The organism is Streptomyces sp. YPW6 (genome assembly GCF_018866325.1).
In the GTDB taxonomy this organism is placed as follows: domain Bacteria; phylum Actinomycetota; class Actinomycetes; order Streptomycetales; family Streptomycetaceae; genus Streptomyces.
This window is the reverse complement of the sequence record NZ_CP076457.1, coordinates 6916403-6971142: the sequence shown is the minus strand read 5'-3', so window position 1 is coordinate 6971142 and position 54740 is coordinate 6916403. Positions and strand designations below refer to the sequence as shown.

Annotated in this window: 56 protein-coding genes, 1 pseudogene and 1 riboswitch (1 of these 58 cut by a window edge); of the genes and pseudogenes, 31 read left to right on the top strand and 26 right to left on the bottom strand. The window is 73.6% G+C overall.

The annotated features are described in order from the left end of the window. Positions 1-41 precede the first annotated feature (41 nt). Both KME66_RS30625 and KME66_RS30620 read left to right on the top strand, forming a co-directional pair. Entirely contained in the window at positions 42-758 is a 717-nt protein-coding gene (locus tag KME66_RS30625) for a 1-acyl-sn-glycerol-3-phosphate acyltransferase (protein WP_216328139.1), read from the top strand. Between the two features lie 64 nt (positions 759-822). Then, entirely contained in the window at positions 823-1884 is a 1062-nt protein-coding gene (locus tag KME66_RS30620) for an NAD(P)-dependent oxidoreductase (protein ID WP_253208515.1), read from the top strand. Between the two features lie 30 nt (positions 1885-1914). Here KME66_RS30620 and KME66_RS30615 read toward each other — a convergent pair whose 3' ends face one another. The 8 genes from KME66_RS30615 to KME66_RS30580 form a co-directional block, all read right to left on the bottom strand. Continuing rightward, entirely contained in the window at positions 1915-3504 is a 1590-nt protein-coding gene (locus KME66_RS30615; RefSeq protein WP_216328137.1) for an alpha/beta hydrolase, read from the bottom strand. 147 nt (positions 3505-3651) lie between these two features. Continuing rightward, positions 3652-4434 (bottom strand): urease accessory protein UreD, encoded by a 783-nt coding sequence (locus KME66_RS30610; RefSeq protein WP_216328135.1) that lies wholly within the window; start codon positions 4432-4434, stop codon positions 3652-3654. Continuing rightward, positions 4431-5108, bottom strand: a complete 678-nt coding sequence (ureG, locus tag KME66_RS30605; protein ID WP_216328132.1) for an urease accessory protein UreG — start codon at positions 5106-5108, stop codon at positions 4431-4433. The genes KME66_RS30610 and ureG overlap by 4 nt, the downstream gene beginning before the upstream one ends. A 23-nt stretch (positions 5109-5131) precedes the next feature. Continuing rightward, entirely contained in the window at positions 5132-5794 is a 663-nt protein-coding gene (locus KME66_RS30600; RefSeq protein WP_216328130.1) for an urease accessory protein UreF, read from the bottom strand. A gap of 15 nt (positions 5795-5809) precedes the next feature. Then, a complete protein-coding gene (locus KME66_RS30595; protein WP_216328128.1) occupies positions 5810-7531 on the bottom strand; it encodes an urease subunit alpha in 1722 nt (573 codons plus the stop codon). Continuing rightward, a complete protein-coding gene (locus KME66_RS30590; protein ID WP_216328126.1) occupies positions 7524-7835 on the bottom strand; it encodes an urease subunit beta in 312 nt (103 codons plus the stop codon). Before KME66_RS30590 ends, KME66_RS30595 begins: the two co-directional genes overlap by 8 nt. Positions 7836-7848: 13 nt before the next feature. Beyond that, entirely contained in the window at positions 7849-8151 is a 303-nt protein-coding gene (locus tag KME66_RS30585) for an urease subunit gamma (protein ID WP_216328118.1), read from the bottom strand. Positions 8152-8289: 138 nt separating this feature from the next. Continuing rightward, the gene (locus tag KME66_RS30580; RefSeq protein WP_216328116.1) at positions 8290-8910 is read right to left on the bottom strand and encodes a TetR/AcrR family transcriptional regulator; all 621 of its coding nucleotides are present in this window, start codon (positions 8908-8910) and stop codon (positions 8290-8292) included. Between the two features lie 124 nt (positions 8911-9034). Between KME66_RS30580 and KME66_RS30575 the strand changes: the two genes are divergently transcribed. Further along, the gene (locus KME66_RS30575) at positions 9035-10024 is read left to right on the top strand and encodes an ABC transporter permease (RefSeq protein ID WP_216328114.1); all 990 of its coding nucleotides are present in this window, start codon (positions 9035-9037) and stop codon (positions 10022-10024) included. Between the two features lie 125 nt (positions 10025-10149). Here KME66_RS30575 and KME66_RS30570 read toward each other — a convergent pair whose 3' ends face one another. After that, positions 10150-10464 carry a type II toxin-antitoxin system Phd/YefM family antitoxin gene (locus KME66_RS30570; protein ID WP_216328112.1) on the bottom strand — a complete coding sequence of 105 codons (315 nt, stop codon included), beginning with the start codon at positions 10462-10464 and terminating at the stop codon, positions 10150-10152. Between the two features lie 92 nt (positions 10465-10556). Here KME66_RS30570 and KME66_RS30565 point away from each other — a divergent pair, with 92 nt between their 5' ends. From KME66_RS30565 to KME66_RS30555, 3 genes are all read left to right on the top strand, one after another. After that, positions 10557-11162, top strand: coding sequence for an ATP-dependent Clp protease proteolytic subunit (locus KME66_RS30565; RefSeq protein ID WP_216328110.1), 606 nt, complete (start codon positions 10557-10559; stop codon positions 11160-11162). A gap of 50 nt (positions 11163-11212) precedes the next feature. After that, positions 11213-11533, top strand: coding sequence for a hypothetical protein (locus KME66_RS30560; RefSeq protein ID WP_073224772.1), 321 nt, complete (start codon positions 11213-11215; stop codon positions 11531-11533). 368 nt (positions 11534-11901) lie between these two features. Further along, positions 11902-12086, top strand: a riboswitch (cyclic di-AMP (ydaO/yuaA leader). A 3-nt stretch (positions 12087-12089) separates the two neighbouring features. Beyond that, positions 12090-12563, top strand: coding sequence for a C40 family peptidase (locus tag KME66_RS30555; protein WP_073224770.1), 474 nt, complete (start codon positions 12090-12092; stop codon positions 12561-12563). Between the two features lie 54 nt (positions 12564-12617). Here the strand turns inward: KME66_RS30555 and KME66_RS30550 are convergent, their stop codons facing one another. Further along, complete coding sequence (locus tag KME66_RS30550; RefSeq protein WP_216328109.1) at positions 12618-13340, bottom strand: LysE family translocator; 723 nt, start codon at positions 13338-13340, stop codon at positions 12618-12620. Positions 13341-13414: 74 nt separating this feature from the next. Here KME66_RS30550 and KME66_RS30545 point away from each other — a divergent pair, with 74 nt between their 5' ends. Then, entirely contained in the window at positions 13415-14356 is a 942-nt protein-coding gene (locus KME66_RS30545; protein WP_216328107.1) for a LysR family transcriptional regulator, read from the top strand. 288 nt (positions 14357-14644) lie between these two features. Here the strand turns inward: KME66_RS30545 and KME66_RS30540 are convergent, their stop codons facing one another. After that, positions 14645-15076 carry an ATP-binding protein gene (locus KME66_RS30540; RefSeq protein ID WP_073224764.1) on the bottom strand — a complete coding sequence of 144 codons (432 nt, stop codon included), beginning with the start codon at positions 15074-15076 and terminating at the stop codon, positions 14645-14647. 236 nt (positions 15077-15312) lie between these two features. Between KME66_RS30540 and KME66_RS30535 the strand changes: the two genes are divergently transcribed. Beyond that, on the top strand, positions 15313-16179 hold the full coding sequence (locus KME66_RS30535) for a helix-turn-helix transcriptional regulator (RefSeq protein WP_216328105.1): 867 nt from the start codon (positions 15313-15315) through the stop codon (positions 16177-16179). Positions 16180-16231: 52 nt separating this feature from the next. Then, positions 16232-16456, top strand: coding sequence for a DUF397 domain-containing protein (locus KME66_RS30530; protein ID WP_236726442.1), 225 nt, complete (start codon positions 16232-16234; stop codon positions 16454-16456). Here the strand turns inward: KME66_RS30530 and KME66_RS30525 are convergent. After that, on the bottom strand, positions 16449-17594 hold the full coding sequence (locus KME66_RS30525; protein ID WP_216329702.1) for an 8-amino-7-oxononanoate synthase: 1146 nt from the start codon (positions 17592-17594) through the stop codon (positions 16449-16451). The two genes, KME66_RS30530 and KME66_RS30525, sit on opposite strands and share 8 nt — an antisense overlap. A 63-nt stretch (positions 17595-17657) precedes the next feature. Here KME66_RS30525 and bioB point away from each other — a divergent pair, with 63 nt between their 5' ends. The 4 genes from bioB (at position 17658) to KME66_RS30505 (ending at position 21958) form a co-directional block, all read left to right on the top strand. Next, positions 17658-18929, top strand: a complete 1272-nt coding sequence (bioB, locus tag KME66_RS30520; RefSeq protein ID WP_073224758.1) for a biotin synthase BioB — start codon at positions 17658-17660, stop codon at positions 18927-18929. Further along, positions 18922-20283 carry an adenosylmethionine--8-amino-7-oxononanoate transaminase gene (locus tag KME66_RS30515; protein WP_216328103.1) on the top strand — a complete coding sequence of 454 codons (1362 nt, stop codon included), beginning with the start codon at positions 18922-18924 and terminating at the stop codon, positions 20281-20283. Before bioB ends, KME66_RS30515 begins: the two co-directional genes overlap by 8 nt. 6 nt (positions 20284-20289) lie before the next feature. Next, on the top strand, positions 20290-20991 hold the full coding sequence (gene bioD, locus KME66_RS30510) for a dethiobiotin synthase (RefSeq protein WP_216328101.1): 702 nt from the start codon (positions 20290-20292) through the stop codon (positions 20989-20991). A gap of 283 nt (positions 20992-21274) precedes the next feature. Continuing rightward, a complete protein-coding gene (locus KME66_RS30505; RefSeq protein WP_216328099.1) occupies positions 21275-21958 on the top strand; it encodes a class I SAM-dependent methyltransferase in 684 nt (227 codons plus the stop codon). A gap of 3 nt (positions 21959-21961) precedes the next feature. On the opposite strand, the gene KME66_RS30500 is transcribed toward KME66_RS30505, so the two are convergent. Together KME66_RS30500 and KME66_RS30495 are read right to left on the bottom strand one after the other, a co-directional pair. After that, positions 21962-22333, bottom strand: a complete 372-nt coding sequence (locus KME66_RS30500; RefSeq protein WP_073224750.1) for a fic family toxin-antitoxin system, toxin component — start codon at positions 22331-22333, stop codon at positions 21962-21964. Further along, a complete protein-coding gene (locus KME66_RS30495; RefSeq protein ID WP_216328097.1) occupies positions 22330-22557 on the bottom strand; it encodes an antitoxin in 228 nt (75 codons plus the stop codon). The genes KME66_RS30500 and KME66_RS30495 overlap by 4 nt, the downstream gene beginning before the upstream one ends. 95 nt (positions 22558-22652) lie before the next feature. On the opposite strand from KME66_RS30495, the gene KME66_RS30490 reads away from it, so the two are divergent. The 7 genes from KME66_RS30490 (at position 22653) to KME66_RS30460 (ending at position 29844) form a co-directional block, all read left to right on the top strand. Next, on the top strand, positions 22653-23093 hold the full coding sequence (locus tag KME66_RS30490) for a GNAT family N-acetyltransferase (RefSeq protein ID WP_216328095.1): 441 nt from the start codon (positions 22653-22655) through the stop codon (positions 23091-23093). Positions 23094-23198: 105 nt separating this feature from the next. Further along, positions 23199-24536, top strand: coding sequence for a hemolysin family protein (locus tag KME66_RS30485; protein ID WP_073224745.1), 1338 nt, complete (start codon positions 23199-23201; stop codon positions 24534-24536). After that, entirely contained in the window at positions 24533-25552 is a 1020-nt protein-coding gene (locus KME66_RS30480) for a hemolysin family protein (protein ID WP_073224743.1), read from the top strand. Before KME66_RS30485 ends, KME66_RS30480 begins: the two co-directional genes overlap by 4 nt. Before the next feature lie 51 nt (positions 25553-25603). Beyond that, positions 25604-26452, top strand: a complete 849-nt coding sequence (locus KME66_RS30475; protein ID WP_073224741.1) for an SGNH/GDSL hydrolase family protein — start codon at positions 25604-25606, stop codon at positions 26450-26452. Positions 26453-26528: 76 nt separating this feature from the next. Then, positions 26529-27971, top strand: coding sequence for an adenylosuccinate lyase (purB, locus tag KME66_RS30470; RefSeq protein ID WP_216328093.1), 1443 nt, complete (start codon positions 26529-26531; stop codon positions 27969-27971). Between the two features lie 36 nt (positions 27972-28007). Next, the gene (gene mug, locus KME66_RS30465; protein ID WP_216328091.1) at positions 28008-28556 is read left to right on the top strand and encodes a G/U mismatch-specific DNA glycosylase; all 549 of its coding nucleotides are present in this window, start codon (positions 28008-28010) and stop codon (positions 28554-28556) included. A gap of 130 nt (positions 28557-28686) precedes the next feature. Then, positions 28687-29844 carry an ROK family transcriptional regulator gene (locus tag KME66_RS30460; RefSeq protein WP_216328089.1) on the top strand — a complete coding sequence of 386 codons (1158 nt, stop codon included), beginning with the start codon at positions 28687-28689 and terminating at the stop codon, positions 29842-29844. Between the two features lie 360 nt (positions 29845-30204). Here the strand turns inward: KME66_RS30460 and KME66_RS30455 are convergent, their stop codons facing one another. Further along, the gene (locus KME66_RS30455; RefSeq protein ID WP_073224735.1) at positions 30205-30975 is read right to left on the bottom strand and encodes a GntR family transcriptional regulator; all 771 of its coding nucleotides are present in this window, start codon (positions 30973-30975) and stop codon (positions 30205-30207) included. A gap of 274 nt (positions 30976-31249) precedes the next feature. Further along, positions 31250-32134, bottom strand: coding sequence for an RNA polymerase sigma factor SigJ (gene sigJ / locus KME66_RS30450; RefSeq protein WP_216328087.1), 885 nt, complete (start codon positions 32132-32134; stop codon positions 31250-31252). 122 nt (positions 32135-32256) lie between these two features. On the opposite strand from sigJ, the gene KME66_RS30445 reads away from it, so the two are divergent. After that, a complete protein-coding gene (locus tag KME66_RS30445) occupies positions 32257-33087 on the top strand; it encodes an alpha/beta fold hydrolase (RefSeq protein ID WP_216328086.1) in 831 nt (276 codons plus the stop codon). A 93-nt stretch (positions 33088-33180) separates the two neighbouring features. On the opposite strand, the pseudogene KME66_RS30440 reads toward KME66_RS30445, so the two are convergent. Continuing rightward, positions 33181-34023, bottom strand: a pseudogene (locus tag KME66_RS30440) (DMT family transporter); the annotation flags it as partial. A gap of 170 nt (positions 34024-34193) precedes the next feature. Between KME66_RS30440 and KME66_RS30435 the strand changes: the two are divergent. The 3 genes from KME66_RS30435 to KME66_RS30425 all read left to right on the top strand — a co-directional run bounded on the left by KME66_RS30435 (position 34194) and on the right by KME66_RS30425 (position 39159). After that, positions 34194-35588 (top strand): PLP-dependent aminotransferase family protein, encoded by a 1395-nt coding sequence (locus KME66_RS30435; RefSeq protein WP_216329700.1) that lies wholly within the window; start codon positions 34194-34196, stop codon positions 35586-35588. Between the two features lie 359 nt (positions 35589-35947). Continuing rightward, on the top strand, positions 35948-37540 hold the full coding sequence (locus KME66_RS30430; RefSeq protein WP_216328084.1) for an alkaline phosphatase: 1593 nt from the start codon (positions 35948-35950) through the stop codon (positions 37538-37540). A 227-nt stretch (positions 37541-37767) separates the two neighbouring features. Beyond that, entirely contained in the window at positions 37768-39159 is a 1392-nt protein-coding gene (locus KME66_RS30425; RefSeq protein ID WP_216329698.1) for a GNAT family N-acetyltransferase, read from the top strand. On the opposite strand, the gene KME66_RS30420 is transcribed toward KME66_RS30425, so the two are convergent. Next, positions 39092-40306, bottom strand: a complete 1215-nt coding sequence (locus KME66_RS30420) for a PLP-dependent aspartate aminotransferase family protein (protein WP_073224720.1) — start codon at positions 40304-40306, stop codon at positions 39092-39094. The genes KME66_RS30425 and KME66_RS30420 overlap by 68 nt on opposite strands. Positions 40307-40365: 59 nt before the next feature. On the opposite strand from KME66_RS30420, the gene KME66_RS30415 reads away from it, so the two are divergent. Together KME66_RS30415 and KME66_RS30410 are read left to right on the top strand one after the other, a co-directional pair. Beyond that, complete coding sequence (locus KME66_RS30415; protein ID WP_073224718.1) at positions 40366-40845, top strand: Lrp/AsnC family transcriptional regulator; 480 nt, start codon at positions 40366-40368, stop codon at positions 40843-40845. Positions 40846-40914: 69 nt separating this feature from the next. After that, on the top strand, positions 40915-42603 hold the full coding sequence (locus tag KME66_RS30410) for a DUF885 domain-containing protein (RefSeq protein WP_216328081.1): 1689 nt from the start codon (positions 40915-40917) through the stop codon (positions 42601-42603). Between the two features lie 110 nt (positions 42604-42713). Here KME66_RS30410 and KME66_RS30405 read toward each other — a convergent pair whose 3' ends face one another. After that, the gene (locus tag KME66_RS30405) at positions 42714-43208 is read right to left on the bottom strand and encodes a rhodanese-like domain-containing protein (protein WP_216328079.1); all 495 of its coding nucleotides are present in this window, start codon (positions 43206-43208) and stop codon (positions 42714-42716) included. A gap of 88 nt (positions 43209-43296) precedes the next feature. Between KME66_RS30405 and KME66_RS30400 the strand changes: the two genes are divergently transcribed. Beyond that, entirely contained in the window at positions 43297-43743 is a 447-nt protein-coding gene (locus KME66_RS30400) for an Lrp/AsnC family transcriptional regulator (RefSeq protein WP_073224714.1), read from the top strand. A gap of 113 nt (positions 43744-43856) precedes the next feature. Here the strand turns inward: KME66_RS30400 and KME66_RS30395 are convergent, their stop codons facing one another. The 3 genes from KME66_RS30395 to KME66_RS30385 all read right to left on the bottom strand — a co-directional run bounded on the left by KME66_RS30395 (position 43857) and on the right by KME66_RS30385 (position 48825). Further along, the gene (locus KME66_RS30395) at positions 43857-46865 is read right to left on the bottom strand and encodes an AAA family ATPase (protein WP_216328077.1); all 3009 of its coding nucleotides are present in this window, start codon (positions 46863-46865) and stop codon (positions 43857-43859) included. Beyond that, positions 46862-48031 carry an exonuclease SbcCD subunit D gene (locus KME66_RS30390; protein WP_073224710.1) on the bottom strand — a complete coding sequence of 390 codons (1170 nt, stop codon included), beginning with the start codon at positions 48029-48031 and terminating at the stop codon, positions 46862-46864. The genes KME66_RS30395 and KME66_RS30390 overlap by 4 nt, the downstream gene beginning before the upstream one ends. A 161-nt stretch (positions 48032-48192) precedes the next feature. Beyond that, entirely contained in the window at positions 48193-48825 is a 633-nt protein-coding gene (locus KME66_RS30385; RefSeq protein WP_073224708.1) for a YigZ family protein, read from the bottom strand. A gap of 75 nt (positions 48826-48900) precedes the next feature. On the opposite strand from KME66_RS30385, the gene KME66_RS30380 reads away from it, so the two are divergent. After that, on the top strand, positions 48901-49404 hold the full coding sequence (locus KME66_RS30380; RefSeq protein ID WP_253208514.1) for a CoA-binding protein: 504 nt from the start codon (positions 48901-48903) through the stop codon (positions 49402-49404). Positions 49405-49441: 37 nt separating this feature from the next. Then, a complete protein-coding gene (locus KME66_RS30375; protein WP_216329694.1) occupies positions 49442-50266 on the top strand; it encodes an aminoglycoside N(3)-acetyltransferase in 825 nt (274 codons plus the stop codon). Positions 50267-50373: 107 nt separating this feature from the next. Here KME66_RS30375 and KME66_RS30370 read toward each other — a convergent pair whose 3' ends face one another. From KME66_RS30370 to KME66_RS30360, 3 genes are all read right to left on the bottom strand, one after another. Then, the gene (locus KME66_RS30370) at positions 50374-50928 is read right to left on the bottom strand and encodes a YbaK/EbsC family protein (RefSeq protein WP_073224704.1); all 555 of its coding nucleotides are present in this window, start codon (positions 50926-50928) and stop codon (positions 50374-50376) included. A gap of 279 nt (positions 50929-51207) precedes the next feature. After that, entirely contained in the window at positions 51208-51780 is a 573-nt protein-coding gene (locus tag KME66_RS30365; RefSeq protein WP_216328075.1) for a helix-turn-helix domain-containing protein, read from the bottom strand. A gap of 160 nt (positions 51781-51940) precedes the next feature. Then, entirely contained in the window at positions 51941-52690 is a 750-nt protein-coding gene (locus KME66_RS30360; RefSeq protein ID WP_073225105.1) for an acyltransferase, read from the bottom strand. Between the two features lie 160 nt (positions 52691-52850). On the opposite strand from KME66_RS30360, the gene KME66_RS30355 reads away from it, so the two are divergent. Further along, the gene (locus KME66_RS30355) at positions 52851-53381 is read left to right on the top strand and encodes a gamma carbonic anhydrase family protein (protein WP_216329692.1); all 531 of its coding nucleotides are present in this window, start codon (positions 52851-52853) and stop codon (positions 53379-53381) included. Between the two features lie 162 nt (positions 53382-53543). Here the strand turns inward: KME66_RS30355 and KME66_RS30350 are convergent, their stop codons facing one another. Continuing rightward, complete coding sequence (locus KME66_RS30350) at positions 53544-53981, bottom strand: DUF4442 domain-containing protein (protein WP_006122944.1); 438 nt, start codon at positions 53979-53981, stop codon at positions 53544-53546. Positions 53982-54102: 121 nt separating this feature from the next. Between KME66_RS30350 and KME66_RS30345 the strand changes: the two genes are divergently transcribed. Beyond that, positions 54103-54740 carry the 5' portion of a hypothetical protein gene (locus KME66_RS30345; protein ID WP_216328073.1) on the top strand. 454 nt of this gene lie beyond the right edge of the window, so 638 of the gene's 1092 nt are visible here — the first part of the coding sequence; its start codon is at positions 54103-54105; the stop codon falls past the right edge of the window.

The following is a 54740-nucleotide window of genomic DNA, read 5'->3' as shown; positions in this document are numbered from 1 at the left end:
GCAGTCCTGAGTCGGCCCTGCAGAGCGAGGTGCGCCCCGAGGTGTTCTATTACATCCTGAAGTACGTCGTTCTGGGGCCGGTGCTGCGGCTGCTGTTCCGGCCCCGGATCGAGGGCCTGGAGAACATCCCGGAGGACGGCGCGGCGATCGTCGCGGGCAATCACCTCTCCTTCTCGGACCATTTCCTGATGCCGGCCATCCTCAAGCGCCGCATCACGTTCCTGGCGAAGGCCGAGTACTTCACGGGGCCGGGCATCAAGGGCCGGCTGACGGCCGCCTTCTTCCGCAGCGCGGGCCAGATCCCGGTGGACCGGTCCGGCAAGGACGCCGGCCGGGCGGCGATCCGCGAGGGGCTCGGCGTACTGGACAAGGGCGAGCTGCTCGGGATCTATCCGGAGGGCACCCGCTCGCACGACGGCAGGCTCTACAAGGGCAAGGTCGGGGTCGCGGTGATGGCCCTCACCGCGCAGGTGCCGGTGATCCCCTGCGCGATGGTCGGGACCTTCGAGATCCAGCCGCCCGGCCAGGTCGTGCCGAAGATCAAGCGGGTCGCGATCCGTTTCGGCGAGCCGCTGGACTTCTCCCGCTACGCGGGCATGGAGAACCAGAGGGCCGCGATCCGGGCGGTGACCGACGAGATCATGTACGCGATCCTCGAACTCTCCGGCCAGGAGTACGTGGACGAGTACGCGGCCCGGGTGAAGGCTGCTGAGCAGGCTGCCGCGCCGCCGAGGAAGTTCCCGAAGCTGCGACGCTGAGGGCGGATTCGCCACCGGCACAGCGGCCTCGTCCCCGAGGGTCCGCTCCCCTAGCGTCGCTTCCATGAGCAACGGACACGCATGGGTGCTGGGAGCGACGGGTCAGATCGGGCGGGCCGCGGTCCGCGCGCTGGCCGCCGACGGCTGGGAGGTCACCGCGGCCTCGCGCGGCGGGGGCCGCGACGAGCGGTGGGACGCCGGGGTCAGGGCCGTGAAACTCGACCGTGACGAGGAAGGAGCGCTGGCGAAGGCGCTGGGCGAGGGCTGTGACGTCCTGGTCGACATGGTGGCCTTCGACAGCGCGCACGCCCGGCAGGTGACCGGGCTGGCCGACCGGATCGGCTCGGCGGTCGTCATCTCCAGCGGCGCGGTGTACGAGGACGGACAGGGCCGCAGCTTCGACACCCAGGCCGAGCCGGACGGCTTCCCCCGTTACCCGGTACCCCTGTCGGAGAGCCAGGCGACGGTGGCGCCGGGGGACGCCACGTACGGGACGCGGAAGGTCCTGCTGGAGCGGGAGCTGCTGGCGGCGGGCGGGGCTCTGCCGGTCACGGTGCTGCGCGCGGGCGCGGTCCACGGGCCGTACTGCCGCACACCGCGCGAGCTGTACGTCGTGAAGCGGCTGCTGGACGGCCGGCGGCATCGGTTCCTCGCGTACGGCGGGGAGAGCCGCTTCCATCCGGTGCACGTGTCCAACGTGGCGGAGCTGATCCGGCTGGCGGCCCGCAGGCCGGGATCGCGCGTGCTGAACGCGGCGGACCCCGGGGCGCCGACGGTCGCGGAGATCGCGTCGTCGATCGACGCGGTGCTCGGGCGGGAGACGGAGACGGTGCTGATCGACGGCCCGCCGCCCGCGGGGCATGTGGGCGAGACCCCGTGGAGCGGCGCGCACCCGGTGGTCTACGACATGACGGCCGCCGCGGAACAGCTCGGATACCGGCCCGTCACGGATTATGCGGAGTCGCTGCCGGAGACGGTCGAGTGGCTGGCCAGGGAGCTGGCCGGGCGCGACTGGCGGGAGGCGTTCCCGAAGATGCTGAAGAACTACGGCGAGGGTCTCTTCGACTACGCGGCCGAGGACACCTGGCTGGCGGCGCGGGACCGGGGCCGGGGCCGGGGCCGCTGAGCGTTCCCGGTCCCGCGTCCGTGGGGCGTCCTACGGCTTCGGCGTGGCGTGCGGGGTGCACGTCACGTCGTGCCGGCCGGTCCTCCCGGTGAGCAGGTAGGTGTCCACCCGTTCGTTGACACAGGGGTTGACCAGTCCGGTGACCCCGTGGGATCCGGCGTCCCGCTCGGTGATGAGGCGGGACCCCTTGAACCGCTTGTGCAGTTCGACCGCGCCCGCGTACGGGGTGGCGGCGTCCCGGGTGGACTGCACGAGGAGGACCGGCGGCAGGCCCCTGCGGGTCCTCACGTCCAGCGGGGTCCGCTGCCTGGCGGGCCAGGTGGCGCAGGGCAGGTTCATCCAGGCGTTGGCCCACGTCATGAACGGGTACTTCTCGTGGAGCCGGGTGTTGTCCCGGTCCCAGGTGCGCCAGTCGGTGGGCCAGGGGGCGTCGGCGCACTCGACGGCGTTGTAGACGGCGTTGCCGTTCTCGGACGCGGCGTTGCCCGCCAGGTCGCTCATGTCGGGGGCTGCGGCGTCGATCAGCGCCTGGGTGTCGCCGGCCCGGTAGGCGCTCCAGGTCCTGGCGGTGGGAGCCCAGGCGGAGTCGTAGTACGGGGCGCCCTGGAAGAAGCCGATGAGTTCGGCCGGCCCGACGACGCCCCCGATGGGCTTCTTCTTCGCGGCGGCCCGCAGCTCCAGCCAGGCCTTCTCGACCTTCTGCGGGGTGTCGCCGATGCCGTAGACGGAGTCGTGCTGCGCGACCCACGTCTTCCAGTCGTCCCAGCGCGTCTGGAAGGCGATGTCCTGGTTGAGGTTCGCCCGGTACCAGATGTTCTTGCGCGACGGGTCGACCACGCTGTCGAGAACCATGCGCCGCACGTGGTTCGGGAAGAGGGTGCCGTAGACGGCGCCCAGGTAGGTGCCGTAGGAGACGCCGAGGAAGTTGAGTTTGTTCTCGCCGAGCGCGGCCCGGATGACGTCCAGGTCGCGTGCCGTGTTCGGCGTCGTCATGTGCGGCAGCATCTCGCCGCTGCGCTCGCCGCACCCCTCGGCGTACGCGCGGGCCAGCTTCCGCTGGGCGCGCTTGTCCGCCTCGCTGTCGGGGACCGGGTCGGCCTTGGGGGCCTTGACGAACTCCTGCGGGTCGGCACAGGAGATCGGGGCCGAGTGGCCGACGCCGCGGGGGTCGAAGCCGACGAAGTCGTACGCCCGCGCGGTCTTCGTCCAGAGCGGGCTCTTCGCGGTGATCCGGACGGGGAAGCGCAGTCCCGAACCACCGGGCCCGCCCGGGTTGTAGAGCAGGGCGCCCTGCCGCTCGCGCTGCGTGCCGGTACTGACGTGCCGGTCGACGGCGAGCTTGATCTTCTTGCCGTTCGGCTTGGCGTAGTCGAGCGGCACGGTCACCCAGCCGCACTGGATGGGTGCGGTCAGACCCCAGTCCGCCGGGCAGTCCTGCCAGTCGATCCCGGTCTTCGCCGCCCGCTGTGCCGCGACGGCGGCCCCGCGTGCCTCGGCGTCGCCCCGGCCGTGATGGCGGCCGTCGGCGCTCGCCGCGGGGGCGGCCATCGCCCCGGCTATGAGCGTGGCCGCGACGAGGGCCCCGGCCGAGCCGAGCGCAGTCGTACGTGTCACGTGCATCCCCCTTCATCCGATCCGCCGCCGAGCGGGCGGCGTGGTCATCGGTACGTCGCGGGGATCCTTTCGTCTGCGGGACGCCTGGGGCCAGGGCGTACACCTGTTTCTTTACCGAACCCATAACCGGTGAAGGACGTTCGCTGAGCGGAGTCAGCCGAGGCCCTCCTTGAGCCCGTCCAGCAGCTCACGCATCGCGTCGTCCAGGATCCCGCGCAGCAGGCGGGCGTCCTCGGCCACCACGGTGACCAGGACGGCGGGGCCGGCCAGCGGGGTGAGGACGGCGGTGGGGCCGAGGAGGCGGGCGGGGAGCGGGGCCTCCTCGAAGGACGGGTCGGCGAGGAGGAGTTGGCCGACGGCGCGGCGGCCGGCGAGGACGGCGGGGCCGTCCCAGCCGCCGGGGGCGCCGGGGCCGTAGGCGAGTTGCTGGTCGAGGAGGGGGCGGCCCGCGCGGTGGACGGTGAGACGGGTGGTGAGCGCGCCGGTGGGCTCGCCGTGGCGGCCGAGGATCTGCTCCTCACGCAGCAGCAGGCGCGCGGTGGGGGCGAGTTGGACCCGGGTCGTCTGGTGCAGGCGGCTGCCGCGTGCGGAGACCAGCTGTTCGGGGAGCCAGTGCAGGACGGCCCCCTCCCCCACGCTCAGGTTCACCGTGTACGTGGACGGGTCGGCGTCCGGCCGGGGGCCCGGGAGGGCGACCGTGGCCGCGGCCGCGTCGACGGTGAGGCGTGCGCCGTCGGCGGCCTCGGCCTCGACGGCGAGGCGGTCGCCGTTCAGCGGGGCGCTCATCGCGCCGACCACGGTGACCCGGGCGTACGGGGAGTGCGGGGAGCGGGTGCGGCGCAGGGCGAGCGGGCCGGCGCTCTCCAGGACGGGCAGGGCGGTGCCGCCCCGCCCGTCGGGCTCGGCGCGGAGCCGGGCCGTCGCGTGGACGCTCACGCGGTCCAGGCCGCGAGCTGTGCGCGCACCCAGTCGGCGACCGGCCCGACGCCCTCGGCCGAGGTCAGGGAGGTGAGGGCGACGGGGAGGTCGCCGCGCTGCTTCTTGGCGTCCAGGGCCATCTGCTCCAGGTCGGAGCCGACGTAGGGGGCGAGGTCGGTCTTGTTGATGACGAGGAGGTCGGCGGTGGTGACGCCGGGGCCGCCCTTGCGGGGGATGTCGTCGCCGCCCGCGACGTCGATCACGAAGATCTGCGCGTCGACCAGGCCCCTGGAGAAGGTGGCGGTGAGGTTGTCGCCGCCGGACTCGACGAGGATCAGGTCGAGCGGGCCGACCGCGTCCTCCAGGTCCTCGACCGCTTCGAGGTTCGCGGAGATGTCGTCGCGGATCGCGGTGTGCGGGCAGGCGCCGGTCTCGACGGCCTGGATCCGCTCGGGCGGCAGGACGGCGTTGTTGAGGAGGAAGTCGGCGTCCTCGCGGGTGTAGATGTCGTTGGTGACGACGGCGAGGGAGAGGCGGTCGCGCAGCTGGCGGCACAGGGCGGCGACGGTCGCCGTCTTGCCGGAGCCGACGGGGCCGCCGAGGCCGATGCGCAGGGCGCGCCGGGTGCCGTCGGGGCGGGTGGCGTCGGCGCTGACGGCGGCGGGGCCGTCGTGGGTGTGGCCGAGGTGCATGGGGGCTCCTGCTTCTTGGAGGGTTACGAGGCGAAGAGGCGGACCGGCCAGGCGGCGTGGGCCTCGGCGGTGATGTCGAGGAGCGGCGCGGAGGCGGCGGGCAGGGCGTCGATGCCCTGCCGGGCTGCCTCGGCTGCCTGTTCCGCGACCCGGTCCAGCTCGGGGGCGAGCCGGGCGAGGACGGCGGTGGCGTGGAAGGGGTCGAGGGAGAGGAGCCGGACGACGGCGGTGGCGGGCCCGCTGACGGTCTCGTACGCGACGCAGTGCGCGGCGTCCTCGGGGACGAGGCCCGCCGACCGCGCGGCGAGCCCGAGGACGACGGGCTGGTGGGCCCCCCGCGGCCGGGCCAGGGCGAGTGCCTCCAGTTCGGGGCCCGGCCAGGTGGCGCGGGCGGCCCGCATCATCTGCCGGCCCAGCTTGCGGGCGGTGGCCCGCAGGGCGGGCGAGGGCGTACGGGCGTCGGCGGCCTCGTCGAGGGCGAGCGGGTCGAGGCCGTGGGCCGCCGCCGCGGCGAGGGCGGCGGCGGTGAGGCCGGCGGTGTGCAGGCGGCCCCGGCAGAAGTCGGCGAGGGAGTCGGCGTCCCGGATCCGCCCTTCGGCGACGGCCGGTTCGGCGCCACCGGAATGGGCGTGGCCTCCGGCGGGGAACCGGCCGTCGGCGAGGACGAGGAGAGCGGCGCGTGACATGTCGGCGGCCGTTCCTCAGAAGAGGAAGTAGCGCTGGGCCATGGGCAGTTCCGCCGCCGGAGCCGGCTCGACCGGATCGCCGTCGATGGTGACGGCGAAGCTGTCGGGGTCGACCTCGACGCGGGGCACGGCGTCGTTCTCCCGCATGTCCGCCTTGGTGACCCCCCGGGTGCTGGTGATCGGCGTGAACCGCTTCTCCAGGGCGAGCCGTTCGGGCAGCCCGTCCTCGATCGCGGCGGCGGAGACGAAGGTGAACGAGCCGCGCGCGGCCGCCCGGCCCAGGGCGCCGAACATCGGCCGGGGCATCACCGGCTGGGGCGTCGGGATGGAGGCGTTCGCGTCGCCCATCTGCGCGTACGCGATCTGGCCGCCCTTGATGACGGTCTGCGGTTTCACGCCGAAGAACGCCGGGTCCCAGAGCACGAGGTCGGCGAGCTTGCCGGTCTCCACGGAGCCGATCTCGCCGCCCATGCCCTGGGCGACGGCCGGGTTGATGGTGTACTTGGCGACATAGCGACGGACCCGGTGGTTGTCGGCCCGGCCGTCGCCCGGCAGCGCTCCGCGCCGCTGCTTCATGACGTGCGCGGTCTGCCAGGTCCGCAGGATCACCTCGCCGATCCGTCCCATGGCCTGGGAGTCCGAGGAGATGATCGAGATGGCGCCGAGGTCGTGCAGGATGTCCTCGGCGGCGATGGTGGAGGGCCGGATCCGGGACTCCGCGAACGCCAGGTCCTCGGGGACGGCGGGGTTGAGGTGGTGGCAGACCATCAGCATGTCGAGGTGTTCCTCGATGGTGTTGACGGTGTGCGGCCGGGTGGGATTGGTGGAGCTGGGCAGGACGTACGGCTCGGACACCACGCTGATGATGTCGGGCGCGTGCCCGCCTCCCGCCCCCTCGGTGTGGTAGGCGTGGATCGTCCGGCCGGCGATGGCGGCGAGGGTGTCGGCGACGAACCCGGCCTCGTTGAGGGTGTCCGTGTGGATGGCGAGCTGCGCGCCGGTCCGCTCGCAGACGGTGAGGCACGCGTCGATGACGGCGGGCGTGGCGCCCCAGTCCTCGTGGATCTTGAACCCGAGCGCCCCGCCCCGCAGTTGGGAGTACATGGCGTCGTGCGACATCGTGTTGCCCTTGCCGAGCAGCCCGATGTTGACGGGGAAGGCGTCCAGCGCCTCGAACATCCGGGCCAGATGCCAGGGGCCCGGGGTGACGGTGGTGGCCTTGGTGCCCTCGGCGGGGCCGGTGCCGCCGCCGACCAGGGTGGTGATGCCGCTGGAGAGCGCCTGGTCGATCAGGGTGGGCGAGATGAAGTGGACGTGGGCGTCTACGGCTCCGGCGGTGAGCAGCTTCCCGTTCCCCGCGATGATCTCGGTCTCCGGGCCGATCACCAGGTCGGGGTGGACGCCGTCCATCGTGTCCGGGTTGCCCGCCTTGCCGATCCCGGTGATCCGGCCGTCCCGGATGCCGATGTCGGCCTTGACGATGCCCCAGTGGTCGATGACGACGGCCCCGGTGATGACGGTGTCGGGCGCACCTTCGGCCCGGGTGGTACGGGCCTGGCCCATGGACTCGCGAATCACCTTGCCGCCGCCGAACACCGCCTCGTCGCCGGCGTTTCCGGGGCCGCCGGAGCGGTCCTCCTCGATCTCGACGAGCAGGTCGGTGTCGGCGAGCCGGATCCGGTCGCCGACGGTGGGCCCGAACAGGTCGGCGTACACCGCGCGCTTGAGGTCAGGCATCGAGGGCACCTCCGGTTTCGCCGCGCAGGCCGGGAACGACGCGGCGGCCGGCGAGGGGGACGAGTTCGACGTCGGCGGGGATGCCGGGCTCGAAGCGGACCGCCGTACCGGCGGCGATGTTCAGGCGCAGGCCGTGGGCGGCGGAGCGGTCGAAGCGCAGCCCGGGGTTGGCCTCGGCGAAGTGGTAGTGGGAACCGACCTGCACGGGGCGGTCGGCGGCGTTGAGGACGGTGAGGCGGGTGACCGCCAGTCCCTCGTTGACGGGGATGTCCCCGTCCCCGTACAGGATCTCTCCGGGAATCATCGGCGCTCCCCCGTCAGGCGATCGGGTCGTGGACGGTCACGAGCTTCGTGCCGTCGGGGAAGGTGGCCTCGACCTGGACGTCGTGGAGCATCTCGGGGATGCCTTCCATGACGTCGTCCCGGGTGAGCAACTTTCTTCCGGATGCCATGAGTTCGGCGACGGTGCGGCCGTCCCGGGCGCCTTCCAGCAGATGGGCGGTGATCAGGGCGACGGCCTCGGGGTGGTTGAGCTTCAGCCCGCGTGCACGGCGCTTCTCGGCCACGTCGGCGGCCACATGGATGAGCAGACGCTCCTGCTCGTGCGGGGTCAGTTGCACGCTTCCACCTCATCGTCTTCCGCCCGGTTCCTGGCTCCGGACGCAGCGGGACACTATCCCCGTTCAACAACTCGTTGAACGGGAAGGGCGGCCTCGCGACCAGGCATTGCACGTTAGGGCGGAAGTTTTTCCATTGCGTTAACTGATCTTTTGCGGGGTGATGGACATCAGGCCGCGCAACCCGTTCGCCACCACCTCGGGGCGCACGTCCCCGAAGAGCGCTTCCTGGACGAGGAAGCCCTGCGCCACCGCGATCATCGTGCGGGCCACGTCGTCGCCGGACACCTCGCCCCGCAGGGTCCCGGCGGCACGGTAGGCGTCGACGAGCTCCGCCCAGGCGACGCGCATGGCGCCGTAGCCCTCGTCGAGGAGCGCGGACAGCCGGTCGTCGCGCAGCGTCTCGGACCAGAGCTGGACCACGAGCGCGGCGAACGTGCGGCGCTCCAGGCCGTGCACCCGCCCCGACAGCACCCCGCCGAGCACCCGGCCGAGCAGCGCGTCCGGGGTGGGCGGCGGGGTCATGCGGGCAGCGTCCTCGAAGGCGCCGCGAATGACGAGGAAGGTCTCCTCGGTGATGGCCGCGATGATGTCCTCCTTGCCCGGGAAGTAGCGGTAGACCGCACCGGCGGAGAGCCCCACCTCCTTGAGGACGTCCTGCATGGACGTGGCGTGGAATCCGTTGCGGGCGAAGCAGCGCGCCGCGCCGTCGAGGATCTGACGGCGGCGGGCGTCGAGGTGTTCCTGGGATACGCGGGCCATGATCCCAATCTAAAACGAACATTCCTTCTTGACAATCGAAGGAGCCGCGCCGACAGTGGGAACCCATAGAAGAACGAACGATCATTCTCTTTGCGACCCGCCCGTCGCACGAATCGAGGCCCCCATGCCCACCGCACCCAACCGCCGCGCGGTGGCGGTGATCCTGCTGGTCCCCCTGATGGTGACCCTCGCCCTCTGGGCCTTCGCCTGGCCCGCGGCCCGGATCGCGCCGCGCGACCTCCCGGTCGGCGTGGCGGGCGCCGCCCCGGCCGCTCAGCAGCTCGAGCAGCGGTTCGAGCAGCGCGACGGCGCCTTCGAGGTGCACCGTTACGCCGACGAGGCCGCCGCCCGCACCGCGATCGAGGACCGGGTCGTATACGGAGCCGTCGTCGCCACGCCCGAGGGGCCGCACCTGCTCACCGCTTCGGCGGCGGGCCCCGTCGTCTCCCAGCTGCTGCGCGAGGCCGTGACCACGTCCGTCCCGGAGGGCACGCGGGTCGAGGTCACCGATGTGGTCGCCGCACCGGCCGGGGACCCGCGCGGCGGCGCGCTGGGCGCGAGCATCCTGCCGCTGGCCCTCGCGGGGATGGCGGCCGGCGCCGTCGTCACTCTCATGGGACTGCGCGGGGCGCGCGGCGCGCTGGCCCTGCTGGGCGCGTCCGCACTGGTGGGGCTCGCCGCCACGGCCCTGACACACAACTGGCTCGGCGTGGTCGCGGGCGACTGGTGGACGGAGGCGGGCGTGTTCGCGCTCACGGTGCTGGCCATCGGTTCGGGGGTCGCGGGGCTCGCCGCCCTGCTCGGGTCGCGCGGCATCGGACTCGGCGCCCTGCTGATGGTGCTGCTGGGCAACTCCTTCTCGGGGGTCACCAGCGCACCGCAGCTGCTGCCCGAGCCCGTCGGGGCGATCGGCCAGTGGCTGCCGCCGGGTGCGGGCGGTTCCCTGCTCCGCTCGGTCGCCTTCTTCGACGGGAGCGCGGCGAGCGGGCCCCTCGTGACGCTCTCGCTCTGGTCGGTCGCCGGACTGGCGGCGGTGCTCCTCGCACGGCGGACGCCGAAGCCCGCCGCACCGACGCCCGGCGAGCCCGCCCGGGAGCCGGCCCTGGCCGGCTGAGCACCGGATCCGGACGAGCCGAAGCCGGGCGCCCCTCCTCGGAGAGGGGCGCCCGGCTTCGGCTCGTCCTGCGGCGGTCGGGGCCGACGGAGCGCCGGACCGGTACGCCGGGCCCGGCGGGAGCGTCAGGCGTTCCGGCCGCCGTCGTCGCCGTTGCCCGTGCCGTTGCCGTCGTGGGGGCGGTGCTCGGCGGCGATGCCGAACCTGCGCCGTTCGCCCTGAGCGGAGGGCGCGGAGCCGATCGAGGAGACCGAGCTGATCACCCGCTCCTCGGCAGCAGCCTCCTCCGCTTCGAGTCGTTGCAGGTCAGCGGCGGAGACCAGCGCGACGAGCGGCTTGCCGTGCCGTGTCACCACGACGCGTTCGCCGCCGTAGACGACGCGGTTGATCAGTTCGGCGAGCTCCGCCCGTGCTTGCGTCACCGGAATCTCGTAGGCCATAGTCCCCATCATAACCTTCTGTACGTCCTGTACATTTTTTACGCATGGCTGGACGCCCAGACGGATGGTCAGCTCCAGAAGAGAGGCATGCCATGATCCGCCCTGCCGCCCGCTACGTCCTTCCCGAGTTCACCGAGCACACCGCGACCGGGACCCGGACGCAGGACCCGTACTCCAAGCTGCTGTCCGAGCGGATCGTCCTCCTCGGCAGCCCGATCGACGACACCGCCGCGAGCGATCTCATCGCCCAGCTGATGTATCTGGAGCACGCCGATCCGGACCGGCCCCTGTCGCTGTACATCAACTCCCCCGGCGGTTCGTTCCAGGCGATGGCGGCGGTCTACGACACGATGCAGTTCCTGACCTGCGAGGTGGAGACCTTCTGCCTGGGGCAGGCCGGCTCCTGGGCGGCGGCCCTGCTGGCGGCCGGGGCGAAGGGGCGGCGACATGCCCTGCCCGGCGCGCGGGTAGTCATCCAGCAGCCCGCACTGGAGGAGCCGCTGCGGGGCCAGCCGTCCGACCTGGAGATCCACGCGCGCGAACTGGTGCGCACCCGCGAGATGTTCGCGGCCATGCTGGTCCGGCACACGGGCCGGACCGCGGAGCAGGTCGCCGCCGACATCGAGCGCGACACCATCCTCGACGCGAAGGCCGCCCTCGCCCACGGGCTGGTCGACCACGTCGTGGAGAACCGCTGACCCACCCGGCCGCCGTACGACCGGCGCCGACGACGCGAGGTGAAACGCCGATGGAGCCACCCGAGTTCCCGCCCCTGCCGGCGCTGACCCGCGCCGAGGGCGAGTTCGTCGACTGCTATCTGGCCGTGCTCGACCAGGTGGGCCGGATCAACCCGGCGCACGGCGGCGACACCTACAGCGCGCTGCGGGCCGCCCAGGCCCTGGCCTCCGGGGCGGCGGCCCTGCGCGACGCCCTGGCCCTGATGCACGAGCGCGGCGAGTCGCGGCTCCACGCCGCCACCCTGGCGCGGGCCCTGCGCCTCCTGGACGGGGAGCGCCGGGCGGGCCGGGTCGCGATGCCTCCGCCGGTGAACCGGCCGCCGGCGAACTGACCCGCAGTGAACTGAGCGGCCCCGCGCACCGGGAGCGCACTACGGGAGCGAACCGGTCTTCCCGGCGCACGACACGCCCGATCCGCCGATCACTTTTCCTCGCTCGTTCGGCGTAGGTGATCACCCGCGCGAGCGACACCCCAACTTGCGCCCCGAGCGCGGCCCGTACTCGACAGGCGCCCTTTCCTCCCTGGTACGAGGGTGTGCGCCGGGCTCGTCGGCGAGCGCGAATCCGGACTGTCCACCTGAACGGATCAGCGGTGAGGAGACTCACACATGGCTGTTTCAGCTCGGAAATCCGGCACGGAGTGCGTCAAGATCCCTGGGACGACAAGCCCCCGCCGCCGCGGCGGGGCGGTCCGGGCGGACGCCGAGTCCTGCCGCCGCCCGGATGACGGGTCGACAGGAGTGGATCGGCAGGAGTGGAGGACCCGAGCACAACGGGCCGACCGGGAGACCGGGAAGCCCTCGGGGTGAAGCCGCGACGCGGCCGGGCGACTTCGCCAGCCCGAACCCGACAGGTCATCCTTCACAGGCGGCTGACGAAGGGTTGCGCATGTCTGCGCAGGTTCATGTCCCGTCTCTGTTCGCCCGGGTCGGTACGGCTTCGGCCCTCACCCTCGCGGTGACGTCCTCGCTGCTGGCGCCCGGTCTGGTGAGCGACGCCGAGGCCGCCACCGCCCACTCGACAAAGGCCCTGAAGGTCGCCGCGTCGAAGAAGGGGGCTCCCTACAAGTACGGAGCGTCGGGCCCCAGCCGCTTCGACTGCTCGGGGCTGACGCTCTACTCGTTCAAGAAGGCCGGCAAGAAGCTTCCCCGCACGGCGCAGCAGCAGTACAACAAGACCCGCCCCGTCGCGAAGTCGCAGCGCAAACGCGGCGACCTCGTCTTCTTCCATGCGGGGCGCAGCGTCTACCACGTGGGCATCTACGCCGGGGCCGGGAAGATCTGGCACTCCCCCAAATCGGGGGACGTGGTGCGACTGGCGAAGATCTGGTCGAAGAGCGTCTGGTACGGAAGGGTCCGCTGACCCACCGGCCGGACGCTCTTCCCTTGCGGGCACCTCCCGTACCGCGCGTCGGCCTCAGCGCAGCAGCGGGCCGGTGACCAGGGCGAGCCCCAGTCCGGTGAGCGCGACCCCGCTGCCGCCCTCGATGGCGCGGGCGGTACGCGGGCGGCGCAGCCACCGGCCCAGCCGGTCGACGAGCAGGGCGACGGCCGGGAACCAGATCAGCGCCAGCACCACCACCAGGGCCGCGAGCAACAGGGTCCTGGGCAGCGGCGGATGGCCGTCGGGCACGAACTGCGGCAGCAGGCTGAGGAAGAGGACCGGGGCCTTCGGGTTGAGCGCGTTGGTCAGGAATCCCTGGCGCAGCGCGCGCCCGACCTCTCCGGGCGCGTGCTGTCCCGGGGCACTCCCCGGTTCGCTCCCCGGCGCACTCCCCGGCGCACTCCCCGGCGCACTCCCTGGCGCACGGGAGGGCGCAGCCGGAGGCGTACCGTCGCCGCCGTCCTGCGCCGGGCGGCGGCGGATCGCGTACAGCGCGCTGAGCCCGAGGTAGAGGACGTACACGCCACCGAGCAGTTGGACGGTGCGGAAGAGCACCGGCATCGTCACCAGCACCGCGGCGAGTCCGGCCACGGCGAGCGCGGTGTGCACCAACAGACCCCCGGCGACGCCGAACGCCGAGGCGAGGCCGGCGGTGCGGGAGGCCAGGGCGTTGCGCACGACGACGGTGAAGTCGGCGCCGGGCAGCGCGACCATACCGGCGGCGACCCCGGTGAAGGCGATCAGCTGTGCGTCCATGAGGTCCACCTTGGACCTGCGGAGCCTTTAGCGTGTACTTGCAATCTTCTGGGTCTGCCTAAAGGAACGCTTTCATGTACGACCCGACACGACTCGTGGCCCTCGTGGCGGTCGCGGAGGCCGGATCGATCACCCGGGCCGCGGCGCGCCTCGGCTACACCGCCCCCGCGCTCTCGCAGCAGCTGGCCAAGCTGGAGCGGGAGGCGGGGGCTGCCCTGCTGGTGCGCCATCATCGCGGGGCGCGGCTGACGGCGGCGGGCGAACTGCTGGCGGGCCGGGCCCGCCGGGTGCTGGACGAACTGGACCAGGCGCGGCACGAGCTGGCGCAGCTGGCCGGGCTCTCGGGCGGCAGGCTGCGGGTGGGGACGTTCACGACGGCCGGGATCCATCTGCTGCCGCCCGTCCTGAGCGCCTTCCGGCGGGCCCATCCCGAGGTGGAGCTGGCCGTCGCCGACCACGAACCGCCCGGTGGGATCGCCGCGGTGGCCGCGGGTGAGGTGGACCTCGCTCTGACGCACGCCTACGAACCGGGGGCGGTCGGACCGCCGCCGGCGGGTGTGCTCGTCGACCCCCTCCTGGTCGAGGAGCTGGTGCTGGTCACATCGGTGGGGCACCGGCTCGCGGAGGGCACCGGGCGGCTGCCGGTCGGCGAGCTGGCGGGGCGGCCGCTGATCAGCAGTGCGCCGACCCATCCGCCCCGGAGCGGGGTCGAGAACGCGCTCGCCGCGGTGGGGGCGACGCCCGCGGTGGTCTGTGAGTCGCCCGGCTACGCGCTGGTGTGCGCGCTGGTGAGTGCGGGGCTCGGCGTGGCGGTGGTGCCGGAGATGGTCGCCTCGATGGCGGCGGCCCCGCTGTCCGTCCGGCGGCTGGAGCCCGCGTCGTTCCGCCGGACGATCTCGGTGGTGCACCGGGGCGACCGGTCGAGCGCGGCGGCCGCGACGCTGCTCGCGCTGCTGCGGAGCGGTTTCGGCCGTGGGGGTTCGGCCCCGGGGCCGAACCGGACCGCGGCGGGCTGATCCGCTCCGGCAACCTCTCCGGAGGCCGCACCGACGGGTGGGCCGGGATCCGCGCCGACCGGCCGGATGAGCTCTCCGGGACCCGCACCGACCGGTGACCCCGGGCCCGCGCCGGCCCGTCGGATCACCCCTGCGGAACCCGGACCCCGATGTGCCGACGGGCCGGCGCCGGCCCGTCGGCACATCGGGGTCCGGGTGACCGGTCGGCGCATCGGGAGCTGGGCGGCCCGTCGGCACATCGGGATCCGGGCGGCCCGTCGGCACATCGGGGTCCGGGTCCCCACCGCATCAGCCCTGGATCGCGACGGCCCACGGGAGCGCGATCCAGACCGTCTTGCCGCCCTCGGCGGTCGGGGTGACCTGGAGCCGTCCGCCGCGCTCCTTGGCCAGCATCCGGATGATGACCATGCCCCGGCCGTTGTCCTGCCGCACGGCGGCGGGAAGTCGCTGCGGCCACCGGGGGTGACTGTCCGTGACGCCGAGGTAGAGCTCTTCATCGCGTTCGAGGCGCAGGTCCACGGTGAAGGTGGGCGACTGGCCGAACGTGTGCTGCACGGCGTTGGTGGCCAGCTCCGAGACGATCAGCCGGATGGTGTCGGCGAATTCGCTGTCGTCGGGCAGGCCCCATTCGGCCAGGGTCCTGGCGACATGTCTGCGGGCCGCGGAGACCGAGACCGGCTCGCTCGGCAGAGTGACGGTTGCTTCCTGATGGTCCGCCATGGCGACACCGCCCCTTTCCCGCCCCGGGCCGAGCGAGGGTCGGCCGGGATCGTGCTTCGCGCCAGACTGCCATTGATGCAGCTCCCTGTAACGAGGTTCAGCCAAGATATGCATATATCTGTCGCTCGAAGCGGTGAATTCGGGACCCGTACGGCGAGGGCGGGCGGCACACTGGCCCCTCTGCGGGCCGGTCCCGGCGACGGCTCGGCCCCTCCCGACAGCAGAAGGAGACCGGCATGCTGCACGGCCCCGTCGTCCGGCGGCGCAAGCTCGGTGAGGAGCTGCGGAGCCTGCGCCACGCCTCCGGGATGACCAGCCGCGAGGTGGCGGGGCTGCTCGGCTGGCACCAGTCGAAGGTGAGCCGTATCGAGACCGGTGCGAGCGGGGTGACGCCCGCCGACGTCTCCCGGCTGCTGGACGTCTACGCGGTGCGCGACCCGCAGTTGCGTTCCCTGCTCGCAGCCCTCGCGGGGTCGGCCGGCGGCGGCGGGTCGGGCTGGTGGCACGCCTACCGCGGACTGATCCCGCCGCAGTACCGCGACTTCATCAGCCTGGAGTCGCAGGCCAGTACGGTCCGGACGCTGGAGACCTCGGTGGTGCCGGGGCTGCTCCAGACCGCCGGGTACGCACGTGCCGTGACCCGCGCGTCGCTGGACGGGCTGCCGGACGGCCGGCTCGATTCGCTGGTCGAGGTCCGGCTGGCCCGCCAGCGGGTGCTGCGCGCGAGCCCGCCGCTGCGGTTCACGGCGGTGCTGGACGAGGCGGTGCTCCACCGTGAGGTGGGCGGCCCCGCAGTGATGCGGGACCAGTTGCAGCATCTGGCCCAGGTGGCGCAGCTGCCTCATGTGCGGCTGCAGTTGCTGCCGTTCTCGGTGGGCGGGTACGTCGGACTCACCGGACCTTTCGTCATCTTCTCCTTTCCGAACATTTCTGATCTGGATGTGGTCGTTCTTGACCACTTGACGAGTAGCCTCTATCTGGAGCGGAGAGAAGACCTTGAGGCGTACAGCTCGGCCTTCCAGACCTTGCAGGCGCACGCGCTGTCGCCCGAACGCTCGCTGGACCTCATCACCGAGATCGGACACAGCTTCAGACGCAGCTGAGGGAGCCGCCATGTCAGAGAGACGCGCACGGCCCGACGCACCGCAGCCACCGATGCCACCGCCGTCCACGGCGGCTGCCGCCCCGCGGTGGCGGCGCAGCAGCCGCTCGACCGGGATGAACAACTGCGTGGAGACCGCGCTGCTTCGCGGCGCGCTCCTCGCCGTACGCGACTCGAAGGACGTGGACCGGCCGCCGCTGCGGTTCTCGGCGGCGGCCTGGACGAGCTTCGTGGACGGGCTCGGTCCGCGCGGAGCCGGTCCACGGTCCGTCAGCTGACCTCGGCGTCGGCCTGCCGGGGAGCGGTGGCGACGATCGTGGCCACCGCGTTCGCGATCTGCTCCTCGGTCAGGTCGGCGCGCGCGGTCAGCCGCAACCGGGAGATGCCGTCCGGAACCGACGGCGGACGGAAGCAGCCCACCGCCATTCCGGCCGTGCGGCAGTCGGCCGCCCAGCGCACCGCCGCGTCCGCCGACGGCGCCCGGACGGAGACGACGGCCGCGTCGGGCCTCACCGCCTCCAGCCCGGCGGCGGTGAGCCGCGTGTACAGCGCGATGGCCACCTCACGGGCGCGGGCGGCCCGTTCGGGCTCCCGGCGCAGCACCCCCAGAGCACCGAGCGCGCCGCCGGCGGCCGCCGGGGCGAGGCCGGTGTCGAAGATGAACGTCCGGGCCGTGTTGACCAGGTGATCGATGACCCGGGCGGGCCCCAGGACCGCTCCGCCCTGGCTGCCCAGCGACTTGGACAGGGTGAGCGTGGCCACGACCCCGTCGCCGCCGGCCAGTCCGGCCGCAGCGAGCGCTCCTCGTCCGCCGTCGCCGAGGACACCGAGGCCGTGGGCGTCGTCGACCAGCAGGGCGGCGTTCGCGGAGCGGCAGATCCCGGCCAGGGCCGGGAGCGGAGCGGCGTCTCCGTCGACGGAGAAGACCGAGTCGGTGACCGCGAGGGCCCGTCCGTCATGGGCCCCGAACGCCTTGGCGACCGCTTCCGGATCGGCGTGGGGAACCACGGCGGTCGCGGCGCGGGAGAGCCGGCAGCCGTCCACGATCGAGGCGTGGTTGCCCGCGTCGGAGACGATGAGGGAACCGCGCCCGGACAGCGCGGTCAGCGCGGCGAGGTTGGCCGCGTACCCGGAGGAGAGCACGAGGGCCGCCTCGAAACCGCAGAACGCGGCCAGTTCCCGTTCGAGTTCGGCGTGCAGGGCGGTGGAGCCGGTGACCAGCCGGGATCCGGTGGCGCCCGCTCCCCAGCGGTGCGCGGCGGCGGCCGCGGCGGCGGTGACCTCCGGATGCCGGGTGAGGCCCAGGTAGTCGTTGCTCGCGAGGTCCAGCAGTTCCGGCTCCGCGTCGCGCGGACGCAGGGTGCGTACGAGTCCGGCGGCGGGCGCCGGTCGTCCAGTCGAACAGGAACGGGACAGGGGTCCCTAGCCGGGTGCGCAGCAGGTCAGAGTGGCCGGTGACGTAGGCCAGGATCATCTTTCATGGACCTGCTGAACACGCTGGTGGACAAGGGGCTGCGGCGCGAACTGCCGACCCGCGAAGAAGCGCTCGCCGTACTGGCGACCTCCGACGACGAACTGCTCGACGTGGTGGCCGCCGCCGGGAAGGTGCGCCGTCAGTGGTTCGGGCGGCGCGTCAAGCTCAACTATCTGGTCAACCTGAAGTCGGGGCTCTGCCCCGAGGACTGCTCCTACTGCTCGCAGCGGCTCGGCTCGACGGCCGGAATCCTCAAGTACACCTGGCTGAAGCCGGAGGAGGCCTCCAAGGCGGCCGCCGCCGGGGTGGCGGGCGGCGCGAAGCGGGTCTGCCTGGTGGCGAGCGGGCGCGGCCCCACGGACCGGGACGTGGACCGGGTCACCAGGACCATCGAGACCATCAAGGAGGAGAACGAGGGCATCGAGGTCTGCGCCTGCCTCGGTCTGCTCTCCGACGGCCAGGCCGACCGGCTGCGTACGGCGGGCGCCGACGCGTACAACCACAACCTGAACACGTCCGAGGAGACGTACGGGGCGATCACCACCACCCACACCTACGCGGACCGGGTGGAGACCGTGCAGCAGGCCCAGGCCGCCGGGCTCTCGGCGTGTTCCGGGCTGATCGCCGGGATGGGCGAGAGCGACAAGGACCTGGTCGACGTGGTGTTCGCGCTGCGCGACCTGGACCCGGACTCGGTGCCGGTGAACTTCCTGATCCCGTTCGAGGGGACGCCGCTCGCCAAGGAGTGGAACCTCACCCCGCAGCGCTGCCTGCGCATCCTGGCGATGGTCCGCTTCGTCTGCCCGGACGTCGAGGTGCGGCTCGCGGGCGGCCGTGAGGTGCACCTGCGCTCGATGCAGCCGCTGGCGCTGCACCTGGTCAACTCGATCTTCCTGGGCGACTACCTGACGAGTGAGGGCCAGGCGGGTCAGGCCGACCTGGACATGATCGCGGACGCCGGTTTCGAGGTGGAGGGCGCGGGCACGACGACGCTGCCGCGCCACCGGGCCGACGCCCCGGCCGGCGGCTGCGGTACGGCGGCGGAGCCGGCCGGATGCGGCACACAGGAGTCCGCGGGCTGCGGCTCGCACGGGGGCGGCGGCTGCGGGCCGTGCGGCGGCCACGCGGAGCAGGAGCGGGAACCGGTGGCGGTCGCCGGCGCGGACACCGGGGAGGACGTTCCGGCCGCGCGCACGGAGGCGAACGGCGCGGCGCGTACGGACCTGGTGGCAGTGCGCCGGCGCGGCGCGGGGACGGATCTCGCCCCCAATGCCTGAGCCGTACGCCCCCGTGGTCCCGGCGCCCGCCGCGCACGGCGCACCCGCCACGCCGAAGCCGTACACCCCCGACGAACTGCGGGCGCTCGACCGCGCGCACGTCTGGCATCCGTACGGTCCGATGCCCGGCCGCCAGGAACCGCTGGTCGTGGAGTCGGCCTCCGGGGTACGGCTCAGGCTCGCCGAACCCGTCGAGGGGCAGCGCGAGCTGGTGGACGGCATGTCGTCCTGGTGGTCGGCGGTGCACGGCTACAACCACCCGGTCCTCAACGAGGCCGCACGCGGTCAGTTGGACCGGATGAGCCATGTGATGTTCGGCGGGCTCACGCACGAGCCCGCCGTCCGGCTGGCGGCCCGGCTGGTGGAGATCACCCCCGAGCCGCTTCAGCACGTCTTCCTCGCCGACTCGGGATCCGTGTCGGTCGAGGTCGCGGTCAAGATGTGCCTGCAGTACTGGCGTTCGGCCGGCCGGCCGGACAAGCGGCGGCTGCTGACCTGGCGCGGGGGCTACCACGGGGACACCTGGCAGCCGATGTCCGTGTGCGACCCGGAGGGCGGGATGCACGAGCTGTGGTCGGGCTCCCTGCCCCGCCAGGTCTTCGCCGACCCTCCGCCGGACGGCTTCGACGCGGAGCCGGACCCCGGGTACGTCGCGCATCTGCGGGAGCTGATCGCCGCGCACGCCGATGAGGTGGCGGCGGTCGTCGTGGAGCCGGTCGTACAGGGGGCCGGCGGGATGCGGTTCCACTCCCCCGCCTATCTGCGGGTGCTGCGCGAGGCGTGCGACGAGCACGACGTGCTGCTGGTCCTCGACGAGATCGCGACCGGGTTCGGGCGTACGGGCAGACTGTTCGCCGCCGGGCACGCCGGGATCTCCCCGGACGTCATGTGCGTCGGCAAGGCGCTGACCGGCGGCTATCTCACGATGGCGGCGACGCTGTGCACCACCCGGGTGGCCGAGGGCATCTCCGGCGGCGAGGTGCCGGTGCTGGCGCACGGGCCGACGTTCATGGGCAATCCGCTGGCCGCCTCTGTGGCCTCGGCCTCGGTGGACCTGCTGCTGGGGCAGGACTGGGAGGGCGAGGTCGCGCGGATCGGCGCGGGGCTGCGCTCCGGGCTCGCTCCCGCCGCGGACCTCGCGGGTGTGGTGGACGTACGGGTCCTCGGGGCGATCGGGGTCGTCCAGCTCGACCACGAGGTGGACATGGCGGCGGCGACCCGCGCGGCCGTGCGCGAGGGCGTGTGGCTGCGGCCGTTCCGCGACCTCGTGTATACGATGCCGCCGTACGTCACGGGCGACGAGGACGTGGCCCGCATCTGCCGGGCCGTGTGTGCCGCGGCACGGGAGGGCTGAAGCGACATGCCGACGATTCTGGTGGTGTCCGGTACGGGCACGGAGATCGGCAAGACGGTGGTGACCGCCGCGGTGGCGGCTGCCGCGCGGGACCGCCGGGTCGCCGTGCTCAAGCCCGCCCAGACCGGGCTGGCCCCCGGGGAGCCGGGCGACGCGGCCGAGGTCGCGCGGCTGGCCGGGAGCCATGTGACGGCGGTCGAACTGGCCCGGTTCCCGGAGCCGTTGGCCCCGGCCACGGCCGCCCGGCGGGCGGGTCTCGCTCCGGTGCGTCCGTTCGAGGTCGCCGAGGCGGCTCAGAAGCTGGCCGCCGAGCACGACCTCGTGCTGGTGGAGGGCGCGGGCGGGCTGCTCGTACGGTTCGACGACGAGGGCGGCACGCTCGCGGACGCGGCCCGGCTGCTGTCCGCCCCGGTGCTGGTGGTGGCCCCCGCCGGTCTGGGCACCCTGAACGCCACCGCGTTGACGGCCGAGGCGCTGCGGAGCCGGGGGCTGGGCTGCCGGGGTGTGGTGATCGGCAGCATGCCCGCGGAGCCGGACCTCGCGTCCCGGTGCAACGTCGAGGACCTGCCGTTGGCGGCCGGTGCGCCCCTGCTGGGCGCGGTACCGGCCGGTGCGGGTGCGCTGCCGGGCGCGGACTTCGCGGCGGGCGCGGCGCGGTGGCTCGCTCCGGAGCTGGGTGGCAGCTGGGCGGGAGCCGGACGGCACTGAGCGACCCGGATCTCCGCTCGGGCGGCGGGAGCCCGGAGGGGAGACCCGGGGTTGTCGGGGAGCTGGGGACGACTGCGAGCCCTTCGACAACGGTCCCCCGGACCGCTTGGAAACGGCTCCCCGAACCGCTCGGGGGCGGTCCCGGGCAGTTCAGGGACGGCCCCGGACGGCCCCGGGCCGTTCCCCGATCGAGGGCGGTCCCGGGGGCCATGGGGGCTATCCGGAGGCAATCCGGGGGAGAATCGTCCAGGGCCTGTCTCCCACTCCGTAACGGAGGTCCGTCATGCGGCTGCGCAGCAGGAAACTCCCCCGGGACGCCGTGCACCACCCGGTCTTCGCCCGCTTCTACGCCCGCTTCAGCGTGGCAGCCGACCAGCGGGGCGGCGTGGCCGCCTACCGTCAGGAGCTGCTGTCGGGGCTTTCCGGCCGGGTCATCGAGGTCGGTGCGGGAAACGGGCTGAACTTCGCCCGCTACCCCCGCGCCGTCTCGGAGGTCGTGGCGCTGGAGCCGGAACGCTCGCTGCGGCAGCTCGCGGTCCGCGCCGCTCTGCGCGCCGAGGTGCCGGTGGACGTGGTGCCGGGGGCGGCCGAGGCACTGCCGGTCAAGAGCGAGGCGTTCGACGGGGCGGTGGCGTCCCTGGTCCTGTGCACCGTACGGGATCTGCCCCGGGCGCTCGCCGAGATCAAGCGGGTCCTGCGGCCCGGCGGCGAACTGCGCTTCTTCGAGCACGGGCTGGCCCCGGGACGGGCGCTGGCCACGGCGCAGCGGGCGGCCGACCGGACCCTGTGGCCGCTGTTCTTCGGCGGCTGTCACACGGCCCGGGACCCACTGGCCGCGATCGAGGCGGCGGGCTTCGAACTGGGCACCTACCGCAGGCTCGACATCCCGGAGAGGGGGCTGCGGACACCCTCGTCGCCCTGTGTCCTGGGCGTGGCCCGCAAGCCGTTCACACAGGAAGGGGGCTGAGCCTCACACACTCCACTGGCGCAGTTCGTCGGCGATGGCCCGTACGTCGGCCTTGCCCTGCTTCACCAGCAGCGCCAGGTCACGGACCTGCTCGGGCGAGGTGATGACCTTGAGCCCGGAGGCGACGAGGTAGCCGTAGGCGACGGCCGAGGCGAACATCGCGTTGGAGTGTTCGAGCGCGGGGACGTGCAGCAGCAACTGCAACAGGGCGGCAGCCCGGGTGTGCGGGTCGCTGTAGACGGTGCTGCCGAAGATCTCCGCGTCATGGCGGGCGACGGCGGCGACCAACGCGCCCCAGTCGACGACCTGCGGGTCTCCGGGCGTCTTGTGCTCGGCGACCATCAGCAGCCAGGCGAGGTCGATCCGCAGGTTCAACGGGTGCCTTCGCGCTCCGGGCCGAACTCCTCGGCGAACACCGACTCGTACTGCTTCATGAAGTCCGCCGCGGCCTCGACGAAGGTGTGTCCCACCTCGCCCGCGTCCTGCTGGACGAGCTCCTCTATGTAGCGGTTCACGCTCACCCCCCTCTGCAGCGCGCGCTGCCGCGCGGCCTCGGCGGTGGCCTCGTCCACTCGGACGTTCAGCTGGGTCTTGGGCACCCGTCCACGCTAGCGCGGTCGCGCTAGCACCGGCAAGGGGAGCGGGCGACCGCCCTGCGGAACACGGTCGACGCCCCGGTGCGGCGGATGGTGGGATGGCCGCCATGGACGATCCCTCACTGTCGACACGGTCCGCGACCCCGGCCGATCTGGACGCGGTCCTGGCTTTCTGGAAGGTGGCCGCCGAGGGCACCAGCATCAGCGACGACGGGGACGGGGTAGCCCGCCTGGTGGAACGGGACCCCGACGCATTGATCCTGGCCGAGCGGGGAGGGGCGCTGGTCGGCACCGTCATCGCGGGCTTCGACGGCTGGCGCTGCCATCTCTACCGCCTCGCGGTCCACCCGGACCAGCGGCGCCGGGGCGTCGGGAGCACCCTGCTCGCTGCGGCGGAAGAGCGCTTCACGGCCCTGGGCGGGCGGCGCGCCGACGCCATGGTCCTCGACCGCAACACCTCCGCCCACCACGCCTGGCGCGCGGCGGGATACGGGCCCGAGCCGCAGTGGAGCCGCTGGGTTCGGCATCTGACGGACTGACGCGGTAGGAGGGGCCCCCACTGGGCAGATGCCTACGATGACCATGCTCCACCGACACCGCGCGGTCCCCCCGCCCCTGCCCGATCATGGGACGGAGGTGAACCGATGACCGAAGTGCTTCTGCTGCTCGTCGCCCTGCTGCTCTGCGTCGCCTGCGGTGCGTTCGTCGCCGCGGAGTTCTCCCTGACCACGGTGGAGCGCAGCGAACTCGAACGGGCTGCCGAGCAGGGTGAGCGCGGTGCCGCGAGCGCGCTCAAAGCCGTCCGGAGTCTCACGTTCCAGCTCTCGGGGGCACAGCTCGGCATCACCGTCACCAACCTGGTGATCGGCATGCTCTCCGAGCCGTCCATCGCCAAGCTGATCCGTGGCCCCGTCGAGGCGGCGGGGCTTCATCCGGCCGCCGCGTCCACCCTGGCCCTGGTCATCGGTACGGCGCTGTCCACGGTGGTTCTGATGGTGGTCGGGGAGCTGGTCCCGAAGAACTGGGCGATCTCCTCCCCGCTGGCCGTGGCGAAGGCGGTGGCGACCCCGCAACGGGGCTTCACCGCGGTGTTCCGGCCCTTCATCAGCCATCTGAACAACACCGCCAACCGGATCGTGCGCCGCTTCGGTCTGGAGCCGACCGAGGAGCTGGCCTCCGCCCGCAGCCCGCAGGAGCTGGTGGCACTGGCCCGGCACTCCGCGAAGGAGGGTGCGCTGGAGGCGGACACCGCCGAGCTGTTCGTCCGCACCCTGAACCTCTCGGAGCTGACGGCGGAGAACGTGATGACCCCGCGGGTCCAGGTGACCGCGCTGGAGCTGCACGCGACGGCGGAGGACGTCGCCAATGCCACGCGGGCGACCGGTCTGTCCCGCTTCCCCGTCTACCGGGGCAGCCTGGACACCGTGGTCGGCGTGGCCCACATCAAGGACGTCCTGGCGGTCCCCGCCGACCGGCGGGCCCGTACCCGGGTCTCGGAAGTGCTGCGTGAACCCCTGCTCGTACCGGAGACGCTCACCGTGGACACCCTGCTGGACCGCTTGTCGGGCAAGCTCGCCATGGCGGTGGTGATCGACGAGTACGGCGGTACGGCGGGGGTCGCGACGCTGGAGGACATCGTGGAGGAGGTCGTCGGCGAGGTCCGCGACGAGCACGACCCGCACGAGACGCCCGACCTGGCGGCAGCGGGCGAGGACGCCGACGGCCGCACGCTGTGGTCGGCCGACGGTGCGGCGCGCACCGACCAGCTCCGCAGGATCGGTCTGCGGGTGCCGGAGGGGCCCTACGAGACCCTGGCCGGGCTGATCGCCGCCGAGCTCGGACGGATCCCGACGGTGGACGACAGCGTCGAGCTGGCGGGCTGGCGGATCGACGTGGTGGACGCGTCGGGCCGCCGGGCCGCGCGAGCCCTGCTGCACGCCCCGCTGCCGGGGTCCGAGGACCGGACGGAGGAGCAGCGGTGATCGTTCTCCAGCTCTTCATCGGCCTGCTGACCCTCGTGGCCAACGCCTTCTTCGTCGGTGCCGAGTTCGCGCTGATCTCGGTGCGCCGCAGCCAGATCGAGCCGGAGGCCGAGGCCGGCAACCGGCGGGCCCGCAGTGTCATCTGGGGCCTGGAGCACGTCTCCGCACTGCTCGCCGCGGCCCAGCTCGGCATCACCCTCTGCACCCTGGTGCTCGGCATCGTCGCCGAACCGGCCATCGCGCATCTGCTGGAGCCGGTCTTCGACGCGGTCGGGGTGCCGCACGGTCTGGTGCACCCGCTGTCGTTCGTCATCGCCCTGAGCGTGGCGACGTACCTGCACATGCTGCTGGGCGAGATGGTCCCGAAGAACATCGCCCTGGCCGAACCGGCCCGCAGCGCACTGCTCCTGGGCCCGCCGCTGGTCGCGATGGCGCGGGCCCTGCGACCGGTGATCTTCGCGGTGAACGCGTTCGCCAACGCCCTGCTCACGCTGTTGCGGGTGGAGGCGAAGGACGAGGTCTCCGCGACGTTCTCGGACGACGAGCTGGCCCGGATGGTGCAGGACGCCGGGGACGCCGGGCTGGTCGACGACCGTTCCGCGCAGCGCCTCCACCACGCTCTGGAGCTGGGGCGGCGGCCGGTGCGGGACGTGGTGATGCCGGTCGACCGGGTGCTGTACGCCAGGGTCGGCACGACTCCGGAGGAGTTGGAGCGGCTCTCGTCCGAATCCGGGTTCTCCCGCTTCCCGGTGATGGACAGCGAGCAGCGCATCCTCGGGTACCTCCATGTGAAGGACGCCCTGGACGCCATGCCCCGCGACGTTCCCTTCCCGGTGTCGGCGCTGCGGCCGATCGCCCGGGTGCGGGCGGCGACCCCGCTGGACGACGTGCTGACCGCGCTGCGCCGCAGCCGCACCCATCTGGCGGCGGTCCTCGACGAGGACGGGCGGCTGGCGGGCATGGTGACGATGGAGGACGTGCTGCGCGAACTCGTCGGACGGCCGGGGTCCCGCTGACCCGCCGGCCGGCTGGCCCACCGGCGTACCGACCGGTACGCTCATCGGGCCATGGAACTGAATGCCTCCTACACCAGTCTCGTCGCGGTCGGCGACTCGTTCACCGAGGGCATGTCGGACCTGCTCGCCGACGGTACGTACCGGGGCTGGGCCGACGTCCTCGCCGCCCGGCTCGCGGTCCGGTCCCCCGGCTTCCGGTACGCCAACCTCGCCGTGCGCGGGAAGCTCATCGGCCAGATCGTCGACGAGCAGGTGGCGGCGGCCGCCGCACTCCAGGCCGACGTGGTCACGCTCGTGGGCGGGCTCAACGACACGTTGCGCCCGAAGTGCGACATGGGGATGGTCCGGGGCCGGCTCGAAGAGGCCGTGGAGCGTCTCGCGCCCTCCTGCAAGCAGCTGGTGCTGATGCGCAGCCCCGGACGCAGCGGGCCGGTGTTCGACCGGTTCCGCCCGCGGATCGAGGCGCTCTTCGCCCTGATCGACGACCTGGCCGGGCAGCACGGCGCCGTGGTTGTGGACCTCTACTCCGCGCCCTCGATCGCCGACCCCCGGATGTGGGACGTCGACCGGCTCCACCTCACGGCCGAGGGCCACCGGCGCGTCGCCGAGGCCGTCTGGCAGACGCTGGGGCTGCCGGCCGAGCTGGACTGGCGCGCGCGGATGCCCGCGACCGCACCGCCGCGCTGGGCGGCCCGGCGGACGGAGGACATCCGCTTCGCCCGGCAGCACCTGGCACCCTGGATCGGACGACGGCTCACCGGCCGCTCCTCCGGTGACGGACGCTCGGGCGCCCAGTTCGACGCCGCGACGGGCCGGGCGTTCTGGATCACGCCCGCCGACGCCCGGAACCCCGGCCCGGTGACGGAATGGCGCCGCGCCGCATCCCCCGCTCCTTCGTAGCCGGCCCTCCTTCGTAGCAAGCCACGAACAGGGGCGCGGCGTCGGCCTGCACGAACCGCCAGTAGAATCCGTTCACGTGAACGCCGTGTCTGCGAAGCCTCGCATCCCCAATGTCCTGGCCGGCCGCTACGCCTCCGCGGAGCTGGCCGTCCTCTGGTCCCCCGAGCAGAAGGTGAAGCTGGAGCGTCAGCTGTGGCTGGCGGTGCTGCGTGCTCAGAAGGACCTCGGGATCGAGGTGCCCGACGCGGCGCTGAGCGACTACGAGCGGGTGCTGGACCAGGTGGACCTGGCCTCCATCGCCGAGCGCGAGAAGGTCACCCGGCATGACGTGAAGGCCCGGATCGAGGAGTTCAACGCGCTCGCCGGTCATGAGCAGGTCCACAAGGGCATGACCTCCCGGGACCTGACGGAGAACGTCGAGCAGCTGCAGATCCGGCTCTCGCTGGAGCTGATGCGCGACCGCACCGTGGCGGTGCTGGCCCGGCTCGGCAGGCTCGCGGCGGAGTACGGCGAGCTGGTGATCGCCGGACGCTCGCACAACGTCGCCGCACAGGCGACGACGCTGGGCAAGCGCTTCGCGACCGCCGCCGACGAGCTGCTCGTCGCCCACGGCCGCCTGGAGGACCTGCTCTCCCGCTATCCGCTGCGCGGGATCAAGGGGCCGGTCGGCACGGCGCAGGACATGCTGGACCTGCTCGGCGGCGACGCGGGCAAGCTCGCCGAGCTGGAGCAGCGCATCGCCGGTCATCTCGGCTTCGCCGAGGCGTTCACCTCGGTCGGCCAGGTCTACCCCCGGTCGCTCGACTACGACGTGGTCACCGCCCTGGTGCAGCTGGCCGCGGCGCCCTCCTCGGTGGCGAAGACCATCCGGCTGATGGCGGGCCACGAGCTGGTGACCGAGGGCTTCAAGCCCGGCCAGGTCGGCTCGTCCGCGATGCCGCACAAGATGAACACGCGCTCCTGCGAGCGGGTCAACGGGCTGATGGTGATCCTGCGCGGCTACGCCTCGATGACCGGCGAACTGGCGGGCGACCAGTGGAACGAGGGCGACGTGTCCTGCTCCGTGGTCCGCCGGGTGGCGCTCCCGGACGCGTTCTTCGCGTTCGACGGCCTCCTGGAGACCTTCCTGACGGTGCTGGACGAGTTCGGCGCGTTCCCCGCTGTCGTGGCGCGCGAGCTGGACCGCTACCTGCCGTTCCTGGCCACCACCAAGGTCCTGATGGGCGCGGTACGGGCCGGGGTCGGCCGCGAGCTGGCCCACGAGGCGATCAAGGAGAACGCGGTCGCCTCCGCCCTCGCGATGCGGGAGCAGGGCGCCGAGCGCAACGAACTGCTCGACAAGCTCGCCGCGGACGAGCGGATCCCGCTGGACCGCGCGCAGCTGGACGAGCTGATGGCCGACAAGCTCTCGTTCACGGGCGCCGCCGGTGACCAGGTGACGTCGCTGGTCGCCCGGATCGAGGAGATCACCAAGCAGCACCCCGAGGCCGCGGGGTACACCCCCGGCTCGATCCTCTGACCGCGACCGCCGTCACCGTATGACGCGCGAGGCCGTATGACCCCCGAAGAGCTGGCCGCCGCCCGCGGCCGCATCGTCCCCGATGTGGCCGCGGGCGGTCTGCGCGTGCTCTTCTGCGGGATCAACCCGAGCCTGACGACCGCGGTGACGGGCCACCACTTCGCCCACCCGGGGAACCGGTTCTGGCCGGTCCTGCACCGTTCCGGTTTCACCCCGCGGCAGTTGCGTCCGGCGGAGCAGGGCGAGCTGCTCGGTCTCGGACTCGGGATCACCAACGTGGTGGCGCGGGCCACGGCCCGGGCGGACGAGCTGGAGGCGGAGGAGTTCCGCGAGGGCGGGGCCGCACTGGCGGCCAAGGTGCGGCGGCTCGCCCCGCAGTGGCTCGCGGTCGTCGGCATCACCGCCTATCGCACGGCTTTCGGGGAGCCCCGGGCCCGTATCGGCCCCCAGGACCGCACGATCGGCGGCGCCCGTGTGTGGGCCCTCCCCAACCCCAGCGGCCTCAACGCCCACTGGACGGTACCGGCCATGGCCGAGGAGTACGGCCGGCTCCGGGAGGCCGTGCCCGACTGGCCGGGCTCGTGACGCACGCCTGGATCCGCCGCTCCGGGGCGGCCCAGGTTGCGGCTCGATACCGGCTTTCCTCGCTGGTCGCAGGGGTCCCGGCCAGCGAGTACGATCCGGCAGACATGCGCACGAGCTGGGAGGACATACCGTGGGCCGGCTGACCGGTGGGGACCCGTCGCTGCTGCGGCGGATCAATTCCGCGGTGGTGCTGCACGCCCTGAGGGGGGCCGGCGCGCTCACGCTGACGGACCTGACACGGATCACGGGGCTGTCCCGGCCGACGGTCGAAGGGGTCGTCGAGGGGCTCTTCGAAGCGGGTCTCGTGGTCGAGGCCGTACCCGACGAGAGCGAGACGCGACGCCAGGGGCGCCCTGCCCGGAGGTTCCGCTTCCGGGCCGAGGCGGGGCACCTTCTGGGGATAGAGATCGGCCCGCACAGGGTCTCGGCGCTCATCTCGGGGCTGGACGGACGGATCATCGGGGCCGGGTCCCGCGCGGTCTCGGAGTCCGCGGGCGCGGACGACCGGCTCGACCAGGTCCGGACCGTCATCGCGGAGGTGCTGCGCCGCACCGGAGTGGCCCGGAACAGTCTGCGCGCGGTCGGCGTCGGCAGCCCGGGGATCGTGGAGGCCGACGGCACCGTGCGGCTGGGCACGGCGTTGCCGGACTGGACCGGCCTCCCGCTCGGGGAACGGCTGCGCCGTTCGTTCCGCTGCCCCGTACTCGTCGAGAATGACGCCAACGCCGCCGCGGTGGCGGAGCACTGGAAGGGTGCGGCCACCGAGTCCGACGACGTGGTCTTCGTGCTGGCGGGGCTGAGCCCCGGCGCGGGGTCCCTGATCGGCGGGCGGCTGCACCGGGGGTTCGGCGGGGCCGCCGGGGAGATCGGCGCACTGCACCTGCTGGGCAGGGAGCTGACGCCGGAGCACCTGCTCTCGACGACGGACACCCCGCTGGACCCGCTGGACGAGCAGGCGGTGGCCGCGGTGTTCGCCAAGGCCAAGGAGGGCGACGCGGGGGCCCAGGCGGCGGTCGAGCGGTTCCTCCAGCGGCTGGTGCACGATGTGGCGGCACTGGTGCTGGCGCTCGACCCGGAGCTGGTCGTGGTCGGCGGCTGGGCCGCCGGGCTGGACGGGGTGCTGGAGCCTCTCCGCAAGGAGCTGGCCCGCTACTGCCTGCGCCCGCCCCGGGTGACGCTGTCGCTGCTCGGCGAGGCCGCCGTCGCGACGGGGGCGCTGCGGCTGGCGCTGGACCATGTCGAAGAGGAGCTGTTCGCCGTCGAGGGAGCCGTGACGGCCCGCCGCTGACCGCGGCCGTCACAGCCCGCAGCTGGCGCTCCGGTCGCGCCGACCGGGCGGGGCCCGGTCCCGGCCGATCCGGACGCCGCGCGGGCCCGCACGAGGTCCCGCAGAAGCAGGCGTCCCTGGGTCCGGTGCGGCGGACACGGACGCGGCGTGCCCGGCGGGACGAGCGGGGACGGAGTGGCGCCCGGCTGGGCGGGACGCGGTGCGGTGGGCGGAGACGTGACGGGACCAGGTGCCGCGGACACGGACGGCCGCGGGCGGTCAGGCGCAGGCGGGCCGGAAACGACGCGTGTCCGCCGCCCGTCCCCGAGGACCGGGGTCGTCGGGGACGGGCGGCGGACACGCCGCAGAGCGGGCCAGGCGTCAGGAGGCCTGGCGCTCCGGCTGTTCGTCGTGGCTGATCTCCAGCGCGCCGGAGTCCCCGAAGGTGAGCCGGCAGGTGTCCGCGCGGTAGGTGGCGACGGAGACGGCCGCCGTACCGTCCACGGTGAAGAACCGGGTGGTGACGACGAGGACGGGGGCGCCGGGGAGGCGGTCCAGCTCCTTGGCGTCATCGGCCCGCGCGGAGCCGAGCTCCACGGAGCGGTCCTGGCCCTGGAGGCCGAGCCGGTGCAGCTCCCGCAGGACACCGCGGGCGCGGACGGCACCGGACGGGGCCTCGATGGCGGAGAGGTCGGGGACCGAGGAGGCGGGGACGTAGAGAAGTTCCGCCGCTACCGACTGCCCCTGGGTGTCACGGATCCGGCGCACCACGTGCACCGGCTCGGCGGGGTCCGTTCCGAGCATCGCGGCCACCGGCGCCGGGGCCTTGGCCATGGTGCTGTCGAGCGGCTGCCAGGCTTCACCGCCGACGCCGTCCGCCCATTCCCGCTGCTCGGTGGAGACGGCGACGCCCACGCGCGGCGGGGCCACGGTGGTCCCGACACCGCGCCGGCGCTGCAGTCTGCCTTCGAGTTCGAGCTGCTCCAGGGCCTGCCGGAGCGTCGCTCGCGCGACACCGAACCGCGCCGCGAGTTCCCGCTCGTTGGGCAGGATCTCCCCCACCGCAAAGTCCGAGTCGAGTGCCTCACTGAGCACGGTCTTGAGGTGCCAGTACTTCGGCTCCTGTACCGATTCCAGCTGCGTGGTCCCCACCCTGTCCTCCGCAATCGCCGGGCGCCGATTCCGCGACGTTATTTATTAAAGGTTCCTGCCTTAAGTGGAGACCCTAGGACGGCATACCCCCTTGGTCAAGACCAATCCTCATTCCGTAACGGAACGAAACGGCACTCTGGCGCAGAGCGTTCACACGACGTTCGCGACGCCGTGAGGTGAGCGCAGCACAGAGCCCCGCCGTCACCTCGGACAGCGGGGCTCTGACCAGGCACGCGAGGGGCCCGACGGGTCGCGGGGCCGGTGACGCGCGCTGCTACACGACGGGCAGTCCGGACAGCTTGTCCGGATTACGAATGATATAGGCGCATTGAATGACACCTTGGCCGACTTCGATCTGAAAGACGGTGTCGGCTTTCCCTCCGATGAAGTGGACGACGGCGGGGCCGCCGTTGAGCTCCATGACGCGGATCTCCCCGCCGGGGTCGAGTGCGCCCGCCACGGCGAAGAGGAAGCGGCCGACCTTGTCGGCGGTCTCGATGACCCGCCGCGCCGCCTTCGGCCTGCCGCCGCCGTCGCTGACGAGCCGGACGTCCGGGGCGAGCAGGGAGAGCAGTTGCTCGATGCCACCCCCGGACGCGGCGGCCAGGAAGCGTTCGGTGAGGTCGCGCCGTTCGGCCGGGTCCACGTCGTAGCGGGGCTTGCGCTCCTCCACGTGCCGCCGGGCGCGGCCCGCGAGCTGCCGGACGGCCGCCTCGGTGCGGTCGAGGGCGGCGGCGATCTCGGCGTACGGGAATCCGAAGGCCTCCCGGAGCACGAACACCGCGCGCTCCAGCGGCGAGAGCGATTCGAGCACGACCAGCACGGCGAGCGAGACGGAGTCGGCGAGGACGGCACGTTCCGCGGTGTCGGGCAGCGTGGGGCCGAAGTCCGTCACCAGCGGCTCCGGCAGCCAGACCCCCGGATACGTCTCCCGGCGCGAGCGGAGGTGCCTGAGCCGGTCGATGGCCAGCCGGGTGGTGATCCGCACCAGGAAGGCCCGCGGCTCCCGGACGTCCTCGGGCGCCGCCGCCGACCACTTCAGCCACGCCTCCTGGACGACGTCCTCGGCATCGGCGACGCGGCCGAGCATGCGGTAGGCGACACCGGTGAGTACGGGCCGGTGCTCTTCGAATATCTCGGTCGCGACGTCGACGGTCATCGATCCATCCCAGCCCACCGCCCCCGGAGTGTCCAGCGGGAATCGCCAGGCCCCTTGAACTGCGGGCTACTCGGCAGTAATTGTTGTTGACGAGATGTCTACCCATGGCAGGGAGCAGCAGCATGACCACCACGGTCTCCTTCACCGTCGCCACGCCCGACGGCCCCCGACCGGTCTCGGTCGCGTACGAACGGACCGGCTCGGGCGAACCGTTGCTGCTCCTGCACGGCATCGGCCACCACCTGCGGGCCTGGGACCCGGTGACGCGGATCCTGGCCGCCGAGCGTGACGTCATCGCCGTCGACCTGCCCGGCTTCGGCACCTCGCCCGCGCTGCCGGACGACGTCCCCTACGGCCTCGGGACCGTCGCCCCGGTTCTCGGCGCCTTCTGCGCCGAACTCGGCCTGGACCGGCCCCATGTGGCCGGCAACTCGCTGGGCGGGCTGCTCGCGCTGGAACTCGGCCGCACCGAGGTGGTGCGGTCGGTGACCGCGCTGTCCCCGGCGGGCTTCTGGACGGAGGCCGAACGGCGCTACGCCTACGGCACCCTGCGGACGATGCGGCGGAGTGCGCTGGCCCTGCCGGTGCCGCTCATCGAGCGCCTGTCGCACAGCGCGGCGGGCCGGACGGCCCTCACGAGCACCATCTACGCCCGGCCCGGCCGGCGTTCACCGGAGGCCGTCGTCGCCGAGACGCTCGCCCTGCGCCGGGCGACCGGCTTCCACCAGACGCTGGAGGCCGGCCGGGACACCCTCTTCGGCGAGGACGTGAAAGGGATCCCCGTCACCGTGGCCTGGGGCACCCGCGACCGGATCCTGCTGCGCCGGCAGGGCGTCCGTGCCAAGCGGACCATCCCCGGCGCCCGGCTCGTGCGGCTGCCCGGCTGCGGGCACGTTCCGATGAACGACGACCCGGCACGCGTCGCCCGCGTCATCCTGGACACCAGCCGCTGAGCCGTTGCCCGGGACGCCCGCCGCGCGGCTGCACGGTCGCGGGGCGGGCGTCCCGCGCCGCCCGAGGACACCGGAGCCGTACGCCACACCGGCGCCGACCAGGAGGCTTCCCGCGCCCTGCGCGAGGCCGTACGTCCCCGCTCCGGCCATGGGGGCGGTCAGGGCGGCGGAGACCGGGATCAGCCCGGAGAAGAGCGTGGCGCGTTCTGCCCCGATGCGCTGCATCCCGCTGTACCAGCAGACGAAGCCGATCACGGTGACGACCACGGCCTGCCAGAGCAGGGCCGCCGTCTCACCGGCCGTCGGGACCCGGAGGAGTGAGCCGCCGTCCAGCAGCAGGCCGAGCAGGGCCGACTCGACGGCGGCGACACCGCAGACCGCCGCGGAGAGGAGCTTCGGGCCCAGCGGCCGCAGCACCGGAACGGCCAGGACCGCGAAGCCGACCTCGCCCGCGAGCGCGCCCACCGAGAACAGCACGCCCGCCAGGTCGGTGCGCCCCCAGCCCTGGACGGTGAACGCCCCCATGGCGACGAGGCCCGCCGCGTACAGGGTGACGCGGGACGGACGGCGCCCGTCCAGCAGCGGGACGAGCACGCCGACGACGATCGGCGCACAGCCCACGAAGACGCCCGGAACAGCCGGCTCCGCCGTCCGTTCGGCCGTCAGGACCGCCAGGTTGAACCCGACCATGCCCACCGCGGCGAGCAGCGCGATCCGCCCCCACTGGCGGCGGGTGAGGCGTCGGAGCCGGGCCGTCGCCGCGTCCGGATCGCGGCGCAGGAACGGGATGAGCAGCAGCGCGGCGAGACCGTAGCGGAGCGCCTGGCCGCCGGCGTACGGATAGTCGCCGAGGACGCTGTTGGCCGTGAAGGATGCCCCCACCAGCACGCAGGCGAGGGCCGCGAGGAGGGCCCCGCGCAGAGAGGTCGCGTTCATGGGGCCGACGCTAGGGTCGGCGACGGACCGGTTTAAGGTCCACTTCCATGACGAGTTCGGGGACCACTTCCCATCTCGGGGCGGGGGCCGACCGCGGCACCGGGCCGGGGTCCGGCGCACAGGCCGGGCCGCGTCACCCGGCGCCGCACTCCCTCTCCCCGGCCTGGGAGCTGCTGCTGCCCGCCGCTGCCGTGCCGGCGCGTGGGCGGGGGCGCGCGCTGCGGTCCGCGCTCCGGGAGGCGGTGCGCTCGGGCCGTCTCGCGGGTGGCACGCGGCTGCCCTCCAGCCGTGAACTCGCCGCCGATCTGGGGGTGTCGCGCGGTCTGGTCACCGAGGCCTACGAGCAGCTCGTCGCGGAGGGCTATCTGCGCAGCGAGCGGGGCGCGGGCACCTGGGTGAGCGAGGGCGTACGGGCGGCGGAGCGCCCCGTGCGCGACCGTGCGCCGGGCGTGGCGGGCGCACGCGTGGACTTCCGGCCCGGCACCCCGGACCTGTCCCTCTTCCCGCGCAGCGCGTGGGCCGCCGCCCAGCGGACGGTGTGCGGCCGGCTGCCGCACGGCGCGCTGGGCTACCCGGATCCGCGCGGGCTGCCGGAGCTGCGCGAGGCGCTGGCCGGACTGCTCGCCCGGCGCCGGGGTGTGGTGGCCGATCCGGAGCGGCTGGTGGTCTGCTCGGGGGTGGCCCAGGCGACGACCCTGCTCGGGTTCGTCCTCCGGGACGAGGGCGCGGTCGCGGTCGGGGTGGAGGATCCCGGCAGTCCGGAGCACTCCTCGCTGTTCGCGGCGACCGGCCTCGGCACGGTTCCGCTGCCTCTCGACGACGAGGGCCTCGCCCTCGCGCCCCTGGAGCGCTCCGGCGTACGCGCGGTGGTGACCACGCCCGCGCACCAGTTCCCCACCGGCATCGGCTACTCCGCGCGGCGGCGCGGCGACCTGCTGGGCTGGGCGCGGGACACCGGCGCCGTGATCATGGAGGACGACTACGACGGGGACTTCCGTTACGACCGGGCCCCGGTGGGCGCCTTGCAGGGGCTGGATCCCGAGCGGGTGGTGTACACCGGCTCCGTGAGCAAGTCGCTGGCCCCCGGTCTGCGGCTCGGCTGGCTGGTCGCCCCCGCCGCCCTCACGGAGCGGATCGTCGCCCGCAAACGGACGATGGATCTGGGCAACCCGGTGCTCGACCAGGCGGTTCTGGCGGATGTCATCGTGCGCGGCGGCTACGACCGGCAGTTGCGGCGCTGCCAGCGGGCCTACCGGGGACGACGCGACGCGATGGTGGCCGCGCTCGACGAGCACTTCCCCGGCACGGCGGTCAGCGGCATCGCGGCAGGGCTCCACATCATCGCCCGGCTGCCCGCTCGGTACGGTCCCGAGGACGTCTTCCTGGAGCGGGCGGCGGGGGCGGGCATCGCCGTGCGGCCGCTGCGCGACTACGGAACGGCCGACTCCGGGGACGGCGCCCTGCCGCTCGTTCTCGGGTACGCCCATCTCGCCCCCGGCGACATCGCCTGGGGGGTCGCCGCGCTGGCGGACGCGTGGCGGACCGGACGGACCTCTTCCGGCTGACCGGACGGGCCCGCCCCGGCTGACCGGCACGGCCGGGCCGGCCGGCCTCATGGGCCGGACCCGGACGGACCGGCCGCGCACGGACACCGGGCCGGACCCGCTGGGTCCGACGGCCCACCGGCCCGGACCAGACCGCCGGGCCGGCCGGGTCCAGCCGACCGGGTACAGCCGACCCGCCAGCCTGCCTCCTCCCCCGCCCCAGACCCGTCCCGGACCCGGCCGACGGGCGCCGTTCACCCGGGGTTCGGGATCCGGCCTCCGCGAGGCACTAGGCATGGCGCAGACCGGCTCCGTACCGGGCGAGGCCGCGGCTCTTGCCGTACGGCGCACCGTCCGACCACCTCGCTGGAGGCGCTTCGATGTCCCATCGCCCGCACCGTCCGCTCGTCCCCTCTCCCGGCCGCCGCGCCGTCCTGCGCGGTTCGCTGATCGCCCCGGCGGCCCTCGCCCTCCCGCCCGCGGCCGCATCGGCGGCGCCCGCGCTGCGGCTGTCGGGCCGGCCCGAAGCGTCCTGGGGGGTGCAGGTGGGCGGCGTCACCTCCTCCTCGGCGCTGCTGTGGGTGCGCTCGGACCGGCCGGCCCGGATGCTGGTGGAGACCTCGGCGACCGAGTCGTTCCGGCGGGTCCGCCGGTGGCACGGGCCGGCGCTCGGGCCGGGAGGGGACTTCACCGGGACCACGCCGCTGTACGGGCTGCCGCCGGGCGAGCAGGTGCACTACCGCGTGACGCTCGCGGATCCGGCCGATCCGCGCCGTACCGGGAAACCGGTGTACGGAACCTTCCGCACCGCCCCGGCCCGGCGGCGGTCCGGGGTGCGTTTCCTGTGGTCGGGCGACATCGCGGGGCAGGGCTGGGGCATCAACCCGGACATCGGCGGCTACCGGGTGTACGAGGAGATGCGCCGCCTGGACCCGGACTTCTTCCTGTGCAGCGGCGACAGCGTCTACGCGGACGGCCCGCTGGAGGAGAGCGTGACGCTGCCGGACGGCCGGATCTGGCGCAACGTCATGACCGAGGAGAAGGCGAAGGTCGCCGAGACGCTGGACGAGTACCGGGGCACCTTCCGCTACAACCTGCTCGACCACAACGTCCGCCGCTTCCACGCGCAGGTGCCCTCCGTCGTGCAGTGGGACGACCACGAGGTGCGCAACAACTGGTATCCCGGACAGATCCTCGACGACGCCCGCTACACCGAGAAGAACGTGGACATCCTCGCGGCGCGCTCCGTGCGCGCCTTCCAGGAGTACGTGCCGGCCGCGCCGTCGTACGGTTCCGGGCGCCGGTCGCGGATGTACCGGGTCGTCCACCACGGACCGCTGCTCGACGTGTTCGTGCTCGACATGCGGTCGTACCGCAACGCCAACTCCCCCAACCGGCAGCCCGACGACACGACGGGCATCCTCGGCGCCGAGCAGCTGCGGTGGCTGAAGCGCTCGCTCGCCGCCTCCCGGGCGGAGTGGAAGGTGATCGCCGCCGACATGCCGCTCGGCCTGGTGGTCCCGGACGGGGCGACGGACTTCGAGGCGGTGGCGCAGGGCGACCCGGGGGCCCCGCTCGGGCGGGAGCTCCAGATCGCCGAGCTGCTCCGCTTCGTCAAGCACCGCAGGATCACCGGCACCGTCTGGCTGACGGCCGACGTCCACTACACCTCGGCCCAGCACTACGCACCGGAACGGGCGGCGTTCAAGGACTTCGCACCGTTCTGGGAGTTCGTGTCGGGTCCGCTGGCGGCGGGCGGCTTCCCGGCCAACGCGCTGGACGGTACGTTCGGCCCCGACCGGGTCTTCGTACGGGCCCCGGACCGGGCCAACGTCTCACCGATGGAGTCGCCCCAGTACTTCGGCGAGGTGGAGATCGACGGGGGCAGTGCGGAGCTGACGGTGCGGCTGCGGGCCCAGGGCGGTTCGGTGCTGTTCACGAAGGTGCTCCGGCCGGGCCGCGTCGGACAGTGACCGGCGGTCAGGGGTCAGCGGTCGGCAATCGGCGATCAGGGGCCCGCGGACGGGAGCAGCCCGGGTGGCCCGCGCGTGGACGGCCGCGGGTGCGGGAACGCCAGGCGACCGGTCCCGGAATCTGACCGAAAACCGACGATAGCGGACCAGATCGACACGTAACCCATCAGTCACAAGGCGTTCGTGATCAGGCAACACCCTTCCCTCACAGTGAGGGCATGACTGATGTGACCTCCGCGAAGAGCGCCCGCCGTCCGCACCACTGGCGGCGGGACCTGATCGAACTGGCCGCCCTGTTCACCGCCGTCGCCGTGGCCGACGCGATCGCCAACCTGATCGGGCACCAGCCGGACGGGCCCTACCTGCTCATGGCCTCGGCCGTGGCGCTGGTGGCCACCGCCGCGTTCCACACCTGGTGGGCCCGGCGCCACGGTCACGCACCCCCGTCCGACGAGGCGGATGCCGTGCCGGTCGGGGCCGGTGCGACGACGGGCGGGTCCGGGGACGCGGGCGCCGAGGAGACCGGGACCACGCTGTGGCGGATGCGGACGACGGTGCTCGACGCCCCGGGCAGTCTGGCCGCGCTGTGCACGGCGCTCGCCGGGCTCCGCGTCGACATCCTCACCCTCCAGACGCACCCGCTCGCCCACGGCACCGTCGACGAGTTCCTGCTGCGGGCCCCGGCCTCGCTCCAGGCGCAGGAACTGTCCCGGGAGATCGCGGCGGCGGGTGGCGCCTCCACCTGGATCGAGCGGGCGGACGCACACGATCTGGTGGACACCCCGACCCGGGTGCTGTCACTGGCCACCCGGACGGCGCTCGACGCGGCCGAGCTGCCGCTCGCCCTGCGCCAGTTGCTGGGCCGGTGCACCATCCACTCGCTGCCCGCCGTCTCCGTCACGGGCCGCGCCACCGGGCAGAGCGCCCCGGTGGAGGGCGTGCTGGAGGAGACGGTGATGCGACTGCGGGACCCGTCCGGCGGGGTGATCTCCGTCGAGCGGCCCTATCTGCCGTTCACGCCCACCGAGTTCGCCCGGGCGCGTGCCCTGGTCGAGCTCGACGCCCGGCTCGGTCCCCGCGTACCGCGCAGCGAGGACGTCCTCACGCTGCCCGAGGGCAACGAGATCACCGTGCGCCGCGCGGACCGCGCCGACCTCGCCGCCGCCCGCGCCATGCACGACCGCTGCTCGCAGCACACCCTGGGCCTGCGCTACCACGGTCCCGTCGCGGACGCCGACCGCTACCTCGACCACCTGCTGAGCCCCCGATTCGGCCGCACCCTGGCGGTGCAGACGGCGTCGGGCAAGCTGGTGGCGCTGGGCCACCTCCTCTGGGACGGCGACGAGACCGAGGTGGCCCTCCTCGTCGAGGACGACTGGCAGCGCCGGGGCATCGGCTCCGAACTGCTCCGCCGCCTGGTGGCACTGGCCGAGGAGGCGGGCTGCGACAGCGTGTACGCGGTGACGCAGTCCCGCAACACCGGCATGGTGGCCGCGATGCGTGCGCTGGAGCTGCCCCTCGACTACCAGATCGAGGAGGGCACGCTCGTCATCACTGCCCGGCTGACGCGTGAAGGGGCCGCTCGGCCGTCCGCGCCGACGGAATGGGCCCGTCGCTGAGCGCCTGGCACAGATCCGCCCACAGGTCCTCGACGTCCTCCAGACCGACCGACATCCGCAGCAGCCGGTCACCGACGCCCGCGGCCCGCCGGTCTCCCTCCTCCACGATGCGGTGGCTGATGGAGGCCGGGTGCTGGATGAGCGAGTCCACGCTGCCGAGGCTGACGGCGGGCGTGATGAGCCGCACCCCGGAGATCACCCGGTGCGGGTCCCCGTACACCTCGAAGGCGATCATCGCCCCGCCGATCCGCGGGTAGTGGACCCGGGCGATCCGCGGGTCGGCGGTGAGCCTGCGGACGAGTTCGGCGGCCGTGGTGGAGGCCGCCCGGACGCGCACCGGCAGGGTGGACAGGCCGCGCAGCAGCAGATAGCCGGCCAGCGGGTGCAGCACTCCGCCGGTGGCGAACCGCACCTGGCGCAGCGTCGCGGCGAACTCCTCGTCGCAGGCGACGACGCCGCCCATGACGTCCCCGTGCCCGCCGAGGTACTTGGTGGCGCTGTGCAGGACGATGCGCGCGCCGTGTTCGACGGGGCGTTGCAGGACGGGGGTGGCGAAGGTGTTGTCGACCAGCAGCGGCACGGTTCCGCAGGCGTGGGCGACGGCGTCGATGTCGACCTCCGCCAGGGTCGGGTTGGCCGGCGTCTCCACCATCACCAGACCGGTGTCCGGGCGGATGGCGTCGGCGATGCCCGCCGGGTCGGTCCAGGTCACCTCGGTGCCCAGCAGTCCGGCCGCGAGCAGATGGTCGCTGCAGCCGTAGAGCGGGCGGACCGCGACGACATGGCGCAGCCCCTGGCCGGCGCGGGCGAGCAGGACCGCGGTGAGGGCGGCCATCCCGCTGGCGAAGGCGACCGCGCTGTCGGTCCCCTCCAGCCGGGCGAGCGCCGTCTCGAAGCGGCCCGTGGTGGGGTTGTCGAGCCGGGCGTAGACGGGCGGACCGTCGGGGAGGGTCCCGGTGGTGGCGAAGGCGTCGATACGCATCGCCTCGTCGCGCGAGTCGCTGGAGGGGTAGGTGGTGGACAGGTCGATCGGCGGGGCGTGCAGGCCGAGGGAGGCGAGGTCGTCGCGTCCGGCGTGCACGGCTTCGGTGGCGAGAGCCCTGGACGAGGTGGGCGCAGGGGGCGTCATCGAGACTTCGTTGTCCATGGCGTCACTCTGAACAGTTACCGGTTCGTAGCGGCTGATCCCCGTGTTACGTTCGCCGTATGTCCGATTCTGTCGCTCTCGATCCGGTGGATCTGCAGATTCTGCGGCTGCTGCAGAACGATGCGCGGACCACGTACCGCGAGCTGGCGGCCGAGGTCGGCGTGGCCGCCTCGACCTGTCTGGACCGGGTGGCGCGGCTGCGCCGCAGCGGGGTGATCCTCGGGGACCAGTTGCGCCTCGATCCGGCGAAGCTCGGGCGGGGACTCCAGGCGCTGCTGCTCGTGCAGGTCAGGCCGCACCGCCGGGAGTTGATCGGCCCGTTCGTCGACCGGATCAGGTCGCTGCCGGAGTCGCGCGCACTGTTCCACCTCACGGGACCGGACGACTACCTGGTGCAGGTGGCGGTGGCCGACGCGGCGGATCTGCAACGGCTGGTGCTGGACGAGTTCACCTCGCGCCGCGAGGTCGCCCGGGTGGACACCCGGCTGATCTTCCAGCAGTGGGACTGCGGTCCGCTGCTTCCGCCCTCCGCGAACTGACCGCCCGGACCGGGCCGCCGGAGGGCCCCGGTGATGACGGAGAGGCCGCCGCCGTACGAGGATGTCCGCATGTCAGACACTTCGAGCAGCGCACTGCCCCGTCAGGTCGCCGACGCCTACGTCGACGCACTCATCGAACTCGATCCCATCACCGGCACCTATCTGGGTGTGCCCGAGAGCTCGCGCCGGCTGCCCGACTTCTCACCGGCCGGCCGGGCGGCCTCCGCCGACCTCATCCGCGCGACGCTGCGGAAGCTGGACGCCGCCGAGCGGCTTCCCGGTGCGGACAGCGATGCGGAGCGGCGCTGCGGACGGCTCCTGCGGGAGCGCCTGACGGCGGAACTCGCCGTGCACGAGGCGGAGGAGAGTCTGCGGGCCGTCTCCAACCTGTCGTCGCCCGCCCACAGCATCACCGAGGTCTTCACCCTCACCCCCACCGCGACGGACGAGGACTGGGCGGCGGTCGTGGAGCGGCTGCGCGCGGTGCCCGCCGCGTACGAGGGGTACCGCGCGTCGCTGGCGCTCGGACTGGAGCGCAAGCTGTACGGCGGCCCCCGCGCGACCGCCACCTTCGTCGGACAGCTCACGGAGTGGGGCGGGGAAGGTGAGGGCGAGGGGTTCTTCGCCGGGTTCGTCGCGCCGGGGCCCGCGTCGCTGCGGGCGGAACTGGACGAGGCCGCCGGGCGGGCGACGGCCTCGGTGCTGGCGCTGCGGGACTGGATGCGGGACGTGTACGCGCCGACGATCGAGGGTGCCCCGGACCCGGTGGGGCGGGAGCGCTACGCCCGGTGGTCACGGCTGTACAACGGCACCGATCTGGATCTCGACGAGGCGTACGCGTACGGGTGGTCGGAGTACCACCGGCTGCTCGCCGAGATGCGGACCGAGGCGGAGAAGGTGCTGCCCGGGTCCGGGCCCTGGGAGGCGCTCGCCCACCTGGATGTGCACGGCAAGCACATCGAGGGGGTGGACGAGGTCCGCGACTGGCTCCAGGGCCTGATGGACGAGGCGATCGAGGCGCTGGACGGCACGCACTTCGACCTCGCGGAACGGGTACGGAAGGTGGAGTCCCGGATCGCCCCGCCCGGCGGCGCCGCGGCCCCGTACTACACCAGCCCCTCCGAGGACTTCTCCCGCCCCGGCCGCACCTGGCTGCCCACCATGGGCGAGACCCGTTTCCCCGTGTACGACCTGGTCTCCACCTGGTACCACGAGGGCGTTCCCGGCCATCACCTGCAGCTCGCGCAGTGGACGCACGTCGCCGACACCCTCTCCCGCTACCAGGCGTCGGTCGGCATGGTGAGCGCGAACGCCGAGGGCTGGGCGCTGTACGCGGAACGGCTGATGGACGAGCTGGGGTTCCTGCCCGACCCGGAACGGCGGCTCGGCTACCTGGACGCCCAGATGATGCGCGCCTGCCGGGTCATCGTCGACATCGGCATGCACCTGGAGCTGGAGATCCCGGCGGACTCCCCCTTCCACCCGGGCGAGCGCTGGACGCCCGATCTGGCCCAGGAGTTCTTCGGCAAGCACAGCGGCCGGCCCGCCGACTTCGTGGAGAGCGAGCTGACCCGCTATCTGTCGATGCCCGGCCAGGCCATCGGCTACAAGCTCGGTGAGCGCGCCTGGCTGCTCGGCCGGGAGAACGCCCGCGCCGCGCACGGCGACGCCTTCGACCTGAAGGCGTGGCACATGGCCGCGCTCTCGCAGGGGTCGCTGGGCCTGGACGACCTGGTGGACGAGCTGTCACGGCTCTGACCGGGCCTGCGGTGGGCGCGGTCCGGATTCTCCAGGGGTGGGGACGGGCCGGCCGGGCGCACTGAATCCCGCACGGGCCCGGGGTGCGGGCACCCCGGGCCCGTGCGGGCTCAGCAGCCGCAGTCGGCCGCGTCGACCGGAGCGGTCAGCGGATCGGCCGCGCGCCGCGCGCCGCCCTCCCGGGTCTCGTAGGCGAACCCCTCGCGCACCCAGTACTCAAAGCCTCCGAGCATCTCCTTGACGTGGAAACCCTGTTGGGCGAGGGCCAGGGCCGCGCGGGTCGCGCCGTCGCAGCCCGGCCCCCAGCAGTACGTGACCACGGGGACGGCCGGGTCCAGGAGCGTCGCGGCCTGCTCGGGGACCAGGGCGGTGGGCAGGTGGACCGCCCCGGGGACGTGCCCCTGGTCCCAGGACGCGGTGGAGCGGCTGTCCAGGACGACGAACCCGGCCCCGCCGTCGGCGGCGAGCGCCGAGGCGACGTCGGAGACGTCCGCGTGGAAGGCGAGCGAGGCGCCGAAGTAGGCGGCCGCGACGGCGGGCGAGGCGGGCGGAACGCGCAGGACGGGGTGGGCGGCCAGGGCCGTGGAGTGCGAGGTCATGCCCATGAATCTATGACCGTGAAAGCGGACCGGGAAGTGAGATTCCCCGGCACCACTCTTGATTCACCGGGGATTTCCCTGTTCCCTCGGGGAGGTGACCGACTATTCCCCGGACGCCACCGACTGGCGCATCCTCGATGTCCTCCAGCGCGACGGCCGCGCCACCTTCGCCGAGCTCGCCCGTGCCGTGTCCATGTCCCCGAGTGCCGTGACGGAGCGGGTACGGCGCCTGGAGGAGCTGGGGGTGATCAGCGGGTACGCGGCGGTGGTCGACGCCGACCGGCTCGGGCTGCCCCTTCTCGCCCTGGTCCGCCTGCGCTACCCGAACGGGAACTACAAGCCCTTCCACGATCTGCTGGAGACCACGCCGGAGATCATCGAGGCCCACCACGTCACCGGCGACGACTGCTTCGTCCTCAAGGTCACGGCCCGCTCGATGAAGCACCTGGAGGAGACCACCGGGCGGATCGGGGCGCTGGGCTCGGTCACCACGAGCATCGTGTACTCCTCACCGCTCCCCCGCCGCGCGATCGGCCGCTGACACCGGACGCAGCCCCGCGCGGGCGGGACACGCAGGGCGCCATGCCATGCCCCCCGGCCGTCGGTCCGCGGCCCCAGCCGGGCGGGACACCCGGGCAGCACAGGCCGAGGTCGTCACAGGCGGTGGCGGACGGATGAGCCCTGGCGTTCCTTCACCACTTCGAGCCGGGCCGGAATCCGGCGGCGCAGGTCGGCGACATGGCTGACGATGCCCACGCTGCGGTCCCGCTCCCGCAGGGAGTCCAGTACGTCCAGGACCTCGTCCAGCGTCTGGTCGTCCAGGCTGCCGAACCCCTCGTCGATGAAGAGGGTGTCCAGGCGTACGCCACCGGCTTCCTCGGTCACCACGTCGGCGAGGCCCAGCGCGAGAGCCAGCGAGGCGAAGAACGTCTCGCCGCCGGACAGGGTCGCGGTGTCGCGTTCGCTGCCGGTCCAGGCGTCGACCACATGCAGCCCGAGTCCGGCGCGGCGGCCGCCGGTGCGGGCGTCGGAGTGGACCAGCGTGTAGCGGCCCGAGGACATCCGCTGGAGCCGGGCGGTGGCGGCGGCCGCCACCTGTTCGAGGCGGGCGGCCAGGACGTACGCCTCCAGGCGCATCTTGCGTTCGTTGTCGGCGGAGGTCCCCGCCGCCAGACCCGCGAGCCGGGCGATCCGCTCGTACTCCTGGCGCACGGGCCCCAGCCGCCGTACCTCGTCGGAGGCCTGCCGGGAGAGCCGGGTCAGCTCGGCGCAGCGCTCATCGGCGGCGGCGAGGGCGGACGACGCCTCACGCAGGAGCCATTCCGCCGTCTCGAACTCGCTCTGTGCCACTGCCGGTCGGGCAGCGGGCTGTTCGGCGGCCTCGCGGGCGTCGCGCTCGGCGCGTCGGTCGGCCACCGCGGCGGCCTCGGCCTGCCAGGCGTCGATACGGTGCTGGAGCTCACGCTGGGCGGAAGCGTCGAGGAGCGTCGCGGCGGCGGCCTCCGGGGTGTCGAAGCCGGCCCGGAACGCCGCGTCGGAGAGCCGGTCGTCGGCCTCCTTGCGCCGCTGGGCCGCGTCCTGTTCGGCGCGTACGGCCTCGGCGGCGTCGGCGAGGCGGGCCACGCGGCGGGTCAACCGCTCCGCGTGCGCCGCCACGGACGGCGACCCGCCCCTGGCCGCGGCGATCTGCTCCTCCAGGCGGGCCTGATCGGCGTCGAGTGCCTCGCGCGCGGCGGTACGGGCGGACATCCGCCCGTGTGCCTCCTGCCGCTGCTCCAGCCGCTGGGCGTGCTCGCGCTCGGCGGCGGTGAGCGCCTCACGTGCCGGGTTCGTCGCGGCGGCGAGCCGGTGGGCCTCATCGTGCTCGCCGGCCAACCGGTCGACCAGCACGGCGAGTCCGGCCACGGTGGAGGAGGCGGAAGCGTCGTCCCCCCGGGCCTCCGTCTCCGCCGCCGCGTGCCGTTCGCGTACGAGCGCGAGCTGCTGTTCCGCTCGGGCGCGGGCCTCCTCGGCGGACTGCTGGGCGGCCAGCGCCCGCTCCTCGGTGGCCCGGTCGACATGACCGTCGCCGGGGCTGGCGGGGGCCGGGTGGCCGGCCGACCCGCAGACCGTGCAGGGCTCGCCCTCGATCAGACCTGCGGCCAGCTCCGCCGCGATGCCCCGCAGCCGGCGCTCCCGCAGGTCGAGCCAGGACTTCCGGGCGTCCAGCTCCTGTTCGCGCGCGCCGGCGAGCCGCTCCTCCGCCTCCCGCACGTCGGTGGCGAGCGCGTCACGGCGGACCGCCGCGTCCAGGCGGCGGCGGGCCGGGACGAGGAGTCCGGCGAGCTGCTCGGCGCGGGTTGCGGCCTCCTGCGAGGCGTCGATGCGTCCCTTGAGGGCCGCACGGGTGGTGTCCCAGTCCGCAAGCCACGCGTCCGCCTCGCGGATCAGCTCACCGTCGGCCTGGGCCTCCCGGTCGAGCCGGACGCGCTCCTCGTCGATCCGTGCGCTGCGCTCCTCGGCGTCGCGGGCCGCGTCGAGTGCGTACAGCTCCTGCTGGAACCCCCGCTCCAGCTCGATCAGTCGGCCGGCGTCCGCGTCACGCAGCTCCGGGGGGAGCAGCTCCCTGGCCCGGCCGAGACCGTCGCTCGCGGCCCGGTACGCCCGCTCCGCCTCCTCGCGCAGCTCCAGGGCGGGGGCGACCCGGTCGGCCTTGCGGGCGCGCTCCAGCTGCTCCTGGCAGCGGTCGTGTTCGGGCCGCCGCTCCTCCAGCGCCGCGGAGCGCAGCCGGGTCTCCTCGTACCGCTGCTGGAGGCGGGCGAGTTCGCGTACGGCGTCCAGGGCGAGGCGGGCCTCACGCTGCCGGCCCTCGGCCCAGGCGACGACCCGGTGGGCGATGCCGAGCCGTTCGCGGGCCGTGGACCGGGCGACCGCGGCCCACTCCAGCACCGCTTCGGCCAGGCCGGGTTCACCGGGCCGGGCGGTGATCGGCGTGGCCTCGGCCCCGGCCGGGCCGGCCGCCTGGGCGATGCGCTGGGCAAGGGCGAGGATGCGCTCGTCGGCGGCGGTCACCTGGGCCTCGGCGCCCCGGCGCAGTTCGGCGAGGCGTTCCTCGACGGCGGCGAAGCGGCGGGTGTCGAAGAGCCGGCCCAGCAGCTTGCCCCGGGCCTCGGCGTCCGAGCGCAGGAAGCGGGCGAAGTCGCCCTGCGGCAACAGCACCACCTGGCAGAACTGGTCCCGGCTCATGCCGATGAGCTGGGACAGCTCCTCGCCGATCTCCTGGTGCGACGTGCTGAGGGCGTGCCAGCCGCGCTCGGGGTCGTAGCCGCGCAGCCTGCTCTGGGCCTTCTCCATCGTGAAGCCGTCGCCCCGCTTCTTGGGACGCGGCTGGGCGGGGCTGCGGGTGACTTCGAGGCGGCGGCCGCCGACGGTCAGTTCCAGCTGGACCTCGGTGGGCAGGTCCACGGGCGCGTGGTCGCTGCGCAGGGAGGCCCCGGGGCTCTGCCGGGCGCCGGGGACGGCCCCGTACAGGGCGAAGCAGACGGCGTCCAGGACGGAGGTCTTGCCCGCGCCGGTAGGGCCGTGGAGCAGGAAGAGGCCGGCGGAGGAGAGGGCGTCGAAGTCGACTTCCTGGGTGGCGCCGAACGGGCCGAAGGCGGTGATGCTCAGGCGGTGCAGTCTCACCGGGACACCTCGCGCACGGTCCCGTCCACCCGGACGTCGTCGAACGCGCCGCGCAGCACGGTGCGTTCGAGGTCGCTGGGTCCGCTGCCGCCGCGCACGTGGGCGACGAAGTCCTCGGCGATCTGATGGTCGTCGCGGCCCTTGAGGCGCTGCGCGTAGGAGGCCCCCGGGTCGTCCGGCGGCCGTTCGGGGTCGAAGACGAGGCTGAGGGTGTGCGGGAAGCGCCGGGCGAGGCGGGCCATGGGGTCGGCGGGGCGCACCGGGTCGGTGAGGGTGGCCTCGACCCAGGCGTGCTCGTGGCGGTCCAGGGCGGGGTCCTCCAGGAGGGTGTCGAGCCGGCCGCGGAGCCGGGCGAGGGGCCGCTCCACGGGGCAGTCGACGCGTTCCTCGGCGGCGATGTCCCCGCGGGCGTCGAGGTCGACGAGCCACATGGTCTTGCGGTGGTCGGCCTCGGAGAAGGAGTAGGCGAGCGGGGAGCCGGAGTAGCGGACCCTGGCCGTGACCCGCTGGGAGCCGTGGAGATGGCCGAGGGCCGCGTAGTCGACGCCGTCGAAGACCCCGGCGGGGACGGCGGCGACCCCGCCGACGGTGATGTCGCGTTCGCTGTCGCTGGGCTCGCCGCCCGCCACGAAGGCGTGCGCGAGGACGACGGAGCGGGTTCCGGCGGGGCGGGTGGCGAGGTCGGCGCGGACCCGGTCCATGGCGGCGGTGAGCACCGCCTCGTGACCGGCCTTGCCCGCCCCCAGGACGTCCTTGACCAGGGCCGGTTCCAGGTAGGGCAGCCCGTAGAACGCCACGTCGCCGTGGTCGTCGGCGAGCACCACGGGGGTGGCGCAGCCCTCGGGGTCGGTCCGCAGATGGATCCCGGCGCGTTCGAAGAGTCCGGCGCCGACGCCGAGCCGGCGGGCCGAGTCGTGGTTGCCGGAGATCATCACGGTGGGGACACCGGCGGCGGCGAGCCGGTGCAGCGCCCGGTCGAACAGCTCGACGGCGGTGAGCGGCGGTACGGCCCGGTCGTAGACGTCGCCCGCGACGAGGACGGCGTCCACCTCGCGCTCCTCGACGGTGGCCACCAGATGATCGAGGTAGGCGGCCTGGGCATCCAGCAGGGAGACGCGGTGGAAGGACCTGCCCAGGTGCCAGTCCGAGGTGTGCAGCAGCCTCACGCCATCACTCCGCCGGTTTCGGCCTGCATCGTCGTCGTCCTCCACCCCGTGGGCCACGTACCGGCGGCCCGTGATCCCGCCCGGCACCGACCACGCTAACGCCGCCGGGCTCCCGAACCCGCATCGATCATGATGTTCGCCCCCGTGGGATTGCCCTCACCTCAGGGGGCCACGTCCCCGTACGCCTCGCCGCCCAGCTCCAGGGTCGCGGTGCCCGCGGTCGTGTCGGCCAGCCAGGCGGTGAACGCCTCGACATCGGCGTCCGGCAGTCCGATCCCGATGGTGACGGCCTCGGCGTACCGCACCTCGCGGACGTCGCGCCCGGTGGCCCGCAGGTCGTTCTCCAGCTTTCCGGCCCGCTGGTGGTCGACCCGGATCGTGGCGAGCCGGAAGCGCTGCCGGGTGAGGGTGCCGAGCGCGTCGAGGGCTTCGCCGACCACGCCCCCGTACGCCCGGATCAGCCCGCCCGCCCCGAGTTTGACCCCGCCGTAGTAGCGGGTGACGACCGCGACGACGTACCGCACCTCCCGCCGCATCAGCATCTGCAGCATGGGGACGCCCGCGGTGCCGCCGGGTTCGCCGTCGTCGCTCGCCTTCTGCACGGAGGCGTCGGCGCCGATCACGTACGCGAAGCAGTTGTGGGAGGCGGCCGGGTGCTCCTTGCGGACGCGGGCGACGAAGTCCTGCGCTTCCTCCTCGGTTGCGGCGGGGGCGAGCGAGCAGAGGAAGCGGGATCGGTTGATCTCGCTCTCGTGCACACCCGCGCGGGCGACGGTCCGGTACTGCTCCTGCATCCGTCCACCCTATGTCCCGCCCCGGGGGCGGGTCCCGGCGGGAATGGGGAGACGGGGGCCGCCGGTTGTCCCGGCATGGACGCAGACGCCAGGAACAACGCAGACGGCAGTCGCACGGGCGGCGGGACAGCAGACGGCGAGCCGGGCGGCGGCCCGGTGGGGCCGTACGCGGACGACGCGACGATCGGCCGGATTCTCCAGGAGACGGGCGACACCTGGGCGGTGGTGGGACTGTCGGGCAACTCCTCCCGGGCGGCGTGGGGCGTCGCCCGGGTCCTCCAGCGGTTCGGCAAGCGGGTAGTGCCGGTGCACCCGAAGGCCGAGACGGTGCACGGGGAGCAGGGGTACGCCTCGCTGGCGGACATCCCCTTCCCCGTGGACGTGGTGGACGTGTTCGTCAACAGCGAGCTGGCGGGCGCCGTCGCGGACGAGGCGGTGGCGGTGGGCGCGAAGGCGGTGTGGTTCCAGCTCGGCGTCGTGGACCCGGACGCCTTCGGGCGGACGCGCGCGGCGGGCCTGGAGATGGTCATGGACCGGTGCCCCGCGATCGAGATTCCGCGGCTCGGCACGCGCGCCTGAGCCGCCCGGGTGTGGGGCGCGCCGCGGGGTGGGCAGAATCCCCGCCGTGACGGACGCAGGGAACGTGCCCGGGAGGGCCCGGACGGCAGCCGCGCTGACCGCGCTCGGCGTTCGGCCCGGTGATGTCCTCCTGGTGCACGCCTCGCTGCGGTCGCTGGGGCCGGTGGCGGACGGGGCGCGGGGGGTGCTGGACGCGTTGCGCCGGGCCGTCGGCCCTTCGGGGACGGTGGTGGTCCCCGCCTTCACCCCGGAGAACTCCGACACCTCCCCGCACTACCGCGAGCGGGTGCGGGGCCTGGACGCCGGGGCCGTGGACGCCGTGCGCGCCGCGATGCCGGCGTACGACCCGGTGCTGACGCCCGCGCCGTCGATGGGCGCGCTGGCCGAGACCGTACGGACGGCGGCGGGGGCCGGGCGCAGCGCGCATCCGCAGACCTCGTTCGCCGCGCTCGGCCCCGGGGCGGGGCGGCTGCTCGCCGGGCACCGCCCCGACTGCCACCTCGGGGAGGACTCGCCACTGGCCCGGCTGTACGAGGCGGATGCCCGGATCCTGCTGCTCGGCACCGGCTACGCCACGTGTACGGCGTTCCACCTGGGCGAGTACCGGATGCCCGGACCGCCGCGCCGGACCTACCGCTGCGTGGTGGCGTCGCGGGGAGGGCGCCGCTGGTGGGAGTACGAGGATGTCGCCCTGGACGACGGGGACTTCGCCGCGCTGGGCGCGGCGTTCGAACAGGCCGCCGCCGAGGGGGACGTACGTACGGGAAGCGTGGGTGCGGCCGGGTGCCGGCTCGTCCGGCTCCGCCCCGCCGTCGACTTCGCCACGGGCTGGCTCACGGAGCACCGGACCGCCGGGCGTTGACCCACCGCCCGGGGGGGGCGGGCGCCGGGTACTCCGGCCCGCGCGGAGGAGGGCGTGCCCCGGCCACTCCGGGCGAGGCGCCGGACGCCCCGCCCGCCGGGGAAGGGTCAGACCCCCAGGCCCTCGACGACGACCGCGCCCGGGAGAGCGGCGAGGGCCTTGCCGGGGACGATGAGTTTGCCGCGCCGGCTGCCGCTGCCGATCAGGACCCATTCCTCGTCCACGACGGCCGGGTCCAGCAGGAGCGGCCAGGCGGCGGGCAGGCCGATGGGGGTGATGCCGCCGTACTCCATGCCGCTCTCGCCGACCGCCGTGTCCATGGGGGCGAAGGAGGCCTTGCGGGCGCCGAGGTGCTTGCGCACCGCGCCGTTGACGTCGACCCGGGTGCGGGAGAGCACCACGCAGGCGGCGAGAGTGACGTCCTGGCCGCGCTTGCCCGCCACGACGACGCAGTTGGCCGACGTGTCGAGGAGTTCGACGCCGTGGTGCTCGGCGAAGACGGCGGTGTCGGCCACGGCCGGGTCGCTGTCGACGTGGACGAACTGCTCGGCGGTGAACTCGCCCCAGCCCGCGGTCAGCGCCGCGACGACCGGGGCGGGGAGCAGGCCGAGCCGTTCCGTGGCGGGAGCGGCGTCCTCGAAGGTGCCGATGGGTGCGCGCATGGCGCTCACGCTAACAGCGGCGGGGCGGGACCGGCCGGGCGTCCCGGAGGGCGGACATCCGGGCAGCCGGGCGTCGCGGCGGGTGGGCGTCCCGGCGGGCGGGCATCGCGGCGGGTGGGCATCGCGGCGGGTGGGCATCGCAGCGGGTGGGCATCGCAGCGGGTGGGCGTCCCGGCGGCCGGGCGTCGCGGCGGGTGGGCGTCCCGGCGGGCGGACGTCCCGGCGGGCGGACGTCCCGGCGAAAGGCGCGTAGGGGAATGCGGCCTCGCGAAAGGCGTCTCAGCGGACGGGCGGGATGGCGACGGCCATGGTGAAGACCGCAGGAGGGCCGCCCTCGTTGCGGTAGCCGTGCGGCACGTGCGCCTCGAAGGTGGCGGAGGTCCCGGCGGGGACGGCATGGGCGAAGCCGTCGACGAGGAGGGTCAGTTCCCCCTCGGTGACGTGGAGGAGTTCGACGGTGCCCTCGGGGTGCGGGTCGGACGTGGTGCCCTCCCCGGACACCAGTCGGCAGGTCCACAGTTCGAGCGGGCCGCGGGCCTCCGCCCCGACGAGCAGCGTGGTGGAACTGCCCGCCTCGGTGGACCACATGCGCACGGCCCGGCTCTCCGGGACCAGCCGGACCTGGGCCCCCTGCTCGTGGTCGAGGAGCGTGGTGATGGCGACGCCGAGCGCGTCGGCCAGCTTCACCGTGGTCCCGACGCTGGGGTTCGTCCGCGCCTGCTCGATCTGGATGATCATCCCTCGGCTCACTCCGGCGCGCGCCGCGAGGGCGTCGAGGGTGAAGCCGCGCTCACCCCGCCAGCGCTTGAGGTTGCGGGCCAGCGACTGGGTGAGCTGATCGAGGTCGGACACGTACCGTCCCTGCGGTGGATGGCGACTGCGGAAATACCCGGGTGCTGCAGAGCGAGGTGCGGGTGGCCGGCTCGCGTACGGCGCGTGCCGGGGTCAAGAATATTGCACTGCCGACTGCCGTACGGTGCACTCCACCGCCCCCCCGTGCCGTTCAGGGGCCCTACGGGGTTTCCCGCACCTCGTCCAGCTCGGCGAGGGCGAGCAACTGCTCCGGCGTGACGCCCTCCGGGATCGGCACGGGGGCCGGCGTACGCAGGGGCGGCTGCCAGCCCCTCTCCGGGTCCCAGCTGCGCACCACGCGGGCGGGGGCTCCGGCGACCACCGCGTGGTCCGGGACCTCGCCCCGGACGACGGCGCCCGCCGCGACCACCACGTTCCGGCCGAGCCGGGCCCCGGGCAGGATCACCGCGCCGGTGCCGATCCAGCAGCCGGGCCCGATCGCCACCGGCTCCATCCGGGGCCACTGCCTGCCCACGGGCTCGTGCGGGTCGTCGTAGCTGTGGTTGGTCGACGTGATGTAGACGTACGGACCGCAGTACGTGTCCGAGCCGATGGTCACCGTCGTGTCGGCGATCACATGGCTGCCACGGCCCAGCACCACCCCGTCGCCCAGGGTGAGGATCGGGTCGGGCCCCAGGTCCAGGTCCGGCATCATTCCCGCGGTGAGGGTGACCTGCTCGCCGATGATGCAGTGCGCGCCCAGCTCGATCCACGGCTCCCCGAACACGGTGCCCTGCGGGAAGGCGAGCCGGGTGCCCGCGCCGATCGCGCCGAACCGCAGCCGCCCGGGGTGCTCGGCGGTGACCGCGCCCGCCCGCTGCGCCCAGGCCCAGCCGAGGTGGACCGCGCGGGAGGCGGCGCGGCGCGGGAGGCGGGCGAGGAGGGAGAACGTGTTTCGGTTCTTCGGCACGCGCTCACGGTAGTCGGCGGCGCGGTCGGCGATCCCCGCCGTGACCTGTGATGTTCGCCCCACCGCGCGGCGCCCGCCCCGGGCCGTCGCCTACCGTGAGAGCCGGCCCGATCCGGTGGAGAGGGCCCAGGAGCACCACACCGGCGCGAAGGAGCAGGCGATGGCGGAGCAGGCGTTGATCACGGGCATGGGCGGCAAGGAGCCGGACATCGACGTGGACGCTTTTCTGGCCCCGACCTCCGTGGTGATCGGCGAGGTGACGCTCGCCCCGGGGTCCAGCGTCTGGTACCAGGCCGTGCTGCGTGCCGACTGCGGCCCCATCACGCTGGGGCGCGACAGCAACATCCAGGACAACTGCAGCGTGCACACCGACCCCGGGTTCCCGCTCACGGTGGGCGCGCGGGTCTCGGTCGGCCACAACGCGGTGCTGCACGGCTGTGTGATCGAGGACGACGTGCTGGTCGGCATGGGCGCCACGGTGCTCAACGGAGCCCACATCGGCGCGGGTTCCCTGGTCGCGGCGCAGGCTCTGGTCCCGCAGGGGATGCGGGTGCCACCGGGCTCGCTCGTCGCGGGGGTGCCCGCGAAGGTGAAGCGGCCGCTGACCGCCGAGGAGTTGGAGAGCATCCGCTTCAACGCCGCGGGATACGTGGAGCTGGCGAAGGCGCACCGCGAGGCGCACAGCGGCTGACGTCCGCCTTCCGCGCCGCCGGAACGCGCGTCGCGGGAAGGCGCCCGCCGGACGGAGACCGGGCCGCCGCCCTTCCCGTTCCAGGAGGGGCGGCGGCCCGGTCTCACGCACGCACGGTTCCTCGCGTCCGCCCGTGCGGTGCCCCGCGTCGGACGGCGGTGGTCAGCCGTTGGGGCGCAGGGTCCACACGACGGTCATCTCGCCGGTGACCGCACCGTCGGCGCGGGTGATCTCGATGGCGACGGGGAATTCCGGCCGCTGTCCGGCGTCCAGCTCGGCGACCACGTCGGCGATCGGGCGGCCAAGGGTCGCGGTGGCGGTGACCTCGCCCATGGCGAGCTTCTTGTAGCCGATCTCGGCCTTCACGGCGAGCGGCACGGCCCGCGACATCTGGTCCCCGAAGGCCGCGATGACGATCGCGCCGCTGGCGGACTCGGCGAGCGTGAACATCGCTCCGGCGTGGGGTCCGCCGACGTGGTTGTGGTAATCCGCCTGGTCGGGCAGGCGGACGACGGCCCGCTCCGGGGTGGTCTCCAGGAATTCGAGGTTGAGGGTCCGGGCCATCGGAACCGTCGCGACGAGCATCTCGCCCACGGTCATCTGTTCTGCGCTCATGCCCGAAGGTTACTCACCAGTAGAACCGTTTGGCCATCCCCTTGTGACGGCTCCGGTACAGGGCGGCCGTAGCAGTGGGCACCGCGCCCATCTATGGTTACTGGCCATGTGGCCAGGAACGCAGCCGCCCGGGGGCGAGCAGAACCCGCAGGACCAGAACCAGAACCCGTACCAGCAGCCGGGGTACCAGCAGCCGAATCCCTATCAGCAGCCGGGGTATCCGCCGCAGGGTCAGCCGGGGCAGCCCGCGGGGCCGGGCTACGGGTACCCGCAGGGCCCGCCCGGCGGGCAGCCCGGCTATCAGCAGCCGAATCCCTACCAGCAGCCGACGGCACCGCAGTACGCCGTTCCGGGGCCGCCCGGCGGACCGAAGCCCGGCGACGACAAGAAGAGGACGACGATCGTGGCGATCGTCGCGGCGCTGGCCGTCGTGGTCACGGCGGGCGTCACCGGCTTCCTCGTGCTCGGCAAGGACGACGACGGCAAGAACGTCGCCGACGACAAGAAGTCCGCGTCGCCGAGTGCCAAGCCCAGCGACACGGCCACCGGCTCCGCGCCGCCCGCGGACAACCCGCGGGGCTCCGACAGCGACCCCAAGCCGCTCATCCCGGGCTGGAAGGTCGTCACCAACCCCAAGTGGGGCACGCAGTTCGACGTTCCCGGTGACTGGGAGGTCGCCAGTTCGGGCACGTTCGCCGGCTTCGAGGACGCCAAGAAGGGGGACGGGTCGCCGGTCGCCGGCTT

What these genes read in the sequence shown, in the direction of transcription:
- KME66_RS30620 (WP_253208515.1), top strand. Translation starts at nt 823, where the DNA reads ATGAGCAACGGACACGCATGGGTGCTGGGAGCGACGGGTCAGATCGGG.
- KME66_RS30615 (WP_216328137.1), bottom strand. Translation starts at nt 3,504, where the DNA reads ATGCACGTGACACGTACGACTGCGCTCGGCTCGGCCGGGGCCCTCGTC.
- ureG (WP_216328132.1), bottom strand. Translation starts at nt 5,108, where the DNA reads ATGCACCTCGGCCACACCCACGACGGCCCCGCCGCCGTCAGCGCCGAC.
- KME66_RS30600 (WP_216328130.1), bottom strand. Translation starts at nt 5,794, where the DNA reads ATGTCACGCGCCGCTCTCCTCGTCCTCGCCGACGGCCGGTTCCCCGCC.
- KME66_RS30595 (WP_216328128.1), bottom strand. Translation starts at nt 7,531, where the DNA reads ATGCCTGACCTCAAGCGCGCGGTGTACGCCGACCTGTTCGGGCCCACC.
- KME66_RS30590 (WP_216328126.1), bottom strand. Translation starts at nt 7,835, where the DNA reads ATGATTCCCGGAGAGATCCTGTACGGGGACGGGGACATCCCCGTCAAC.
- KME66_RS30580 (WP_216328116.1), bottom strand. Translation starts at nt 8,910, where the DNA reads ATGGCCCGCGTATCCCAGGAACACCTCGACGCCCGCCGCCGTCAGATC.
- KME66_RS30575 (WP_216328114.1), top strand. Translation starts at nt 9,035, where the DNA reads ATGCCCACCGCACCCAACCGCCGCGCGGTGGCGGTGATCCTGCTGGTC.
- KME66_RS30570 (WP_216328112.1), bottom strand. Translation starts at nt 10,464, where the DNA reads ATGGCCTACGAGATTCCGGTGACGCAAGCACGGGCGGAGCTCGCCGAA.
- KME66_RS30565 (WP_216328110.1), top strand. Translation starts at nt 10,557, where the DNA reads ATGATCCGCCCTGCCGCCCGCTACGTCCTTCCCGAGTTCACCGAGCAC.
- KME66_RS30560 (WP_073224772.1), top strand. Translation starts at nt 11,213, where the DNA reads ATGGAGCCACCCGAGTTCCCGCCCCTGCCGGCGCTGACCCGCGCCGAG.
- KME66_RS30555 (WP_073224770.1), top strand. Translation starts at nt 12,090, where the DNA reads ATGTCTGCGCAGGTTCATGTCCCGTCTCTGTTCGCCCGGGTCGGTACG.
- KME66_RS30550 (WP_216328109.1), bottom strand. Translation starts at nt 13,340, where the DNA reads ATGGACGCACAGCTGATCGCCTTCACCGGGGTCGCCGCCGGTATGGTC.
- KME66_RS30545 (WP_216328107.1), top strand. Translation starts at nt 13,415, where the DNA reads ATGTACGACCCGACACGACTCGTGGCCCTCGTGGCGGTCGCGGAGGCC.
- KME66_RS30540 (WP_073224764.1), bottom strand. Translation starts at nt 15,076, where the DNA reads ATGGCGGACCATCAGGAAGCAACCGTCACTCTGCCGAGCGAGCCGGTC.
- KME66_RS30535 (WP_216328105.1), top strand. Translation starts at nt 15,313, where the DNA reads ATGCTGCACGGCCCCGTCGTCCGGCGGCGCAAGCTCGGTGAGGAGCTG.
- KME66_RS30530 (WP_236726442.1), top strand. Translation starts at nt 16,232, where the DNA reads ATGCCACCGCCGTCCACGGCGGCTGCCGCCCCGCGGTGGCGGCGCAGC.
- bioB (WP_073224758.1), top strand. Translation starts at nt 17,658, where the DNA reads ATGGACCTGCTGAACACGCTGGTGGACAAGGGGCTGCGGCGCGAACTG.
- KME66_RS30515 (WP_216328103.1), top strand. Translation starts at nt 18,922, where the DNA reads ATGCCTGAGCCGTACGCCCCCGTGGTCCCGGCGCCCGCCGCGCACGGC.
- bioD (WP_216328101.1), top strand. Translation starts at nt 20,290, where the DNA reads ATGCCGACGATTCTGGTGGTGTCCGGTACGGGCACGGAGATCGGCAAG.
- KME66_RS30505 (WP_216328099.1), top strand. Translation starts at nt 21,275, where the DNA reads ATGCGGCTGCGCAGCAGGAAACTCCCCCGGGACGCCGTGCACCACCCG.
- KME66_RS30490 (WP_216328095.1), top strand. Translation starts at nt 22,653, where the DNA reads ATGGCCGCCATGGACGATCCCTCACTGTCGACACGGTCCGCGACCCCG.
- KME66_RS30485 (WP_073224745.1), top strand. Translation starts at nt 23,199, where the DNA reads ATGACCGAAGTGCTTCTGCTGCTCGTCGCCCTGCTGCTCTGCGTCGCC.
- KME66_RS30475 (WP_073224741.1), top strand. Translation starts at nt 25,604, where the DNA reads ATGGAACTGAATGCCTCCTACACCAGTCTCGTCGCGGTCGGCGACTCG.
- mug (WP_216328091.1), top strand. Translation starts at nt 28,008, where the DNA reads ATGACCCCCGAAGAGCTGGCCGCCGCCCGCGGCCGCATCGTCCCCGAT.
- sigJ (WP_216328087.1), bottom strand. Translation starts at nt 32,134, where the DNA reads ATGACCGTCGACGTCGCGACCGAGATATTCGAAGAGCACCGGCCCGTA.
- KME66_RS30445 (WP_216328086.1), top strand. Translation starts at nt 32,257, where the DNA reads ATGACCACCACGGTCTCCTTCACCGTCGCCACGCCCGACGGCCCCCGA.
- KME66_RS30430 (WP_216328084.1), top strand. Translation starts at nt 35,948, where the DNA reads ATGTCCCATCGCCCGCACCGTCCGCTCGTCCCCTCTCCCGGCCGCCGC.
- KME66_RS30420 (WP_073224720.1), bottom strand. Translation starts at nt 40,306, where the DNA reads ATGGACAACGAAGTCTCGATGACGCCCCCTGCGCCCACCTCGTCCAGG.
- KME66_RS30415 (WP_073224718.1), top strand. Translation starts at nt 40,366, where the DNA reads ATGTCCGATTCTGTCGCTCTCGATCCGGTGGATCTGCAGATTCTGCGG.
- KME66_RS30410 (WP_216328081.1), top strand. Translation starts at nt 40,915, where the DNA reads ATGTCAGACACTTCGAGCAGCGCACTGCCCCGTCAGGTCGCCGACGCC.
- KME66_RS30405 (WP_216328079.1), bottom strand. Translation starts at nt 43,208, where the DNA reads ATGGGCATGACCTCGCACTCCACGGCCCTGGCCGCCCACCCCGTCCTG.
- KME66_RS30385 (WP_073224708.1), bottom strand. Translation starts at nt 48,825, where the DNA reads ATGCAGGAGCAGTACCGGACCGTCGCCCGCGCGGGTGTGCACGAGAGC.
- KME66_RS30380 (WP_253208514.1), top strand. Translation starts at nt 48,901, where the DNA reads ATGGACGCAGACGCCAGGAACAACGCAGACGGCAGTCGCACGGGCGGC.
- KME66_RS30370 (WP_073224704.1), bottom strand. Translation starts at nt 50,928, where the DNA reads ATGCGCGCACCCATCGGCACCTTCGAGGACGCCGCTCCCGCCACGGAA.
- KME66_RS30355 (WP_216329692.1), top strand. Translation starts at nt 52,851, where the DNA reads ATGGCGGAGCAGGCGTTGATCACGGGCATGGGCGGCAAGGAGCCGGAC.
- KME66_RS30350 (WP_006122944.1), bottom strand. Translation starts at nt 53,981, where the DNA reads ATGACCGTGGGCGAGATGCTCGTCGCGACGGTTCCGATGGCCCGGACC.